The sequence below is a fragment of the Pseudomonas sp. BF-R-19 genome (assembly GCF_019956445.1).
GTDB classification, from domain to species: domain Bacteria; phylum Pseudomonadota; class Gammaproteobacteria; order Pseudomonadales; family Pseudomonadaceae; genus Aquipseudomonas; species Aquipseudomonas fluorescens_BH.
Genome location: NZ_JAHBDN010000064.1, coordinates 1 through 49,730, shown reverse-complemented (window position 1 = coordinate 49,730; position 49,730 = coordinate 1). Strand labels below are relative to the sequence as shown.

The 49,730-nt window shown below is 59.6% G+C and carries 48 protein-coding genes, 1 tRNA gene and 1 rRNA gene; 12 read left to right on the top strand and 38 right to left on the bottom strand.

The annotated features are described in order from the left end of the window. Window positions 1-97: 97 nt before the first annotated feature. The 8 genes from pdxJ to lptF form a co-directional block, all read right to left on the bottom strand. Complete coding sequence (gene pdxJ / locus KGB28_RS18845) at window positions 98-844, bottom strand: pyridoxine 5'-phosphate synthase (RefSeq protein WP_008053219.1); 747 nt, start codon at window positions 842-844, stop codon at window positions 98-100. A gap of 50 nt (window positions 845-894) precedes the next feature. Next, on the bottom strand, window positions 895-1,578 hold the full coding sequence (gene recO, locus KGB28_RS18840) for a DNA repair protein RecO (protein WP_223447015.1): 684 nt from the start codon (window positions 1,576-1,578) through the stop codon (window positions 895-897). Between the two features lie 172 nt (window positions 1,579-1,750). Then, window positions 1,751-2,653, bottom strand: coding sequence for a GTPase Era (gene era / locus KGB28_RS18835; protein WP_223447000.1), 903 nt, complete (start codon window positions 2,651-2,653; stop codon window positions 1,751-1,753). After that, window positions 2,646-3,335 carry a ribonuclease III gene (rnc, locus tag KGB28_RS18830; protein ID WP_008053221.1) on the bottom strand — a complete coding sequence of 230 codons (690 nt, stop codon included), beginning with the start codon at window positions 3,333-3,335 and terminating at the stop codon, window positions 2,646-2,648. The genes era and rnc overlap by 8 nt, the downstream gene beginning before the upstream one ends. Before the next feature lie 184 nt (window positions 3,336-3,519). Continuing rightward, the gene (gene lepB / locus KGB28_RS18825) at window positions 3,520-4,374 is read right to left on the bottom strand and encodes a signal peptidase I (protein ID WP_150754496.1); all 855 of its coding nucleotides are present in this window, start codon (window positions 4,372-4,374) and stop codon (window positions 3,520-3,522) included. Window positions 4,375-4,379: 5 nt separating this feature from the next. After that, a complete protein-coding gene (lepA, locus tag KGB28_RS18820; RefSeq protein WP_150754497.1) occupies window positions 4,380-6,179 on the bottom strand; it encodes a translation elongation factor 4 in 1,800 nt (599 codons plus the stop codon). Between the two features lie 171 nt (window positions 6,180-6,350). Then, window positions 6,351-7,412 carry an LPS export ABC transporter permease LptG gene (gene lptG, locus KGB28_RS18815; RefSeq protein ID WP_150726773.1) on the bottom strand — a complete coding sequence of 354 codons (1,062 nt, stop codon included), beginning with the start codon at window positions 7,410-7,412 and terminating at the stop codon, window positions 6,351-6,353. Next, on the bottom strand, window positions 7,405-8,523 hold the full coding sequence (gene lptF / locus KGB28_RS18810) for an LPS export ABC transporter permease LptF (protein ID WP_223446998.1): 1,119 nt from the start codon (window positions 8,521-8,523) through the stop codon (window positions 7,405-7,407). Before lptF ends, lptG begins: the two co-directional genes overlap by 8 nt. Before the next feature lie 414 nt (window positions 8,524-8,937). On the opposite strand from lptF, the gene KGB28_RS18805 reads away from it, so the two are divergent. From KGB28_RS18805 to KGB28_RS18795, 3 genes are read left to right on the top strand one after another with little or no spacing between them, the layout of a single operon-like run. Continuing rightward, on the top strand, window positions 8,938-10,428 hold the full coding sequence (locus KGB28_RS18805) for a leucyl aminopeptidase (protein ID WP_223447017.1): 1,491 nt from the start codon (window positions 8,938-8,940) through the stop codon (window positions 10,426-10,428). Between the two features lie 60 nt (window positions 10,429-10,488). Further along, window positions 10,489-10,917 carry a DNA polymerase III subunit chi gene (locus tag KGB28_RS18800; RefSeq protein ID WP_095945770.1) on the top strand — a complete coding sequence of 143 codons (429 nt, stop codon included), beginning with the start codon at window positions 10,489-10,491 and terminating at the stop codon, window positions 10,915-10,917. An 8-nt stretch (window positions 10,918-10,925) separates the two neighbouring features. After that, window positions 10,926-11,333 carry a DNA polymerase III subunit chi gene (locus tag KGB28_RS18795; RefSeq protein WP_223446995.1) on the top strand — a complete coding sequence of 136 codons (408 nt, stop codon included), beginning with the start codon at window positions 10,926-10,928 and terminating at the stop codon, window positions 11,331-11,333. A 54-nt stretch (window positions 11,334-11,387) separates the two neighbouring features. Here KGB28_RS18795 and KGB28_RS18790 read toward each other — a convergent pair whose 3' ends face one another. Then, window positions 11,388-12,155: a sulfite exporter TauE/SafE family protein gene (locus tag KGB28_RS18790; RefSeq protein WP_223446993.1), complete on the bottom strand. Its 768-nt coding sequence runs from the start codon at window positions 12,153-12,155 to the stop codon at window positions 11,388-11,390. Between the two features lie 199 nt (window positions 12,156-12,354). Between KGB28_RS18790 and xseA the strand changes: the two genes are divergently transcribed. After that, window positions 12,355-13,734 (top strand): exodeoxyribonuclease VII large subunit, encoded by a 1,380-nt coding sequence (gene xseA, locus KGB28_RS18785; RefSeq protein WP_008053235.1) that lies wholly within the window; start codon window positions 12,355-12,357, stop codon window positions 13,732-13,734. 3 nt (window positions 13,735-13,737) lie between these two features. Next, complete coding sequence (locus tag KGB28_RS18780; RefSeq protein ID WP_223446991.1) at window positions 13,738-14,559, top strand: M23 family metallopeptidase; 822 nt, start codon at window positions 13,738-13,740, stop codon at window positions 14,557-14,559. A gap of 101 nt (window positions 14,560-14,660) precedes the next feature. Here the strand turns inward: KGB28_RS18780 and KGB28_RS18775 are convergent, their stop codons facing one another. Then, on the bottom strand, window positions 14,661-14,873 hold the full coding sequence (locus KGB28_RS18775) for a hypothetical protein (RefSeq protein WP_223446989.1): 213 nt from the start codon (window positions 14,871-14,873) through the stop codon (window positions 14,661-14,663). 166 nt (window positions 14,874-15,039) lie between these two features. Here KGB28_RS18775 and leuA point away from each other — a divergent pair, with 166 nt between their 5' ends. After that, a complete protein-coding gene (gene leuA / locus KGB28_RS18770; RefSeq protein ID WP_223446987.1) occupies window positions 15,040-16,719 on the top strand; it encodes a 2-isopropylmalate synthase in 1,680 nt (559 codons plus the stop codon). Between the two features lie 185 nt (window positions 16,720-16,904). Here leuA and KGB28_RS18765 read toward each other — a convergent pair whose 3' ends face one another. The 21 genes from KGB28_RS18765 to trmJ form a co-directional block, all read right to left on the bottom strand. Further along, window positions 16,905-17,696, bottom strand: coding sequence for an amidohydrolase (locus tag KGB28_RS18765; protein ID WP_223446985.1), 792 nt, complete (start codon window positions 17,694-17,696; stop codon window positions 16,905-16,907). Continuing rightward, window positions 17,684-18,832 (bottom strand): pyridoxal phosphate-dependent aminotransferase, encoded by a 1,149-nt coding sequence (locus KGB28_RS18760; RefSeq protein WP_223446983.1) that lies wholly within the window; start codon window positions 18,830-18,832, stop codon window positions 17,684-17,686. The genes KGB28_RS18765 and KGB28_RS18760 overlap by 13 nt, the downstream gene beginning before the upstream one ends. Before the next feature lie 122 nt (window positions 18,833-18,954). Further along, window positions 18,955-20,424: a ribosome biogenesis GTPase Der gene (gene der, locus KGB28_RS18755; protein ID WP_046040936.1), complete on the bottom strand. Its 1,470-nt coding sequence runs from the start codon at window positions 20,422-20,424 to the stop codon at window positions 18,955-18,957. A 218-nt stretch (window positions 20,425-20,642) separates the two neighbouring features. Continuing rightward, complete coding sequence (gene bamB / locus KGB28_RS18750) at window positions 20,643-21,794, bottom strand: outer membrane protein assembly factor BamB (protein ID WP_223446981.1); 1,152 nt, start codon at window positions 21,792-21,794, stop codon at window positions 20,643-20,645. Next, window positions 21,787-22,428 (bottom strand): tetratricopeptide repeat protein, encoded by a 642-nt coding sequence (locus KGB28_RS18745; protein WP_223446979.1) that lies wholly within the window; start codon window positions 22,426-22,428, stop codon window positions 21,787-21,789. The genes bamB and KGB28_RS18745 overlap by 8 nt, the downstream gene beginning before the upstream one ends. Before the next feature lie 41 nt (window positions 22,429-22,469). Continuing rightward, window positions 22,470-23,759 carry a histidine--tRNA ligase gene (hisS, locus tag KGB28_RS18740; protein ID WP_046040930.1) on the bottom strand — a complete coding sequence of 430 codons (1,290 nt, stop codon included), beginning with the start codon at window positions 23,757-23,759 and terminating at the stop codon, window positions 22,470-22,472. Between the two features lie 37 nt (window positions 23,760-23,796). After that, window positions 23,797-24,906, bottom strand: coding sequence for a flavodoxin-dependent (E)-4-hydroxy-3-methylbut-2-enyl-diphosphate synthase (gene ispG / locus KGB28_RS18735; RefSeq protein WP_003185136.1), 1,110 nt, complete (start codon window positions 24,904-24,906; stop codon window positions 23,797-23,799). A 3-nt stretch (window positions 24,907-24,909) separates the two neighbouring features. Then, window positions 24,910-25,908: a helix-turn-helix domain-containing protein gene (locus tag KGB28_RS18730; protein ID WP_223446977.1), complete on the bottom strand. Its 999-nt coding sequence runs from the start codon at window positions 25,906-25,908 to the stop codon at window positions 24,910-24,912. Then, window positions 25,908-26,666: a type IV pilus biogenesis/stability protein PilW gene (gene pilW, locus KGB28_RS18725; protein WP_223446975.1), complete on the bottom strand. Its 759-nt coding sequence runs from the start codon at window positions 26,664-26,666 to the stop codon at window positions 25,908-25,910. The genes KGB28_RS18730 and pilW overlap by 1 nt, the downstream gene beginning before the upstream one ends. Before the next feature lie 16 nt (window positions 26,667-26,682). Further along, on the bottom strand, window positions 26,683-27,825 hold the full coding sequence (rlmN, locus tag KGB28_RS18720; RefSeq protein WP_223446973.1) for a 23S rRNA (adenine(2503)-C(2))-methyltransferase RlmN: 1,143 nt from the start codon (window positions 27,823-27,825) through the stop codon (window positions 26,683-26,685). Window positions 27,826-27,853: 28 nt separating this feature from the next. Continuing rightward, window positions 27,854-28,279, bottom strand: a complete 426-nt coding sequence (ndk, locus tag KGB28_RS18715; RefSeq protein WP_007903599.1) for a nucleoside-diphosphate kinase — start codon at window positions 28,277-28,279, stop codon at window positions 27,854-27,856. An 88-nt stretch (window positions 28,280-28,367) separates the two neighbouring features. Beyond that, on the bottom strand, window positions 28,368-28,568 hold the full coding sequence (iscX, locus tag KGB28_RS18710) for a Fe-S cluster assembly protein IscX (protein WP_150726786.1): 201 nt from the start codon (window positions 28,566-28,568) through the stop codon (window positions 28,368-28,370). 14 nt (window positions 28,569-28,582) lie between these two features. Continuing rightward, the gene (gene fdx / locus KGB28_RS18705; protein ID WP_007982752.1) at window positions 28,583-28,924 is read right to left on the bottom strand and encodes an ISC system 2Fe-2S type ferredoxin; all 342 of its coding nucleotides are present in this window, start codon (window positions 28,922-28,924) and stop codon (window positions 28,583-28,585) included. A gap of 2 nt (window positions 28,925-28,926) precedes the next feature. After that, entirely contained in the window at window positions 28,927-30,789 is a 1,863-nt protein-coding gene (gene hscA / locus KGB28_RS18700) for a Fe-S protein assembly chaperone HscA (RefSeq protein WP_223446970.1), read from the bottom strand. 51 nt (window positions 30,790-30,840) lie between these two features. Beyond that, a complete protein-coding gene (hscB, locus tag KGB28_RS18695) occupies window positions 30,841-31,362 on the bottom strand; it encodes a co-chaperone HscB (RefSeq protein ID WP_223446968.1) in 522 nt (173 codons plus the stop codon). Window positions 31,363-31,370: 8 nt separating this feature from the next. Then, window positions 31,371-31,694 (bottom strand): iron-sulfur cluster assembly protein IscA, encoded by a 324-nt coding sequence (iscA, locus tag KGB28_RS18690; RefSeq protein ID WP_003227904.1) that lies wholly within the window; start codon window positions 31,692-31,694, stop codon window positions 31,371-31,373. Window positions 31,695-31,728: 34 nt separating this feature from the next. Next, window positions 31,729-32,115 carry a Fe-S cluster assembly scaffold IscU gene (gene iscU / locus KGB28_RS18685; protein ID WP_007974006.1) on the bottom strand — a complete coding sequence of 129 codons (387 nt, stop codon included), beginning with the start codon at window positions 32,113-32,115 and terminating at the stop codon, window positions 31,729-31,731. Between the two features lie 101 nt (window positions 32,116-32,216). Further along, entirely contained in the window at window positions 32,217-33,431 is a 1,215-nt protein-coding gene (locus tag KGB28_RS18680) for an IscS subfamily cysteine desulfurase (protein WP_150754510.1), read from the bottom strand. Between the two features lie 50 nt (window positions 33,432-33,481). Further along, a complete protein-coding gene (gene iscR, locus KGB28_RS18675) occupies window positions 33,482-33,973 on the bottom strand; it encodes a Fe-S cluster assembly transcriptional regulator IscR (protein WP_003227911.1) in 492 nt (163 codons plus the stop codon). 253 nt (window positions 33,974-34,226) lie between these two features. Continuing rightward, on the bottom strand, window positions 34,227-35,003 hold the full coding sequence (cysE, locus tag KGB28_RS18670) for a serine O-acetyltransferase (protein ID WP_095945783.1): 777 nt from the start codon (window positions 35,001-35,003) through the stop codon (window positions 34,227-34,229). Window positions 35,004-35,005: 2 nt separating this feature from the next. Next, complete coding sequence (gene trmJ / locus KGB28_RS18665) at window positions 35,006-35,776, bottom strand: tRNA (cytosine(32)/uridine(32)-2'-O)-methyltransferase TrmJ (protein ID WP_223446966.1); 771 nt, start codon at window positions 35,774-35,776, stop codon at window positions 35,006-35,008. Window positions 35,777-35,922: 146 nt separating this feature from the next. Between trmJ and suhB the strand changes: the two genes are divergently transcribed. Next, window positions 35,923-36,741 carry an inositol-phosphate phosphatase gene (gene suhB, locus KGB28_RS18660; protein WP_008053258.1) on the top strand — a complete coding sequence of 273 codons (819 nt, stop codon included), beginning with the start codon at window positions 35,923-35,925 and terminating at the stop codon, window positions 36,739-36,741. A gap of 261 nt (window positions 36,742-37,002) precedes the next feature. Here the strand turns inward: suhB and KGB28_RS18655 are convergent, their stop codons facing one another. From KGB28_RS18655 to queA, 6 genes are all read right to left on the bottom strand, one after another. After that, window positions 37,003-37,551, bottom strand: a complete 549-nt coding sequence (locus KGB28_RS18655) for a glycine zipper 2TM domain-containing protein (protein WP_150728289.1) — start codon at window positions 37,549-37,551, stop codon at window positions 37,003-37,005. 120 nt (window positions 37,552-37,671) lie between these two features. Then, the gene (gene secF / locus KGB28_RS18650) at window positions 37,672-38,586 is read right to left on the bottom strand and encodes a protein translocase subunit SecF (protein ID WP_150728288.1); all 915 of its coding nucleotides are present in this window, start codon (window positions 38,584-38,586) and stop codon (window positions 37,672-37,674) included. A 9-nt stretch (window positions 38,587-38,595) separates the two neighbouring features. Next, the gene (gene secD / locus KGB28_RS18645; RefSeq protein ID WP_150728287.1) at window positions 38,596-40,464 is read right to left on the bottom strand and encodes a protein translocase subunit SecD; all 1,869 of its coding nucleotides are present in this window, start codon (window positions 40,462-40,464) and stop codon (window positions 38,596-38,598) included. Between the two features lie 64 nt (window positions 40,465-40,528). Next, on the bottom strand, window positions 40,529-40,864 hold the full coding sequence (gene yajC, locus KGB28_RS18640; RefSeq protein WP_007982729.1) for a preprotein translocase subunit YajC: 336 nt from the start codon (window positions 40,862-40,864) through the stop codon (window positions 40,529-40,531). Between the two features lie 43 nt (window positions 40,865-40,907). After that, window positions 40,908-42,023 (bottom strand): tRNA guanosine(34) transglycosylase Tgt, encoded by a 1,116-nt coding sequence (tgt, locus tag KGB28_RS18635; protein WP_160387208.1) that lies wholly within the window; start codon window positions 42,021-42,023, stop codon window positions 40,908-40,910. Between the two features lie 14 nt (window positions 42,024-42,037). Next, window positions 42,038-43,102, bottom strand: coding sequence for a tRNA preQ1(34) S-adenosylmethionine ribosyltransferase-isomerase QueA (queA, locus tag KGB28_RS18630; protein ID WP_095151936.1), 1,065 nt, complete (start codon window positions 43,100-43,102; stop codon window positions 42,038-42,040). Window positions 43,103-43,210: 108 nt separating this feature from the next. On the opposite strand from queA, the gene KGB28_RS18625 reads away from it, so the two are divergent. From KGB28_RS18625 to KGB28_RS18605, 5 genes are all read left to right on the top strand, one after another. Continuing rightward, window positions 43,211-43,295, top strand: a tRNA-Leu gene (locus KGB28_RS18625). Window positions 43,296-43,458: 163 nt separating this feature from the next. Then, on the top strand, window positions 43,459-44,778 hold the full coding sequence (locus KGB28_RS18620) for a tyrosine-type recombinase/integrase (RefSeq protein WP_057398557.1): 1,320 nt from the start codon (window positions 43,459-43,461) through the stop codon (window positions 44,776-44,778). 906 nt (window positions 44,779-45,684) lie between these two features. Then, complete coding sequence (locus KGB28_RS18615) at window positions 45,685-46,665, top strand: integrase domain-containing protein (RefSeq protein ID WP_223446964.1); 981 nt, start codon at window positions 45,685-45,687, stop codon at window positions 46,663-46,665. Continuing rightward, on the top strand, window positions 46,662-46,937 hold the full coding sequence (locus tag KGB28_RS18610) for a hypothetical protein (protein WP_169909505.1): 276 nt from the start codon (window positions 46,662-46,664) through the stop codon (window positions 46,935-46,937). The genes KGB28_RS18615 and KGB28_RS18610 overlap by 4 nt, the downstream gene beginning before the upstream one ends. A gap of 196 nt (window positions 46,938-47,133) precedes the next feature. Continuing rightward, a complete protein-coding gene (locus tag KGB28_RS18605) occupies window positions 47,134-49,506 on the top strand; it encodes a TOTE conflict system archaeo-eukaryotic primase domain-containing protein (protein ID WP_223446962.1) in 2,373 nt (790 codons plus the stop codon). A gap of 99 nt (window positions 49,507-49,605) precedes the next feature. Here KGB28_RS18605 and rrf read toward each other — a convergent pair. Next, window positions 49,606-49,721 (bottom strand): 5S ribosomal RNA (gene rrf, locus KGB28_RS18600). Window positions 49,722-49,730: the final 9 nt, after the last annotated feature.

Here is a 49,730-nt window from a genome sequence, read left to right as displayed (position 1 = left end):
GGCTTGCTCGCGAAAGCGGAGTGTCAGCCAACAGAGATGTTGAATGATAAGCCGCTTTCGCGAGCAAGCCCGCTCCCACAGGGTTTTGTGTTGGTTTTTAAGCTTTGGCAGCAGCCGCCAGAATCAGCGCCTTCATCTCCGAAACAGCCGACTTGAAGCCAACGAACAGCGCATGGGCCACCAGCGCATGGCCGATGTTCAGCTCGTTGATGCCCTTGATCGCCGCCACCGCTTCAACGTTGTGATAGTGCAGGCCATGGCCGGCATTGACGATCAGCCCCTGGGCCAATCCAAACGCCACGCCATCGGCCACACGCTTGAGTTCTTCGGCAACTTCGGTCGGCGTCTCGGCATCGGCATAACGCCCGGTGTGCAATTCGATGGCCGGTGCACCAACACGACGCGAAGCTTCGATCTGGCGCTCATCGGCATCGATGAACAGCGACACTTCGGAGCCGATCTTCGACAGACGCTCGACCGCGGCCTTGATCCGCGCTTCCTGACCCGCCACGTCCAAGCCACCCTCGGTGGTCAGTTCCTGACGGGTTTCCGGCACCAGGCAAATGTGCGCCGGGCGGATGCGCTCGGCGAACTGCATCATTTCTTCGGTGACGCCCATTTCGAAGTTCATGCGGGTTTGCAGCACGTCCTTGAGCAGCAGAACGTCGCGTTCCTGAATGTGCCGACGGTCTTCGCGCAGGTGCACGGTGATGCCGTCGGCGCCCGCCTCTTCCGCGTCCAGTGCTGCCTTGACCGGGTCCGGGTAACGGGTGCCCCGGGCCTGACGCAGGGTGGCAACGTGGTCGATGTTCACGCCAAGAAGAATGCGGGTGCTGGTGGTCACGGAAAGCGCTCCAGAAGAAGAGAAAGTTCGGTGCACAGCATACGGTGTGATCAGGGCTTGCGAAACAGCTCGCGACTGACAAGTGGACGGCCGCCCAGGTGAACGGCCAACGCCTGGCGCATCAAGCGCTTGGCGGCAGACAGGGCGCCGGGGGCTGACCAGTCGGCTTCGGCCATGGCCAGCAGTTCGGTGCCGTTGAACAGACCCGGTTGCAGCAGGTAGACCCGCTCCAGCCCGGCATCCACTTGCAAACGGTAGAGGCCGTCCGGCGCGATTGGCTGGTCATGAATATCAGTCGTCAAGGAAAACCCGTAGCCGAGGTCATCGAGCAAGCGCCACTCGAAGGAGCGCAGCAACGGCTCCAGCGGCCGACCTTCGGCCAGCGCCAGCAAAGTCGCGGCATAGTGATCGAACACCGAGGGAAGCGGATCTTCAGCGGGCAACAGGCGAATCAACAGTTCATTGAGGTAAAGACCGCTGAACAGCGCCTCGCCGCTGAGCCAGGTGGAAACCCCGGCACTTTCCATGCGCCCGACGTTCTTCAGCTCGCCCTTGCCCCGGAATTCGACTTCCAATGGCACGAATGGCCGCGCCAGCGTCCCGGCCTTGCCCCGCGCACTGCGCAACACCGCCCGCAGCCGACCTTGCGGCGTGAGGAAGTCCACCAGCGCGCTGTTTTCACGGTAGGCGCGGGAGTGCAGGACGTAGGCGGGTTGGGCGGGCGCTTGGGACATGGAAATCGCAGTTCTCAATGAAGGAGCGCAGTTTTACATACAACCTGAAACCAATGTGGGAGCGGGCTTGCTCGCGAAGGCGGCGTAACAGTCAACATCACTGCTGAATGTTACATCCTCTTCGCGAGCAAGCCCGCTCCCACAGGGTTCTACGGTGCAACGCCAATCGGGTTTACAGATCGCCATAACCCAACGAACGCAACGCACGCTCGTCATCGGACCAGCCGCCCTTAACCTTGACCCACAGGTTGAGCATGATCTTGGAGTCGAACAGCAGCTCCATGTCCTTGCGCGCTTCGGTGCCGATACGCTTGATGCGCTCGCCCTTGTCGCCAATGATGATTTTCTTCTGGCCATCGCGCTCGACGAGGATCAAGGCATGGATGTGCAGGGTCTTGCCCTGCTGCTTGAACTCTTCGATTTCAACGGTGATCTGGTACGGCAGCTCGGCGCCCATCTGGCGCATGATTTTCTCGCGCACCAGTTCGGCGGCGAGGAAACGACTACTGCGGTCGGTGATCTGGTCTTCCGGGAAGAAGTGATCGTTTTCCGGCAGGTGATCGGCGATCACGCGCTCCAGTGCATCGAGGTTGTGCCCGTGCTGTGCGGAAATAGGGATGATCTGTGCATTCGGCAACTGCTCCTGCAACCAGCTCAGGTGCGGCATCAGCTCGGCTTTGTCTTCGATGCGATCGGTCTTGTTCAACGCCACGATCAGTGGGCCGGTCACGTACTGGACGCGCTCGAGAACCATCTGGTCTTCTTCGGTCCACTTGGTGCGGTCGACCACGAAGATCACCACGTCGACGTCTTTCAACGCCGCCGAAGCGGTCTTGTTCATGTAGCGGTTCAGGGCCTTCTCGCCACCCTTGTGCATACCGGGGGTGTCGACGTAGATCGCCTGCACATCGCCCTCGGTCTTGATACCGAGCATGTTGTGACGGGTGGTTTGCGGTTTGCGCGAGGTGATCGCCAGCTTCTGACCCAGGATGTGGTTCAGCAGCGTGGACTTGCCCACGTTCGGACGGCCGACGATGGCAACATAGCCACAGCGAGTTGCGTTTGTATCAATCATTGCCATTCTCCACACCCAGGGCAATCAGTGCTGCGGCGGCCGCTACCTGTTCGGCAATACGACGACTCACACCCTGACCTCGGCTTTTTTCATTCAGTAAGATGATTTCGCATTCGACGAAGAACGTCCGGCAATGCGGCTCACCCTGGATATCCACCACTTCGTAACGCGGCAGCTCACAACCACGGGACTGCAGGAACTCTTGCAGGCGGGTCTTTGGATCTTTGTTGGTGTCGACCAGCGTCAGGCCTTCGAACTCGCCAGCGAGCCAGGCGAGCACACGCTCGCGGGCCATTTCCATGCCGGCATCGAGGTAGATCGCGCCGATCAGCGCTTCGAGGGCATCGGCCAGAATCGACTCGCGACGGAAACCGCCGCTTTTCAGCTCGCCCGAGCCCAGGCGCAGGTATTCGCCCAGATCGAAACCACGGGCCAGTACGGCCAGGGTCTCACCTTTCACCAGACGCGCGCGCAAACGCGACAACTGGCCTTCGCGGGCCAGCGGGAAGCGCTCGAACAGCGCCTCGCCGGCGACGAAGTTGAGAATGGCATCACCGAGGAATTCCAGGCGTTCGTTGTTACGCCCGGCAAAGCTGCGGTGAGTCAGGGCCAGGACCATCAGTTCCTGATCCTTGAAGGTGTAGCCGAGCTGACGCTCTAGACGGCTTAAGGAGACGCTCACGGTTTACCCACGCTGAGTTCGTGGCTGGATTCCACCGCCATCGCCGCGAGGCGGCGCAGGCTTGGGACAATTAACGCTGTGTTCAAAAATTACGTCCTGAATATCATTGTTTTCATGCATCTGGCGCCCATTGTGCCGGTTCCAGAAATGCATTCGGCGCTGTGTTCAACAGCGCCGTGTCTGATTACTTGATCAGGCCAACCCGCGAGAAATTCGGCAGGTGACTGAGTTTGGGTTCCGGCCAGCTCATCCAGACCGCGAAGGCCTTGCCGACGATATTCTTGTCGGGAACCATGCCCAGCAGATCCTTGGGAATGCTCGGATCATCCCAGTAGCGACTGTCGTTCGAGTTGTCGCGGTTGTCGCCCATCATGAAGTAGTGCCCGGTCGGCACGGTCCACGAATGGTCCGGCATTGCACGGTAGCGGCTCATTTCCTTGCGGATCATGTGCTCGGCCGCGCCGAGTTTTTCCTTGTAGAGCTCAGCGCTGCCCAGCGTGCCCGGCTCGGAGCCGACCAGTTGCTCGGCAATCGATTGGCCGTTGACGAACAGACGCTTGTCCGCGGTGTAGCGAACCGTGTCGCCCGGCAAGCCAACCACACGCTTGATGTAGTTGACGTTCGGATCGCTCGGGTAGCGGAACACCATGACATCGCCGCGCTGCGGATCACCGACTTCGATGACTTTCTTGTCGATCACCGGCAAGCGGATCCCGTAGGAAAACTTGCTCACCAGAATGAAGTCGCCGACATCCAGGGTTGGTTTCATCGAACCGGAAGGAATCTGGAACGGTTCCACCAGGAACGAACGCAGCACCAGCACGATGAACAACACCGGGAAGAACGACTTGCCGTATTCAACCAGCAGCGGTTCTTTGTTCAGCTTCTCGACCACGACCATGTCAGGCTGGCTGACGCTGCCCTGATAGGAGGCGATGGCGGCACGCCGACGCGGGGCCAGGACCAACAGATCGAGCAACGCCAACAGGCCGCAGACGAACACGGCGATGACCAGCAACAGCGGGAAATTTAGTGACATAGGACCTAACTATCCAACCTGAGCACTGCAAGGAAGGCTTCCTGTGGAATCTCCACGTTGCCGACTTGCTTCATGCGTTTCTTACCGGCCTTTTGCTTTTCCAGCAGCTTCTTCTTACGGCTGACGTCACCACCGTAGCATTTGGCCAATACGTTCTTTCTGAGCGCCTTGACGGTTGTCCGCGCCACAATCTGCCCGCCAATGGCGGCCTGGATTGCCACATCGAACATCTGCCGTGGAATCAGTTCTTTCATCTTCTCGGTCAACTGGCGACCTTTGTAGTGCGAGTTGTCACGGTGCACGATCAGCGCCAGGGCATCGACCTTGTCACCGTTGATCAGCACGTCCAGTTTCACCAGGCTGGCCGATTGATAACGATCGAAATGGTAGTCCAGCGAAGCATAGCCGCGGCTGGTGGATTTCAGGCGGTCGAAGAAGTCCAGGACCACTTCGTTCATCGGCAGGTCGTAGGTCACTTGTACCTGGGAGCCGAGGAACAGCATGTCGACCTGTACACCACGTTTTTCGATGCACAGGGTAATGACGTTGCCCAGGTGCTCTTGCGGCACAAGAATATTGGCGCGCACGATCGGCTCGCGCATGTCTTCGATGGAAGACAGATCCGGTAGCTTCGACGGGTTATCGACGTAGATCGTCTCGCCGGTCTTGAGCAACAGCTCGAAGATTACCGTCGGCGCCGTGGTGATCAGGTCCAGGTTGTACTCGCGCTCCAGGCGCTCCTGGATGATTTCCATGTGCAGCATGCCGAGGAAGCCGCAACGGAAGCCGAAGCCCAGGGCGTCGGAGCTTTCCGGCGTGTATTGCAGCGACGAATCGTTCAGGGTGAGCTTTTGCAGCGCCTCGCGGAAGTCTTCGAAGTCGTCGGAGCTGACCGGGAACAGACCGGCGTAGACCTGCGGCTGGATGCGCTTGAATCCCGGCAGCACGTCAACGTCCGGCGTCGTGCTCAAGGTCAGGGTATCGCCCACTGGCGCACCGTGAATGTCCTTGATGCTGGCGATGATGAAGCCCACTTCACCGGCCTTGAGGTCCGCGGTAGGGGTGTGCTTCGGGTTGAATACACCGACGCTGTCTACCAGGTGGATCTTGCCGGTGGACTTGACCAGGATCTTGTCGCCCTTCTTCACACGACCGTGGCGCACGCGTACCAGGGAAACAACGCCCAGGTAGTTGTCGAACCAGGAGTCGATGATCAACGCTTGCAGCGGATCTTCGTAGTTGCCGGTCGGTGCAGGAATGGTGGCGACCAGGCGCTCGAGCACTTCGTCGACGCCCAGGCCGGTCTTGGCCGAGCACTCGACCGCATCGGTGGCATCGATGCCGATGATTTTTTCGATTTCTTCTTTAACACGGTCCGGATCGGCCTGTGGCAGGTCGATCTTGTTCAGCACCGGCATCACTTCCAGGCCCTGCTCGATCGCCGTGTAGCAGTTGGCAACCGACTGAGCTTCAACGCCTTGACCGGCATCGACCACCAGCAGCGCGCCTTCACAGGCGGCCAGCGAACGGCTCACCTCATAGGTAAAGTCAACGTGGCCGGGGGTGTCAATGAAGTTGAGCTGGTAGTTGATACCATCGCGAGCTTTGTAATACAGGGTGACGCTGTGCGCCTTGATGGTGATCCCGCGTTCACGCTCAAGGTCCATGGAGTCCAGGACCTGGGCTTCCATTTCGCGCTCGGCGAGGCCGCCACACATCTGGATGAAGCGATCGGCCAGCGTCGACTTGCCATGGTCAATGTGGGCGATGATGGAGAAATTGCGGATATGACTCAAATCACTCACGGATCAACACTCAAAAAGGCTGCAGGCATAGCCCGCCGAAAAATAGCCGGGAATTGTACCTGATCCGCGGCGCAAGCGTCACGTTCGCAGGTCAGACGGTGCCTACAAAAACGCCCCGGTCTTGCGACAAGGGCGTTTTTTATCGTCAATGCGGTCGGAAAATGCCCGCCATCAGCCTGCTCGACGCAACAACCAGAGCCCCGCCACGGTACAAACACCTGCCGGCACCAGCACCGAAAGCAACGGCGGGAAGCCGAACACCTGGCTCGAAGGCCCCAGCAGATCCTGAACGATGCGGAAGGTGAAGCCCACCAGCACGCCGGTGAACACCCGTTGCCCCAGGGTCACCGAACGCAGCGGACCAAAGATGAAGGAAATCGCCATCAACACCAGAGCGGCAGTCACCAGCGGCTGCAAAACCTTGACCCAAAATGCCAGCCAATAGCGGCTGTTGTTCAACCCCTGGTCCGCCAGATAGTGGATATAACCCCACAACCCGCTTATCGACAGCGACTCTGGCACCATGACCACAGTGCTCAGCAATTGCGGACTCAAGGCCACGTTCCAACGCTCGACCGGAGTCGACACCACTTCAGTGCTGCGCTCGTGGAACAGCGTGGTCGTGACATCCGTCAACTGCCAGTGATCGGTGTCGAACTCGGCACGTTTGGCGAAGCTCGCCGACAGCATGTGCCGTTCGCTGTCGATACGATAGCGGGTCACGCCATACAGGATGCCGTTGGGTTGCACCGAGTTGACGTGAATGAATTCATCGCCCTGGCGGTGCCACAAGCCGTGCTTGGCGCTTTGTGCATCGCCGCTGCCCTGGGCCAGCGAGCGATTGGCCTGCGCGGCGGTTTCAGCAGGCGGGGCGACGTACTCGCCGACCAGCACACCGGCGAGCATCAATACCAGCATCGGCTTCATGACCGCCCAGACGATCCGGCCGGTCGACACACCGGCGGCGCGCATGATCGTCAGCTCACTGTTGCTGGCCAGACTGCCCAGACCGATCAGGCAACCGATCAGCGCGGCCATCGGCAGCATTTCGTACATCCGGCGCGGAGCGGTCAACAATACATAACTCAGCACATCGACCAGAGTGTAGGTATCGCTGACTTCACCCATCTCGTCGATGAAGGCAAACAGAGTCGCCAGACCAAGAATGATCCCGAGCACTGCCAGAATCGCCATGAACACGCTGCTACCAATGTAGCGATCCAGCTTAACCACGGGCCACCTCCAGCGCGCTGCGGCGACTCGCCCTCTTCAAGCGCAAGGGTTCCCAATAGAGCAGGCCCAGGCCAATGGACAGGAAAATCCCGTGCACCCACCACAAACCAAACACCGCAGGGATCTTGCCCTTGTCGAGGGCACCACGGGCGGCAATCAGAATGGTCAGGTAAGCCATATAAAGAAGAATCGCCGGCAGTAATTTGAGGAATCGGCCCTGACGCGGGTTGACCCGCGACAACGGCACCGCCATCAAGGTCACGATGAACACCAGCAATGGCAGCGACAGGCGCCACTGCAACTCGGCGCGCATGCGAATGTCTTCACTGCCGATCAACTTACTGGTCGGCATCGCGTCACGGTCGGTGACTTCGTCGCTGACGTCCGGCTTTGGCAGCAATACGCCGTACTCGTCGTACTTGATCGCCCTGTAGTCGGCCTGCCCCGGACTACCATCATAGCGATAGCCGTTATCAAGGATCAGGTAGCGGTTGCCGTCCGGACGAATTTCCTGACGCCCAGTTTCCGCCACCAGCACAGAAATCCCGCGATCCTTGTTATTGGAACTGATGTTTTTCTGCGAGATGAACACACCACCCAGATTGACGCGGTCATCCGACATGCGCTCGGTGTAGGTAACTCGGGTGCCGTCACGCAGGGCCTGGAAGCGTCCTGGCTCCAGGGTATCGAATTCGGTCAGGGCGTCCTGCTTGTTCAGCAGCAACTGAAACTGATTGGCCCCCTGTGGCGCCAGGCTCAGGCTCAACCACGCCACGAGGAGCGCAACCAGGGTGGCCGGGAACAGCGTCATGCAAAACAGCCGCTGCTGGCTCATGCCGGTGGCCGAGAGCACGGTCATTTCGCTTTCGAGGTACAGGCGCCCGTAGGACAACAGGATCCCGAGAAACAGCCCCAGCGGCAGGATCAGCTGGAGAAACCCTGGCAGGCGAAAGCCCATGATCAGGAACAGCGAGCCCGGATCCAGCAGGCCCGAGGCCGCCTGGGCGAGGTACTTGATGAAGCGGCCGCTCATGATGATGACCAGCAACACGGCGCTGACGGCGCTCAAGGTCAACAGGACTTCGCGGGATAGATAACGGAAGACGATCAAACCAGACACTCCAGGGTTGTCAGGCTAAGGCGGCCAAACAAGCAAACGTATCGGGCGGCCCGCAAGGCAGAGCCGCCGAAAAAAGATGGCGCATTATCCTGTGATTGGGTGCGCCTGTCACTGCGCAATACATTGGGGGGGTGTAGGAGCGAGCTCGCTCGCGATGGGTGTGAACGATAACGCTGGATGCCTGACACCCTGCGGCGTCCTCGGGTTTCTCGCGAGCAAGCTCGCTCCTACAGTGGCCCACAAAACCATGAACATCGTACAACCGAGGGTTGTCAGCCGCCGGTAGCGAGGTTCAAACTGCGGCCTTTGTCGCCGGTCGATCCTGGCGCCTTTCTATTTATAAGCAATCGACGCACATAAGGTGTCGGGCGCATGCGTGATAACCATCAATTCAGGGACCCGGACATGGAACTGGTTGTAAAAAGCGTCAACCCCGAAACGTTGAAGACCGCCACTCTCGTGGTCTCCGTCGGCGAAGGCCGCAAGCTCGGCGCGGTTGCCAGACAACTCGACGAACTGAGCGGCGGCGCGATCAGCGCCGTGCTCAAGCGCGGCGACCTGGCCGGCAAGGTTGGCCAGAGCCTGTTGCTGCACAGCCTGCCGAACCTCAAGGCCGAGCGTGTGCTGATGGTGGGCGTGGGCAAGGACGACGAGCTGGGTGACCGCCCGTTCCGCAAAATCATCGCCGGCATCCTCAGTACCCTCAAAGGCCTGGGCGGCAGCGATGCAGTGCTCGCGCTGGATGAAGTGGTCGTCAAAGGCCGCGATAGCTATGGCAAGACCCGCCTGCTGGCCGAAACCCTGGTGGACGGCGAGTACAGCTTCGACCAGTTCAAGAGCCAGAAAGCCGAACCCCGCGCCCTGAAGAAAATCACCCTGCTGACCATCAAGGCTGCCCAGGCTGAAGTGCAACGCGCCGTGACCCACGCCACCGCCATCGCCAACGGCATGGCCTTCACCCGCAACCTGGGTAACCTGCCGCCGAACATCTGCCACCCGACCTTCCTCGGCGAGCAGGCCAAGGACCTGGGCAAGGAATTCAAGGACCTGAAAGTCGAAGTCCTCGACGAGAAGAAGATCAAGGCCCTGGGCATGGGCTCGTTCTACGCCGTCGGCCAGGGCAGCGCCCAGCCTCCGCGCCTGATCGTCATGCAGTACAACGGCGGCAAGAAATCCGAGAAGCCGTACGCACTGGTCGGCAAGGGCATCACCTTCGACACCGGCGGCATCAGCCTCAAGCCGGGCGCCGGCATGGATGAAATGAAGTACGACATGGGCGGCGCCGCCAGCGTGTTCGGTACCCTGCGTGCCGTGCTCGAACTGAAGCTGCCGATCAACCTGGTGTGCATCCTGGCCTGCGCCGAGAACATGCCGAGCGGCAACGCTTCGCGCCCGGGCGACATCGTCACCACCATGAGCGGGCAGACCGTGGAAATCCTCAACACCGACGCCGAAGGCCGCCTGGTGCTGTGCGACGCCCTGACCTACTCCGAGCGCTTCAAGCCGCAAGCGGTCATCGACATCGCGACCCTGACCGGCGCCTGCGTGGTTGCCCTGGGTTCCCACACGTCCGGCCTGCTGGGCAACAACGACGAACTGATCGGCCAACTGCTGAGCGCCGGCAAAGCCGCCGACGACCGCGCCTGGCAACTGCCGCTGTTCGATGAGTATCAGGAACAACTGGACAGCCCGTTCGCCGACATCGCCAACATTGGCGGCCCGAAAGCCGGCACCATCACCGCGGCCTGCTTCCTGTCGCGCTTCACCAAGAACCTGAACTGGGCGCACCTGGACATCGCCGGCACGGCCTGGACCAGCGGCGGCAAGGACAAGGGCGCCACTGGCCGTCCGGTTCCCCTGCTGACCCAATACCTGCTGGACCGCGCCAAAGCCTGAAACCGTTGATGGGCGGCGGCGTCACTTTGCGGTGACGCCGCTTGCCGCTCTGGAACTGCAATGACCAAAGTCGACTTCTATATCCTGCCCAGCGCCGATCCTTCGGCACGCCTGGACTTTGCCTGCAAGCTCACCGAGAAAGCCTGGCGCATGGGCCACCGCATCTACCTGCATTGCAGCGACGCGGCCCAGCGTGACGATCTCGATGCGCGGCTGTGGGCGTTCAAGGGCGAAAGCTTCGTGCCCCACGGCCCCGCCGACAGCGAACCTGAGGGTTTGATTGTTTTGGGCTTGGGCGATGACTGCGGTCAGCATCAGGATTTGCTGGTCAATCTCGACCTGAAAGTCCCGGCCTTCGCCAACAGGTTCGCCCGGGTGGCGGAAGTGGTGGTGGAGGATCCAACGATCAGAGCGGCCGCGCGGGAGAGTTTCCGTTTCTACCGCGAACAGGGCTATCCTCTGCAAGATCACCGTTTACAGCGACTCTGAGCCTTCCAATGGACACTCCAAAACCGCTGCAACAGTCCGCGCACCTGCTGGACGACCTTGAGTCGATCCGCCAATTGCTCGGCGATGACAACCTGCAACCGCCCCTGCTGACCGACACGGTCGAGGACGGTGACCAGGAACAGATCCCGATGTTGTTCGACGCCGTGAGCGAGCCTTCGCCGCCCGTCGTAGCGACACCCCCTACCCCCATCGTTGAACCCGTCACCACGGCGACGCCGGCGCCTGCCGCCAGCAAGAACCCGGATGACTTGCTGCACCTGGATAACGAATTGCGCGCCGCCGCGCAGTTGATCATGCAAGACGTGATCGACGATTTCGCCCCGCACATCGAGACCGAAATCAAACGTCGCCTCAGTGCGCGGCTGGAGCGGTTGTTAAGCCAGTACAACGACTGAACAACTTGCGGTGGGGGCTCGCTCCCACACAAAGCCCCACCACAGGTTGAATCTTCAGATGCTCAAGTAACGCCCGATCAACGCAATCCCGCTGGCCAGCACCAGCCACGTCACCAGCCGCACGAACGCCTCGCGGGACAACCTCATGGTCAGCCGCCGACCAAACCACAGCCCCAGCACCATCGCCGGCAACAGACAAACCGCCAGCACCAGCAAGGGCAGATCGGCATACACACCGGCGATTGCAAACAGGCTCAAACGCACCACCGTACTGCAACTGATCAGCGCACTCTGGGTGGCCCGAGCCGCCTCCTTGGGCAACCGGCTGTTCAGATATATCGCATAGAGAAAGCCGCCGCTGCCAAACAATGCGCCAAACATTCCGCCCACTGTCCCCATCGGCAGCGCCCACGCGGCGGACAACTGCGCCGGACGGACCTTTATCCACAGGCTGTAAATGGCATAGGCGCTGATAAACAGCCCCATCAGCAGCAGCAACAGGTCGGATTTCAGGTTCAGCAGGAAAATCACACCGAGGGTGCAGCCCACCGCCATGCATGGCAGCAAGCGCAGCAGCTCCGGTTTCGCCACATCACGCCGCGAGGGTAACAAGTTGCCGAACGCCGCGACAAAATCCAGCAGCACAAGCAGCGGGACAATTTTCGACAACGGCATGAACAGAATCAGAATCGGTCCGGCGACCAGTGCCGTACCGAAACCGGCGATGCTGAACACGATGTAGGCCAGGGCGATGCCTGCACCGATGATCAGCCAGTCCAGCGGGCCGAAAGGCCATTGGTTCAATAACTCAATCACATCCATTTCCCTGTCTTCCATGAGCTTGCGCCACGACTTTACCTCTGTGGGAGCGAGCTTGCTCGCGAAAGCGGACTAACATCCCAGATCAATGGGGCTGACACACTGTCTTCGCGAGCAAGCCCGCTCCCACATCAAGTGGCTCCACAAGGGATTTATGCTGGATCATGGAGATTGCCGGGCAAAAGCCTTTAAACTGCGCCCCATGATTAAAGATCCCTTTGCAAGACTCGGCCTGGACCGCGAAGTCCTGACCGTCAGCCAGCTCAACGGCCGCGCGCGGGTGTTGCTCGAAGACGTGTTCAGCAACATCTGGGTCGAAGGCGAAATCTCCAACCTCGCCCGCCCGGCTTCCGGCCACGTGTATTTCACCCTCAAGGACAGCGGCGCCCAGGTGCGTTGCGCGCTGTTCCGGCAGAACGCGGCACGGGTGCGCCAGGCCTTGAAGGACGGCCTGGCGGTCAAGGTGCGCGGTAAGGTCTCGCTGTTCGAGGGGCGCGGTGATTATCAGCTGATCCTCGACACCGTGGAGCCGGCCGGCGACGGCGCCTTGCGCCTGGCCTTCGATGCGCTCAAGGAAAAGCTCAGCGCCGAAGGTCTGTTCAGTGCCGAACGCAAGGTGCCGCTGCCGGCGCATCCGCAACGCATCGGCATCATCAGTTCGCCCACCGGGGCGGTGATCCGCGACATCATCAGCGTATTCCGCCGTCGTGCACCGCAGGTGCAATTAACCCTGATCCCTACCGCCGTACAAGGCCGCGAAGCCACGGCGCAGATTGTCCGCGCCCTGAAACTGGCGGATGCCCGCGGTTTCGACGCACTGATCCTGGCCCGGGGCGGCGGTTCGCTGGAGGACCTCTGGTGCTTCAACGAAGAAGCCGTGGCCCGTGCCGTAGACGCTTGCGTGACGCCGATTGTCAGCGCGGTCGGCCATGAAACCGACGTGTCGATCAGCGACTTCGTGGCCGACGTTCGCGCGCCCACCCCTTCCGCTGCCGCCGAATTGCTGGCACCGGACTCCAGCGACCTGGTGCGTCGGGTCGAAAGCCTGCACCGACGGCTGGTGATGCGCATGCGTGACCGCTTGATGCGCGACCGCCTGCGCCTGGAAGGCATTTCCCGGCGCCTGCGTCATCCCGGTGAGCGCCTGCGCCAGCAAGCGCAACGCCTGGATGACCTGGACATGCGCATGCGTCGCGCGTTCGAGCGCAGCCTCAACACCCGTCGCGAACGCTTGATCCGCCTGGAAACCCGTTTGGCCGCACAACATCCGGGCCGGCAACTGGCAATGCTGCGCCAGCGCCTCGACAGCCTGGCCGAACGCCTGCCGCGCGCGATCCGCGAAGGGCTGAAGAACCGTCGCCTGCAGTTGCACAGCCAGATGCAGACACTGCATGTAGTCAGCCCGCTGGCGACCCTCGGCCGTGGTTACAGCATCTTGCTGGACGAGCGCGGCAACGCGATCCGCAACGCCGCGCAAACCCATACCGGCCAGCGCCTGAAGGCCAAACTGGGCGAAGGCGAACTGCAAGTGCGGGTCGAAGACAATCACCTGACGCCCGTCACCCTTTCTTTACTGGATTGATCCATGCCGCGTTTCTTTGCTCCGTTGCTGTTGCTGCTCCTGACCGTCAACGCCCACGCCGACAGCTACATCACCCGCCAGTTGAACAAACCGGTGCCGGGCGGCGTGGCGGTGGTGGACCTGGGCACGTCCGCCCAGGCGCCAAAAGCCACTTATCAAGGCAAACCGGTGCTGGTGGTCAAGGAACAGAACAACTGGCTGGCCATTGTCGGCCTACCGCTGACGGTCAAGCCGGGGGCTCAATCGCTCAGCAGCGGCGGTCGTAATCTGAACTTTACGGTTGGCAACAAGCAATACCCGGAACAGCGCATCACCCTGAAGAACACCCAACAGGTCAATCCGGACCCGGAAAATCTCAAGCGCATCGAGCGTGAACTGGCCGAGCAGATTACTGCCTACCGCACGTTCAGCCCCAACACCCCGAGTAACCTGCTGCTGGACAAACCGGTGAACGGGCCACTGTCGAGCAAGTTCGGCGTGCGACGCTTTTTCAACGGTGAAGAGCGCAACCCCCACTCAGGCCTGGACTTCGCCGTGCCCGGCGGTACGCCAATCAAGACCCCGGCTGCCGGCAAGGTGATCCTGATCGGCAACTACTTCTTCAATGGCAACACGGTGTTCGTCGACCATGGCCAGGGCTTTATCAGCATGTTCTGCCACATGTCGAAAATCGACGTGAAGGTGGGGCAGTCACTGGCCCGCGGTGACGTGGTCGGTAAAGTCGGTGCGACCGGCCGCGCGACCGGGCCGCACATGCACTGGAATATCAGCCTGAACGATGCGCGGGTCGATCCGGCTATCTTCATTGGTGCGTTTCAGCCCTGAATCTTCGCCGAGGCTGATGGCCTCTTCGCGAGCAAGCCCGCTCCCACAGGTACAGCGCAATCCCTGTGGGAGCGGGCTTGCTCGCGAAGACGGCATTCCAGTCAGCAGAAGAATCCAGAGTGGTCCCCAACCTCCACCCCCCCATGAAATCTCGCTTTCTTCAATTGCGCACCGCTCAAACCTAGCGCAAACAACAAAACAATCACTGCCAATCGCAGCAATAAAATCTCGATAAATACCCGCTCACGAGTATTCCTCTCAATTTTTTTCGACTGCTTGCCATCTTTCCCCCCCAAGGTTAGGGTTGAAGGCATGAAAACCTCTCACACCCTCATTCAGCTCCGCCAACACAGCAGCCTGTGCCTCGTCAGTGCACGACTGCCGGGCTGAATCGTGGTGCCTCGTCCCAAGCGTTAGTCCAAGAACTTTTGATCCACCGGCAGGCCGCCTTTTTTCGGCCAACACAATAAGGATTTCCTGATGAGCATGCTCAAAGACCCGTCTTCGAAATACCGCGCGTTCCCGACCATCGACATTCCGGACCGCACCTGGCCATCGAAAACCATCACCGCCGCGCCGATCTGGTGCAGCTCCGACCTGCGCGACGGCAACCAGTCGCTGATCGAACCGATGGACGCCGTCAAGAAGCTGCGCTTCTGGAAAACCCTGGTGCAGGTCGGCGTGAAGGAAATCGAAGCATCGTTCCCGGCCGCCTCGCAAACCGACTTCGACTTCGTTCGCTCCCTGATCGAAGGCAACCACATCCCGGACGACACCACCATCCAGGTGCTGACCCAGGGCCGTGAAGACCTGATCGAGCGCACCTTCGAATCCCTGCGCGGCGCGAAGAAAGCCATCGTTCACCTGTACAACGCGACCTCCCCTTCCTTCCGCCGCATTGTCTTCAACCAGGACAAGGACGGGGTCAAGGCCATCGCCGTGAACGCCGCCAAGCTGTTCGTCAAATACGCGGCCATGCAGCCGGACACCGAGTGGACCTTCGAATACTCGCCGGAAACCTTCAGCGCCACCGAAATGGAGTTCGCCAAGGAAGTCTGCGACGCGGTGATCGAAGTCTGGAACCCGACGCCCGAGCACAAGATGATCCTCAACCTGCCGGCCACGGTGGAATGCGCGACCCCGAACATCTATGCCGACCAGATCGAATGGTTCGGCCGTCACATCAACCGTCGTGACAGCGTGATCATCAGCCTGCACACCCACAACGACCGTGGCACCGGCGTTGCCGCCACCGAACTGGGCCTGATGGCCGGCGCTGACCGTGTCGAAGGCTGCCTGTTCGGCAACGGCGAGCGTACCGGTAACGTCGACCTGGTGACCGTGGCCTTGAACCTCTACACCCAGGGCGTGAACCCTGAGCTGGACTTCTCCGACATCGACGGCGTGCGCAAAGTCGTCGAAGAGTGCAACCAGATCCAGGTGCACCCACGTCACCCGTACGTTGGCGACCTGGTGCACACCGCGTTCTCCGGCTCGCACCAGGATGCGATCCGCAAGGGCTTTGCCCAACAGAAATCCGATGCACTGTGGGAAGTACCGTACCTGCCGATCGACCCGGCCGACATCGGCCGCAGCTACGAGGCGGTCATCCGCGTCAACAGCCAGTCGGGCAAAGGCGGCATCGCCTACCTCCTGGAACAGGAATACGGCATCAGCCTGCCGCGTCGCATGCAGATCGAGTTCAGCCAGGTCGTGCAGCGTGAAACCGACCGCCTCGGCCTGGAAATGACCGCCCAGCAGATCCACGCATTGCTGCACAGCGAGTACTTGCAGGCCAACACCCCGTACGCGCTGGTCAGCCATCGCCTGCAGGAAGAAAACGGTCACAGCGCCGTTGAAGTGGAAGTGGCCAGCCAAGGCCAGGGCGAGACCAACCTGCACTGGCGCGGCAAGGGCAACGGCGCCCTGGAAGCGCTGGTGGCCGGCCTGCCGGTACCGGTGGAAATCATGGACTACAACGAGCACGCCATCGGCGCGGGCACCAATGCCAAGGCTGCGGCCTACATTGAACTGCGTGTGAACGGCGAACGTGCGGTGCATGGCGTCGGCATCGACGAAAACATCACCACCGCCAGCTTCAAGGCCCTGTTCAGCGCACTGAACCGCTCGCTGAGCCAGCCGGAAGCGAAAGCGGCGTAAGCGTCGCTAAAATGCAAAAGGCCTCAAGGTGAGAACCTTGGGGCCTTTTTGTTTGCCAGCCTGTTTTTGTGTTGCTTGTCCCGGCCCCATCGCGAGCAAGCTCGCTCCCACATTTGATCGGTGTGAACGCGGTCACTGTGGGAGCGAGCTTGCTCGCGATGGGGCCCTGTCAGACAGTAAAGATTTCAGGTGAACTCGAAGGTATCGGCATCCAGATTCGCCGGAAACCGCTGCCGATATGCCGCCAGCTCTGCCGCATCAAGCACCACCTTGAACACCCCGTCAGCCTCTCCGGCACTGAGCAGCGTCTCACCCTGGAAATCCAGCACCTGGCTGTCACCGGTATACGCAAAACCTTTGCCATCAGTCCCGATGCGATTGACCGCCGCCACATAGCACAGGTTCTCGATCGCCCGCGCCGGTAGCAAGCGGTTCCAGTGCTGGCGCCGCGCACCGGGCCAGTTGGCGGTGTACAGCAGCAGGTCGGTGTCCTGGGCGTCACGGCTCCACACCGGGAAGCGCAGGTCGTAGCAGATCAGCGGTCGCACTCGCCAGCCCTTGAGCTCGAACTGTACCTGGCGCTCGCCGGGGGTGTAGTGGTTGTGCTCACCGGCCATGCGGAACAGGTGACGCTTGTCGTAATGCAGCACCTCGCCATCCGGGCGTGCCCACAGCAGGCGATTGCGATGACTGCCGTCGGCGGCCTGGACGATCACGCTACCGGTGATCACCGCATCAAGCTTTGCCGCCTGAACCCGCAGCCACTTGCTGGTGGGACCGTTCTCCGCTTCAGCGAGGGTCTCGGACTCCATGGAGAAGCCGGTGGTGAACATCTCCGGCAGAATGATCAGGTCGGCGCCGCGAGCCTGTTCCAGCAACCGCTCGAAATGTTCGAGGTTGGCCTGGCGGTCGTGCCAGGCCAGGGACGTCTGGATCAGCGCAACGGTCAGCTTCGGCAACGCACTCAGATCACGCATAGTTTTTCCGCTGCTTCACGCAGGGTCTCCTCACGCTTGGCAAAGCACAGCCGCACCAGGCGCTGGCCGACCGGTGGCGTCTGGTAGAACACCGAGATCGGGATACTGGCCACGCCATGCTCGCGAGTCATCCACAGGGCCATCTCGACGTCATTGAGGTCCGGACGGATCTGCGAGTAATCGACCAACTGGAAATAGGTGCCGGTCACCCGGGTGAAGCTGAAACGCGACGGCACCAGCAGATCGCAGAACAAATCACGCTTGGCCTGATAGAAATCCGGCAGCTCCTCGACGTGCTCGGGATGCTCGGCCATGTAATCGGCCAAGGCATATTGCAGCGGAGTCACGCCGCAGAAACTGACGTATTGGTGCACCTTGCGCAATTCCGCCGTCAGGGCCGGTGGCGCGACCACGTAGCCGGTTTTCCAGCCGGTGACGTGGTAGGTTTTGCCGAACGAACTGACCACGAAGGCACGCTGATACAGCTCTTCATGGGCCAGCACGCTGACGTGAGGCACGCCGTCGTACACCAGGTGTTCGTAGACTTCGTCGCTGATCACGTAGATGTCGCGATCGCGGATCAAGGCTGCCAACTGGTCGAGTTCGGCACGGCTGATCAATGCGCCACTGGGGTTGTGCGGGGTGTTGAGGATGATCATCCGCGTACGCGGGCTCAAGGCATCGGCGAGTTTCTGGAAGTCGATGCTGAAATCGTTCAGGCCCAGTTGCACATGCACGCAACGACCGCCGGCCAGCTCCACCGAAGGTTCGTAACTGTCGTACGCCGGGTCAAACACGATGACTTCGTCACCGCTGTGGATAACCGCCTGAATGGCACAGAAAATCGCCTGGGTCGCGCCGGGGGTGACCGTCACTTCGCTATCGGCATCCACCTGCACGCCGTAACTACGGGTGATCTTTGCCGCAATCTGCTGACGCAACACCGGCAACCCGGACATTGGCGAATATTGATTATGGCCACTGGCGATATGCCGACCGACCGCATCGCACAGGGCCTGCGGGGCCGCGAAATCGGGAAAGCCCTGGGACAAATTGAGCGCGCCGGTCTGAGCCGCGAGCTGAGACATCTGAGTGAAGATAGTGATGCCGACATTCGGCAGCTTGCTGGTGATCATCGGTGGTTCCCTGCTCTACACCCGGCTCTACGGCGGCGCGGGGGAGTCCGAGGATAGCCCAAACGGCAGGCATGAAAAAGGGCGCCATTGGCGCCCTTTCCATCCCATGGGAAAAACCTCAATCAGCGCTTGTCGCGACGCTTCTTGTCGGCCTTCTTGTGGTGCGACATCAAACGACGCTTCTTGTTGACCTGTCGGTCGGTCAGCGTGTTCTTGTTGCCTTCGTACGGGTTCTCGCCACCCTTGAACTCGATGCGGATCGGCGTACCGACCAGCTTCAGCACACGGCGATACGTGTTTTCCAGGTAACGCACGTAGGACTTCGGCACCTTCTCGATCTGGTTGCCGTGGATCACGATGATCGGCGGGTTCGCGCCACCAAGGTGGGCATAACGCAGCTTGATCCGGCGGCTGTTGACCATCGGCGGCTGGTGCTCGCTAACCGCGTCTTCCAGGATCTGGGTCAGGCGGCTGGTCGGCCAGCGGGTAACCGCGGACTTGAACGAGTTCTGTACCGACGCGTAGAGATTGCCCACGCCGGTGCCGTGCAGTGCCGAGATAAAGTGAATATCGGCAAACTCGACGAAGAACAGGCGACGCTGCAACTCGATCTTGACGAAGTCGCGCTCGCTCGGCGTCATGCCGTCCCACTTGTTGATCGCGATGACCAATGCACGACCGGCCTCAAGGGCAAAGCCCAGCAGGTTGAGGTCGTGGTCCACCACGCCTTCGCGGGCATCCATCACGAAGATCACCACGTTGGCGTCTTTGATCGCTTGCAGGGTTTTGACCACGGAGAACTTTTCGACTTCTTCGTGGATCTTGCCGCGCTTGCGCACACCGGCGGTGTCGATCAGCGTGTACTTCTCGTCGTTACGCTCGAACGGGATGTAGATACTGTCGCGGGTGGTGCCGGGTTGGTCGTAGACGATTACCCGGTCTTCCCCGAGCATGCGGTTGACCAGGGTCGACTTGCCGACGTTCGGACGGCCGATGATCGCGATCTTGATCCCGTCTTTTTCGCTTGGGCCAGGAATGCGCTTGGCTTCCTCGCCTTCGGCGACGTCTTCTTCCTCGCCTTCTTCCAGCTCGTCGTCGTCTTTCGGGAAGTCACTCAGGGCGATTTCCAGCATCTGGGTGATGCCACGACCATGAGCACCGGCGATCGGGATCGCGTGGCCCATGCCCAACGGAGCGAATTCGGCGCGGGCCATTTCCGGGTCGATGTTGTCGACCTTGTTGGCAACCACGTAGGAACGCTTGTTACGCTTGCGCAAATGCTCGGCGATCATCTGGTCGGCGGCGGTGAAGCCGGCCTTGGCATCTACCAGGAACAGAACGACATCTGCTTCTTCGATGGCCAGCAGCGACTGCTCGGCCATCTTTTCGTCCATACCGTGCTCGTCACCGGAGATACCGCCGGTGTCGATCAGAATGTAGGAACGCCCTTGCCACTTGGCCTCACCGTACTGGCGATCACGGGTCAGACCGGACAAGTCGCCGACGATGGCGTCACGAGTCCTGGTCAGGCGGTTGAACAAGGTGGACTTGCCGACGTTTGGTCGGCCCACCAGGGCGATTACGGGAACCATGCGGCTCTCCACTTCGTTATTTCAGAAAATACAAAAGCCGCTGCGAGGCAGCGGCTGGTGCTCGGGGCAATCACTGTAGGAGCGAGCTTGCTCGCGAAAAACGCAAAAACACCGCGTTTATTCAGACAGCAAACGTAATCGTTGACGTCCATCGCGAGCGAACTCGCTCCTACAAGTGAAGCAGCCTGGGGGGGTTAACCCCAAGCATAGTCAAACCTTTACTTAATGGTCAGGGCTTCCAGTTTGCCGCTGTTGCCATACACATAAATCGTGTCACCCACCACCAGCGGACGGGCACGCAGGCCGTCGCTGTCAATGCGCTCGCGGCCGACGAAACGACCATCCACCTGACTCAGCAGGTGCAGGTAACCTTCCAGGTCACCGACTGCAACGTAGCTGGAGAACACTTCCGGAGCCGACAGTTGACGGCGGGCCAGCGAGTCGTTGCTCCACAAGGCTGTGGTGGAACGCTCGTCGATGCCTTCAACGGTGCCCGAAGACAGGCTCACATAAGCGGTACCGAAACCCTGGGCGACACCGGAATAGCTGGAAGCATCACGCTGCCAGAGCTGACGGCCGCTTTGCAAGTCCAGGGCGGCAACGCGCCCCTGATAGCTGGCGACATACAGCGTCTCGCCCGACAGCAGCAAGCCACCGTCGATGTCGACCACGCGTTCCAGCTCCGAACGACCTTGCGGGATCGCTACGCGCTGTTCCCACACCGGCACGCCGTTGGAGATGTCCACGGCAACCACTTTACCGGTCGACAGGCCAGCCACCGCGAGGCGGTTGGTCACGATCGGCGCACTGGTACCACGCAGGGTCAGTACCGCAGGCGTGCTGTCATAGATCCAGCGACGGTTACCGGTGGAGGCATCCAGGCCGATCAGACGATCGTCCTGGGTCTGAACCACCACGACGTCACCGTTGTTGGCTGGCGGTGCCAGTACTTCGCTGGACACGCGAGCGCGCCACTTTTCTTCACCGTTGATCGCGTCCAGGGCAACGATTTCACCCTTGATCGTACCAATGGTGACCAGACCGTAAGCTACGCCAACGGCGCCGGAGACAGGCAGCTCGAGATCTTTCTTCCATTTGACGTCGCCGGTGTTGCGGTCCATCGCCATCAACACGCCAGTGACGTCGGCGGCATAGATGGTATCGCCATCGATGGCCGGAACCAGCATGTTGTAGGATTCGCCCTGACCGTCACCGATCGAACGACTCCACTGCTTGTGCAGAACCACCTCTTCCTTGAAGTCGACCAGTTCGGCCGGAGGCAGTTCTTTTTTGCTGTTGCTGCTGCAACCCGCGGCCAAAATGGCCAGGGCCAGCAATGCTGCATGCTTCCAACGAATCACGTCACGCATCCCCTTTGGCCAGGTCGTCCAGCTTGATTTGCAGGCCACCGACCGCCGCTTCATCCGACAGTGCCGCCTTGGCTTTTTGATACGCCGCGCTCGCCTCGTCGGTACGACCCAACTGCACCAGCAGGTCGCCCTTGAGCTCTTCGCGAGTGGCCAGGAATGCCTTGTCGGCATCGCCTTCGAGAAGCTTCAGTGCTTCGTCGGCCTTGTTCTGCGCACCAAGTACCTGGGCCAGACGCTGACGGGCGATTTCGCCCAGCGCCGGGTTGGCCGGTTTGGCGACAATGGCTTTGAGCTCGGTGGCCGCGTCGTCCAGCTTGCCGCTGTCGACCGCTACCTTGGCCACGAACAGGCTGCCGTACTGCGCGTAGGCGCTGCCGCCGAACTCGCTGTTGAGCTTGCCGGCCAGGTCCGAAACACGGGCCGCATCAGGCTTGCCGTCAGGCGTCAGCGTGGTTTCGAGCAATTGCTGATAGAGAATCGAGGCGCCTTGCGACTGATTGCTCTGATATTTCTGGAACGCCTGCCAGCCGAACACGATGACCAGCGCCAACAGGCCGCCAGTTACCAGGGGCTTGCCGTTGCGTGACCACCACTCCTTGAAATCCGCCAGATGTTCGTCTTCGGTACTCGACACCCCAATACTCCTTAATCGCTAATTCGGCTGTTTAGACAGCTTCAACCCTGCACGACGCAGGTGGCCAGGTGTGCTGCAAGCGCATCCCAGGCAATGCTTTGTTGTTCGCCCTGGCCACGCAGGGGTTTGAAACCTACCACTTGCTGGGCCATTTCGTCGTCACCGAGGATCAGCGCGTACAGCGCGCCGCTCTTGTCGGCCTTCTTGAACTGGCTTTTGAAACTGCCGGCGCCGGCATTCACTTGCAGGCGCAGGTTGGGCAACTGGTCACGAACGCGCTCCGCCAGGGTCAAGCCAGCCAGTTCGGCGGCTTCACCGAAGGCGCAGAGGTAGACGTCGACCTGACGGGAGATCTCTTGCGGGATCTGCTCCAGGGTTTCCAGCAGCAGCACCAGGCGTTCGATGCCCATGGCAAAGCCAACACCGGCGGTCGGCTTGCCGCCCATCTGCTCCACCAGGCCGTCGTAACGGCCACCGGCACATACGGTGCCCTGGGCGCCGAGTTTGTCGGTGACCCATTCGAAAACGGTCTTGCTGTAGTAATCCAGCCCGCGAACCAGCTTCGGGTTGATCACGTAAGGAATGCCGGCGGCGTCCAGGCGAGCCTTGAGACCCTCGAAGTGCACACGGGATTCTTCGTCGAGGTAGTCGGCCATTTTCGGCGCATCGACCAGAATCGCCTGTGTCTCGGCGTTCTTGGTGTCCAGGACCCGCAACGGGTTGGTCTTCAGGCGGCGCTGGCTGTCTTCGTCCAGCTTGTCCAGGTGTTGCGACAAGAACTCGACCAGTGCTTCGCGATAACGACCACGGGACTCGCTGGTGCCCAGGCTGTTGAGCTCGAGTTTCACCGCATCGCGGATGCCCAGCTCGCCCCACAGGCGCCAGGTCAGCACGATCAACTCGGCGTCGATGTCCGGACCGTCGAGGTTGAACACTTCGACACCGATCTGGTGGAACTGGCGATAACGGCCTTTCTGCGGACGCTCGTGGCGGAACATCGGACCGATGTACCAGAGTTTCTGAACCTGGCCGCCGCCGGTGATGCCGTGCTCCAGCACCGCGCGCACACAGGCCGCCGTGCCTTCAGGGCGCAGGGTCAGGGAGTCGCCGTTGCGGTCGTCGAAGGTGTACATCTCTTTTTCGACGATGTCGGTCACTTCACCGATGGAACGCTTGAACAGTTCGGTGAACTCGACGATCGGCATGCGGATCTGCTTGTAACCGTAGTTATCCAGCAGGCGCGAAACGGTGCCCTCGAAATGACGCCACAGAGGGGTCTGTTCGGGCAGGATGTCGTTCATGCCACGAATGGCTTGCAGAGACTTGCTCACTATAAATCCTTAAATTCGATCGGCTCTTCAGTCAGGTTCAGCCGCGCGCGATAACGGCAGCGTCAGCTTCGACCTTTTCGGCCGCTTTCTGGCGGATCAAGCGTTCAAGCTCATCCACCAGATTGTCATTCGTCAGCTTCTGCGACGGCTTGCCGTCGATGTAAATCAGGTTCGGCGTGCCACCGGTCAAGCCGATATGGGCTTCCTTGGCTTCGCCCGGGCCGTTGACCACGCAACCGATAACCGCGACATCCAGCGGCACCAGCAAATCCTCGAGGCGCCCTTCCAGCTCGTTCATGGTCTTGACCACATCGAAGTTCTGCCGCGAGCAACTCGGGCAGGCGATGAAGTTGATGCCACGGGAACGCAGGTGCAGGGATTTGAGAATGTCGTAGCCGACTTTCACTTCCTCGACCGGGTCGGCCGCCAACGAGATGCGGATAGTATCGCCAATCCCTTCGGCGAGCAGCATACCGAGGCCCACGGCAGATTTCACCGTGCCGGAACGCAATCCACCGGCTTCAGTGATCCCCAGGTGCAGCGGCTGGACGATTTCCTTGGCCAGCAAGCGGTAGGCTTCGACGGCCATGAACACATCGGAGGCTTTCACGCTGACCTTGAAGTCCTGGAAGTTCAGGCGTTCAAGGTGCTCGACGTGGCGCAAGGCAGACTCGACCAGCGCAGCCGGGGTCGGCTCGCCGTATTTCTTTTGCAGGTCTTTTTCCAGGGAACCGGCGTTGACGCCGATACGGATCGGGATACCGCGGTCACGGGCGGCATCCACCACCGCACGCACGCGGTCTTCGCGACCGATATTGCCCGGGTTGATCCGCAGGCAATCGACACCCAGTTCGGCTACGCGCAAAGCGATCCGGTAGTCGAAGTGGATATCGGCAACCAAGGGTACTTTGACCAGCTGCTTGATCTTGCCGAAGGCTTCAGCAGCGTCCATGTCCGGTACGGAGACCCGCACGATATCGACGCCGGCCGCTTCCAGGCGATTGATTTGCGCGACAGTGGCCGCGACATCGTTGGTGTCGCTGTTGGTCATGCTCTGCACAGCGATAGGCGCATCGCCGCCAACAGGCACGTTACCGACCCAGATCTTGCGGGATTCGCGACGTTTGATTGGAGATTCGCCGTGCATGACTTATTGACCCAATTTCAGGCGAGCAGTCTCGCCACTGGTGAACGGAGCGACATCAACCGGCTGGCCGTTGTAGCTGACCTGAGCGCCGCGGGCAAAGCCCAGACGCACGGTAAACGGTGGTTTGCCATTGACTGCCAGGCTGTCGCCTTTGCGTTTGAGACCGCTGAACAGCACTTTGCCGCTACCGTCGGTCACTTGTGTCCAGCAATCGGCGGTGAACTGCACCTTGACCTGGCCTTGACCGGCCATTGGCGCGGCTACCGCTGGAGCAGGAGCCGGAGCGACAGGGGCCACCGGTGCAGTCACCACAGGAGCTGCCGGAACCGGAGTTGCCGGCGTGGTGTGCGCGGGTACGGCTGGTGTGGTCGGTGCTGCCGGGGCGACGGGTGCAGTCGCTTGAGCCTGCTCTGGTGCTTCAGCCGGAGCGTCGGCCTGTGGCAGCGCGAGGGCGGTTCCGCCTTCGGTCTGACCTTCCACGACGGCCTGGTCTTCCGGCTCGTCCAGCGGGTGAATCTGTGTCGTACCGTCGGCGCCTTCGACTTCAACGTGCTCTGGTGCCAGACCGATCAGGTCCTTGGTGCGCATCGAGGTCTGATCCTGCCACCAGACAAAACCGCCGCCAATCACCGCGACCAGCAACAGCAGGCTGACGATTCGCAAAATGGTGTGGGAGACCCGGACCGGTTCTTCGATACGACCCAGGCTGTGAACACTGCTGCCCTGGGAATCGGTACCGGTGGATTGATCGAATTGCTGGACCAGAACGGCCTGGTCCATGCCGAGCAATTTGGCATAGGCACGAATGTAACCACGGGCAAAAGTATGCCCGGGCAGCTTGTCAAAGGCGCCTGCTTCCAGATTGCTCAGGGAAGTGGTGGTGAGGTTGAGCTTGAGGGCCACTTCGGCCAGCGACCAGCCATTGCTTTCGCGGGCCTGGCGCAAAATCTCACCGGGGTTTACGCGATTCGCTGCTACAACTTCGGGATGCGCCGCTTTCATCATTGCTCCGACAGGTATTGCTGATATTCCGGCGTACCGGGATAGAGTCTTTTTAGTTGCAGGCCGGCACTTGCCGCCTTGTCGCGGTCTTCGAACACTTTTGCCAGCCGAATGCCGAGCAACAGACTACGTGCATTTTGTTCGGAGAGCTGGCTAAAACGGTCGTAATAGTCACGCGCGGGCACATAATGCCTGTCTTCGTAAGACAACTCAGCCATTTCCAGCAATGCACGAGGTTGTTGGCGGTTCAGGCGCAGGGCTTTTTCCAGTTGCTGCAGGGCCAGATCGCGCTGACCGAGCATTGCAGCGGTCATGCCCAGGTTCTCGAACACCCGCGAACGCTCAGGATACAGGGTATCGGCAGCGGCTTGTTCAAAGCGCTCGTAGGCTTCCTTGTAACGTTTCTGCTCGAACAGAAAACTGCCGTAGTTATTGAGGATTCGTGCATCGGCGGGACGAGAAGCCAGCGCCTTGCGAAAATGCTCGTCGGCAAGTTCCGGTTCCATCTCGGCCTGGAACACCAGCCCCAACGCCGCATTGGCATCCGGGTCTGAGCCATCCAGATCCAACGCTTTCTTCAGCGGAACCTTGGCGCGCTCGGTCATGCCTTGTTGCAAATACCCGATACCGAGTTGCACATATGCCTGACGCGCTTCATCGCGGCCCTTGCTGGTCTTCATCGGGTTGTAATCGCCCGAAAGCACGCAGCCAGCACACAGGCTGGCCAACAGCAAAAGCAGCGCAAAGCGCAGGGACATAGAGTTCCTCTCTTGGTTATTTCGCGGCGTCTTGCGCTACATCGCTGTCGGCGTTGAGTTCACGCACGGCGATATAACGCTCGCTGCGACGGGTGCGATCCAGCACCTGCCCTACCAATTGACCACATGCGGCGTCGATGTCTTCACCACGGGTGGTGCGGACGGTGACATTGAAACCTGCATGGTGAAGCTGATCCTGAAAACGACGAATCGCATTATTGCTCGGACGCTCGTAACCGGAATGCGGGAACGGGTTGAACGGAATCAGGTTGATCTTGCACGGGATGTTCTTCAGCAGCTCGATCATTTCCACCGCGTGCTCGACCTTGTCATTGATGTCTTTGAGCAAGGTGTACTCAATGGTCAGCACGCGCTTTTCGCCGAGATTCGACATGTAGCGCTGGCACGACTCGAGCAGCATCTTAAGCGGATACTTCTTGTTGATCGGCACCAATTGGTTACGCAATGCGTCATTTGGTGCGTGCAGGGACAACGCCAGGGAGACGTCGATGTGCTTGGACAGCTCATCGATCATCGGCACCACGCCGGAGGTCGACAGGGTCACACGGCGCTTGGAAATGCCGTAGCCCAGGTCGTCCATCATCAAATGCATGGCCGCGACGACGTTGTCGAAGTTCAGCAGCGGCTCACCCATACCCATCATCACCACGTTGGTGATGGCACGGTCGACGGTTGCCGGGACGCTGCCAAAGGATTTGTTGGCAATCCACACCTGGCCGATGACTTCGGCGGCGGTGAGGTTGCTATTGAAGCCTTGCTTGCCGGTGGAGCAGAAACTGCAATCCAGGGCACAGCCTGCCTGGGACGAAACGCACAAGGTGCCGCGCTTGCCCTGGGGAATGTACACGGTCTCGACGCAGCTGCCGGACGCCACGCGCACCACCCACTTGCGGGTGCCGTCGCTGGAGATGTCCTCGCTGACCACTTCCGGACCACGGACCTCAGCAACAACCTTGAGCTTTTCGCGCAAGGCCTTGCTGACGTTCGTCATGGCATCGAAATCATCGACACCAAAGTGGTGAATCCATTTCATTACCTGACCGGCACGGAAACGCTTCTCCCCGATTGAGTCGAAGAATTTTTCCATTTCCAGCTGAGTCAGACCCAGCAGGTTAATTTTTACAGTCGATGTAGTCATGGATTCACCTTCACTCTTAAGCCAATGCTTAGCGAGTGGTTACTTCAGTAGCTGCGAAGAAGTACGAGATTTCGCGAGCGGCAGCGGCTTCGGAGTCCGAACCGTGTACAGCGTTGGCGTCGATGGAGTCAGCGAAGTCAGCACGGATGGTGCCGGCAGCAGCTTCTTTAGGGTTGGTAGCGCCCATCAGCTCACGGTTCAGAGCGATAGCGTTTTCGCCTTCCAGAACCTGAACGACAACCGGACCGGAGATCATGAAAGCAACCAGGTCGTTGAAGAAACCACGAGCGCTGTGCTCAGCGTAGAAGCCTTCAGCTTCGGCTTTGGACAGTTGCTTCAGCTTCGAAGCTACAACGCGCAGGCCAGCTTTTTCGAAACGAGTGGTGATCTCGCCGATAACGTTTTTTGCAACAGCGTCAGGCTTGATGATGGAGAAAGTACGTTGAACAGCCATGGTGTAACTCCAGAAACGGTAATTTACGAAAAATTAAACCCGCGAATTATACGCGGGTTCTCGGGTATTGCCTAACCTGCGGCGTGGCTCAGTGGCGTTCTTCGATCCAGTTGGCCTGAATGGCCTCCAGGATCTTTTCGCCACAATGCTCAGGCATGTCGTCGAAATCGGGCAGTTCCATCACCCATTTACGCAGATCGACGAAGTTGACCGACATAGGGTCCACGTCGGGCTTGCTTTCAGCCAGCTGGATCGCGATCTCCAGCACATCAGTCCACTTGAGTTTCATGACAATTCCTTGAATCAGTGCGCTGCTTCGGCTGCGTGGTTGAGCGAGTACTTCGGAATTTCGACGGTCAGGTCTTCGGTACCGACCTTGGCCTGACAACCCAGGCGCGACTGAGCTTCCAGCCCCCATGCCTTGTCAAGATAGTCCTCTTCCAGCTCGTCAGCCTCTTCCAGCGAGTCGAAACCCTCGCGGATGATGCAGTGGCAGGTGGTGCAGGCGCAGACGCCGCCACAGGCACTTTCCATCTCGATATGGTGCTCATGGGCCAGCTCGAGGATGGACGTACCGGTCTCAGCCTCTACAACCATGCCTTCGGGGCAGAACTTCTCGTGTGGCAGAAAAATGACCTGCGGCATCGTTATTCCTCAATCTCATTCAGGTTGCGCCCCGCCAGCGCGGCTTTCACCGTCGAGTCCAGGCGGCGGGCAGCAAAGGCGTCGGTCACTTGCGACAGACGCTTGGTCTGCTGCTCGATGGCGTAACCATCGGTACCTTTCATCAGTTCGGTCAGTTCCTGCACCTGCATGTCGATGGCCATGCGCTCATCTGCGTCGAGCAAGCGCTCGCCATCCGCCTCCAGGGCAGCCTGCACCGCTTCGATCAGGCGCTGGGCGTCGACCTGCTGCTCGCGCAGTACACGAGCAACCTTGTCGTCATTGGCGTGCTGAAACGAGTCCTTGAGCATCCTGGCGATTTCGCCGTCGGTCAGGCCGTAGGACGGCTTGACCTGGATGCTGGCCTCAACGCCCGAACCCAGTTCACGGGCGGAAACGCTGAGCAGACCGTCGGCATCGACCTGGAAGGTCACGCGGATCTTCGCCGCGCCAGCCACCATCGCCGGAATGCCGCGCAATTCGAAGCGCGCCAGGGAGCGGCAGTCGCTGATCAGCTCGCGCTCGCCCTGCAATACGTGGATGGCCATGGCCGACTGGCCGTCTTTATAAGTAGTGAAGTCCTGGGCGCGGGCGACGGGGATGGTGGTGTTGCGCGGAATCACCTTCTCCATCAGGCCGCCCATGGTTTCCAGCCCCAGGGACAGCGGAATCACGTCCAGCAGCAACAGTTCGCCACCGTCTCGCTTGTTACCAGCCAGGGTATCGGCCTGGATCGCAGCACCGATGGCTACCACTTGATCCGGGTCGATTTCAGTCAACGGCTGGCGAGCGAAGGCTTCGGCGACGGCGTCACGAACGCGAGGCACACGAGTCGAACCACCAACCATGACCACGGCATGCACGTCTTCCAGTTCGATAGCGGAATCACGCACTGCGCGGCGGCAGGCTTTCAGGCTGCGAGCGACCATCGGCTCGATCAGCACATTGAAGGCTTCGCGGGTCAGCTCGGCTTTCCAGTCACCATGGACGACTTCAACAGCCGCAGCATTGGTCAGGGCTTCCTTGGCCGCACAGGCGATTTGCAGCAAGTTGCGTTGCGCACCCGGATCGAGGTTGGCGGACAGGCCAGCGCTCTCGATGATCCAGCCAGCGATCGCGTGGTCGAAGTCATCACCACCCAGGGCGCTGTCGCCGCCGGTGGCCAAAACTTCGAAGACACCGCCGGTCAGGCGCAGAATCGAAATATCGAAGGTGCCGCCGCCCAGGTCGTAGATCGCGACCAGGCCTTCGGCGTGCTGGTCCAGACCGTAAGCCACAGCGGCGGCGGTCGGCTCGTTGAGCAAGCGCAGCACGTTCAGACCAGCCAGCTTGGCCGCGTCCTTGGTGGCTTGACGCTGAGCGTCGTCGAAATAGGCCGGAACGGTGATCACCGCGCCCACCAATTCACCACCCAGGGTCGCTTCGGCGCGCTGGCGCAGAACCTTGAGGATGTCGGCAGAGACTTCGACCGGGCTTTTAGGGCCCTGGATCGTGTCGATGAACGGCATGTGCGACTCGCCATCGACAAAGCGGTACGGCAGTTGCTCGCCCAATTGCTTGACGTCGGACAGACCACGACCCATCAAGCGCTTGACCGACAGCACGGTGTTCAACGGGTCGGTGGCGGCGGCCAGCTTGGCGGATTCGCCAACCTCGACGCGATCGGCGTGGTAGCGCACGGCAGACGGCAGGATGACCCGCCCTTCTGCGTCGGCAAGTGGCTCGGAAAGACCACTGCGCAATGCAGCGACCAGCGAATTGGTAGTGCCCAAGTCGATCCCCACAGCCAGACGACGCTGGTGCGGTTGAGGACTTTGGCCGGGTTCGGCGATCTGCAGTAGGGCCATCGTTATCAGGACTTATCTGTATATCAGGCGTGCGACCGGAGCGGCACTGGGTTAATCGTCGAGGCGCTCTTCTAACTGGCGCACTTCGTAGGTGAGCTTGTCGAGGAACTGCATGCGCCGCATCAGGCGTTCGGCCCGTTCACGTTGCGCGGCATCGTTCCAGCAAGCTGCGAAGCTTTGGTTCAGTTCATCCTGGGCAGCCTTCAGGCGACGCTTGAAGACGGCAACGCCATTGAGATCGGCGCTGTCCTGCAGGTCTTCGAGCTCTTCGCGCAACTCCATCTGCTGCAGCAGAAACTCCGGATCATGCACCGTGACCTCCAGCGGCAGCTCGCCACCATTCAAGGCGAGCAGGTAACGCGCGCGCTTGGGTGGGTTCTTGAGCGTCTGGTAGGCCTCGTTGAGGCTCGCGGATTGCTCTAGCGCCAGCCGCTGCTCTCGCTCGGAAGCGTCGGCAAAGCGGTCCGGATGAACACTGCGCGCCAACTCACGGTAGCGCGTAGCCAGCTGATCGAGGTCCAGATCGAAACTCGGTTGCAGCTCAAATAAAGCGAAATGACAAGGAGTACCCACGACAAGCCTCAGATGTTGAAGCTTTCGCCGCAGCCACATTCACCGCGTACGTTGGGGTTGTTGAACTTGAAGCCTTCGTTCAACCCTTCCTTGACGAAATCGAGCTCGGTGCCGTCCAGGTAGGCCAGACTCTTCGGGTCGATGATCACTTTTTCGCCGTGACTTTCGAACACCTGGTCCTCTGCAACCACCTCGTCGACAAACTCCAGCACGTAGGCAAGGCCGGAACAGCCTGTGGTGCGAACACCCAGACGAATCCCTTCACCTTTGCCGCGCCCGTCGAGGGAGCGCCGCACGTGTCGAGCAGCCGCTTCTGTCATGCTGATAGCCATCGGTGACTCCTTACTCGTCGCCAAAACTCGAAAATCAGATCAAGCCTTTCTTCTGCTTGTAATCGCGAACAGCCGCCTTGATGGCGTCTTCAGCGAGTACCGAGCAGTGGATTTTCACTGGCGGCAGGGCCAGTTCTTCAGCCAGCTGGGTGTTCTTGATGGTTTCCGCTTCGTCCAGGGTCTTGCCCTTCATCCACTCGGTGGCGAGGGAGCTGGAAGCGATAGCCGAACCGCAGCCGTAGGTCTTGAACTTGGCATCTTCGATGATGCCGGCGTCGTTGACCTTGATCTGCAGGCGCATCACGTCGCCGCACGCCGGAGCGCCGACCATGCCGGTGCCGACATCAGGGTCTTCCGCGTCCATCTTGCCGACGTTGCGCGGGTTTTCGTAGTGGTCGATGACCTTTTCGCTGTAAGCCATGATTCTCAATCCTCACTCATCAGGGCCGCTCTTGAGACCCTGTAGTTACGCTGCGTTTACCGCCGCGCTGCTACAGGACCTGTATCCGGCGGCTTCTTTGTTTAGTGTGCCGCCCACTCGATTTTCGAGATATCGACGCCGTCTTTGTACATGTCCCACAGCGGCGACAGAGCGCGCAGCTTGGTAACGGCCTCGCAGACTTTCTGCGCGGCGTAGTCGATTTCTTCTTCGGTGGTGAAACGGCCGAAGGTGAAGCGGATCGAGCTGTGTGCCAGTTCGTCGTTGCGGCCCAGGGCGCGCAGTACGTACGAAGGCTCAAGGGACGCCGAGGTGCAGGCCGAACCGGACGAAACCGCCAGATCCTTGAGCGCCATGATCAGCGACTCGCCTTCAACGTAGTTGAAGCTCAGGTTCAGGTTGTGCGGAACGCGGGCGGTCATGCTGCCGTTGACGTACAGCTCTTCCAGGTGTTCGACCTGCTTGTAGAAACGGTTGCTCAATGCCTTGATGCGCGCGTTTTCGGCAGCCATGTCTTCCTTGGCTACGCGGAAAGCTTCACCCATGCCGACGATCTGGTGGGTCGCCAGGGTACCGGAACGCATGCCGCGTTCGTGGCCGCCACCGTGCATGGTCGCCTCGATACGTACGCGCGGCTTGCGGCTTACGTACAGGGCGCCGATGCCTTTAGGACCGTAGGTCTTGTGGGCGGAGAACGACATCATGTCGACTTTCAGCTTCGAAAGGTCGATCTCGACCTTGCCGGTGGACTGAGCGGCGTCGACGTGGAACAGGATGCCCTTGGAACGGAGCAGTTCGCCGATCGCTGCGATGTCGTTGATGGTGCCGATTTCGTTGTTCACGTGCATGACCGAAACCAGGATGGTGTCGTCGCGCAGTTCGGCTTCGATCATCTCAGGGGTCACCAGGCCATCGGTACGAGGCTCGATGTAGGTCACTTCGAAACCTTCACGCTCCAGTTGGCGCATGGTGTCCAGGACAGCCTTGTGCTCGATCTTGGTGGTGATCAGGTGCTTGCCTTTGGTGGCATAGAAATGCGCCGCACCCTTGATTGCCAGGTTGTCGGATTCGGTGGCACCGGAGGTCCAGACGATTTCACGCGGGTCGGCGTTGACCAGGTCAGCGACCTGACGACGGGCGTTTTCGACGGACTCTTCGGCTTTCCAGCCGAACACGTGGGAACGGGACGCCGGGTTACCGAAGTTTCCGTCGACCAGCAGGCATTCACTCATTTTTTGCGCAACACGCGGATCAACCGGGGTGGTCGCAGAGTAATCAAGGTAAATCGGCAATTTCATGGACTATCTCCTAAATCAGGCTGGCTGGCGTGCCGCTAGCTCTTCGGCTGTCATTCGACGGCGGACGCTTCAATCTTGTCCAGGCGTGGCGCCTTGCTGTTGCAACGGCGTTGGTCTTGGCGCTGGGCTACTTCTTGCACCTCACGGCGAGTCACAAGATCAGCCAAGCTGATACCGCTCAGAAATTCGTGAATCTGCAAGCTCAGATCGCACCACAAGTGGTGAGTCAGGCAAGTGTCGCCGGAATGGCAATCACCCTGCCCTTGGCATTTGGTTGCATCGACCGATTCGTTCACCGCATCGATCACCTGGGCGACCTGGATGCCCTGCATGTCGCGGGACAATTGGTAGCCACCGCCCGGACCGCGCACGCTGGACACCAGATTGCTGCGGCGCAATTTGGCGAAAAGCTGTTCGAGGTACGACAGGGAGATGCCTTGGCGCTCGGAGATATCGGCCAGGGACACGGGCCCGTGCTGCGCGTGCAATGCCAGATCGAGCATGGCGGTCACGGCGTATCGGCCTTTTGTAGTCAGTCGCATGGACAATTACCACGGAGTTCGGAATGAGGCGAGTATGCAATTCCCGAGTATTTAAGTCAACTATTAGACCTAGTACTTTAGTCAGGATTACCCGCAAAAGAGCGGCAGCATCATAGCAAAGCCTGGCTGTGGACAGCCAGCAATACCGAGTTAGCGTTCTTCGCGAGCAAGCCCGCTCCCACAGGGGAATGCATTTCAAATGTGGGAGTGGCGGCGCGACGATTCGACTTGCTCGCGAAGGGAGCGACTCGGTCTAGCTGGCCTGACTCTGATCCTTGTCCTTCACACAGGCAAAGTCTTCTTCACGCAGCTCAGGCAGATCTTTCGCACAGTAATTGCTGCCCAGATCCTTCAACGCCCCGCACATCCCCTCCAGACGCCCATCGACTGCCTGCAGGTGATCGAGCAACTGACCAATGGCGCGCGCCACCGGGTCGGGCATGTCTTCAGTCACGCCGTAGGCATCGAAGCCGATTTTCTCGGCCATGGCCTTGCGCTTGGCGTCCTGTTCTTCGTCGGGCTTGACGATGATCCGCCCCGGAATACCCACAACAGTGGCACCCGGCGGCACTTCCTTGGTCACGACAGCATTGGAACCCACTTTGGCCCCGGCACCGACAGTGAACGGACCAAGCACCTTCGCGCCCGCCCCGACCACGACGCCATCACCCAAGGTCGGGTGACGCTTGCCCTTGTTCCAGCTGGTGCCGCCCAGGGTCACGCCCTGATAAATTGTCACGTCATCGCCGATCTCGGCGGTTTCACCGATGACGATGCCCATGCCATGGTCAATAAAGAAACGTCGACCGACCTTGGCACCCGGATGGATCTCGATCCCGGTCAACCAGCGACCGAAGTTCGACACCAACCGCGCCAGCCATTTCAGGTCCGCGCGCCACAGCATCGCCGACAAACGGTGAATCCAGATGGCATGCATGCCGGGGTAGCAGGTCAGGACTTCAAAAGCGTTACGCGCCGCCGGGTCTCGGTGGAATACGCTCTGGATATCTTCACGCAAACGCTCGAACATCATTAATCCTTCCGCTTAAGGAGCTCACCACGGGCCGCTTTTTGGGTTTCCGTGAGGATGCCACGCAAAATATTCATTTCCGCCCGGCTGACCGAGCTGCGTCCGTACAACCGGCGCAGGCGCGCCATCAAGTGCCGTGGCTTTTCCGGATCGAGGAATTCGATGGCCACCAGGGTCTGCTCCAGGTGCTCATAGAATCGCTCCAGCTCGTCCATGGTCGCAAGCTCAGCGCTTTTGACCGAAGCCACTTCTTCCTTCTCGACCTTGCTCGGCTGACCGTGGGCCGCCAGCCAGGACATGCGCACTTCATAACCCAACACCTGCACCGCCGCCCCAAGGTTCAGCGAACTGAACTCAGGGTCTGATGGGATGTGCACGTGATAATGACATCGCTGCAGCTCTTCGTTGGTCAGGCCGGAATCTTCACGACCGAACACCAGGGCGATTTCCGCACCCTGCCCGGCTTCCTCGACCACCTTCGTTCCGCATTCGCGGGGATCGAGCAGCGGCCAGGGAATGCGTCGGTCGCGGGCGCTGGTACCGAGCACCAGGTTGCAGCCGACCAGGGCATCTTCCAAGGTGGCGACGACTTGCGCGTTTTCAAGGATGTCACCGGCACCGGAGGCACGGGCATCGGCCTCGTGATGCGGGAACACACGAGGCTCGACCAGCACCAGCCGCGACAGCCCCATGTTCTTCATGGCACGCGCAGCCCCGCCGATATTGCCCGGATGGCTGGTATTGACCAGGACGACACGAATGTTTTGCAGCAAGGGAGGCGCTCTCGAACACAATAATCGGGAGCAGAATCTTACAGCTCATCCTACCGTTAAGCCATGAAAGCGAACGTCGTCCTTCTCCTGTAGAAACTTTCTGATAGAATGCCCGGCTTTCTTTAACAACCTTAGGTGACACATCCATGCAGCCCATGCTGAATATCGCGCTGCGCGCCGCCCGCAGCGCCAGTGAATTGATCTTCCGCTCCATCGAGCGCCTGGATACCATCAAGGTCGACGAAAAAGACGCCAAGGATTACGTATCCGAGGTGGATCGCGCCGCCGAACAGAAAATCATCGACGCCCTGCGCAAGGCCTACCCGAACCACTCGATCCTGGGTGAAGAGACCGGCATGCACGCCGGCACCGGCATCGAAGGCGAAGAGTACCTGTGGATCATCGATCCACTGGACGGCACCACCAACTTCCTGCGCGGCATTCCTCATTTCGCTGTCAGCATCGCCTGCAAATACCGCGGTCGCCTGGAACACGCTGTTGTCCTGGACCCGGTTCGCCAGGAAGAATTCACCGCCAGCCGTGGTCGCGGCGCTCAACTGAACGGTCGTCGCCTGCGCGTCAGCGGCCGCACCAGCCTGGACGGCGCCCTGCTGGGTACCGGCTTCCCGTTCCGTGACGACCAGATGGACAACCTCGACAACTACCTGGGCATGTTCCGCGCCCTGGTTGGCCAGACCGCCGGCATCCGCCGCGCCGGCTCCGCCAGCCTGGACCTGGCCTACGTGGCCGCCGGCCGTTTCGACGCCTTCTGGGAGTCGGGCCTGTCCGAGTGGGACATGGCTGCGGGCGCCCTGCTGATCCAGGAAGCCGGCGGTTTGGTGAGCGACTTCACCGGCGGTCACGACTTCCTTGAAAAAGGCCACGTCGTTGCCGGCAACACCAAGTGCTTCAAGGCAGTATTGACGGCGATCCAGCCGCACCTGCCGGCCTCGCTGAAGCGCTAAGCTTCCAGCGACAGAGAAAGCACCCTTCGGGGTGCTTTTTTTATGCCTGGAATTCATCCTCGATAACACCACGACCCCACTGTAGGAGCGAGCTCGCTCGCGATGGTCGTCAACGATAACGCGGGCATTCTGGATGAACGCGGTGCCTTTGGGTTCTTCGCGAGCAGGCTCGCTCCTACAGGGGATTGCGGTGGTGCATAAATCGCGAGCACAAAAAAAGCACCCCGCAGGGTGCTTCTTTTTTAATCCGGCCTCAGCAAATCACTGAGCTGCCTGATTCTCCGACAAGATCAACTTGCCTTCCTTATCCACCGGAATCTGGTTGCCTGGATCACGATCCATGCGCACTTTGCCTTCCTTGCCGTCCAGCGAATACCGCACGTCGTAACCTACAACCTTGTCACTGATGTCGTTAACCGTGTTACAGCGGGTCTGGGTCGTGGTGTAGGTGTCACGCTCTTGCATGCCTTCCTGCACCTTGTTGCCGGCGTAACCACCACCAACAGCACCTGCGACCGTGGCGATCTTCTTACCGGTGCCGCCACCGATCTGGTTACCCAGCAAACCACCTGCCAATGCACCGACCACCGTACCGGCGATCTGATGTTGATCTTTCACCGGCGCCTGCCGGGTGACCGCTACATCCTTGCATACTTCACGTGGAGTCTTGATTTGTGTCTTGACCGGCTCAACGGCGAGTACTTGTGCGTACTCCGGGCCGCTTTTAACCAGGCTGTAGGTGGCCACAGCACCCCCGGCAGTTACACCGACAGCACCCAGTACAGCACCAACCAGCATCGACTTGTTCACATGAACCTCCTGGACCATCACATGCGGAACGTGTCCGCGCTTCTCCCTGCCTTGGAGCACAAAAAAAGGCGCGAGTTCAACTCGCGCCTTTTTGGACTACATCACTGAAGGACTTTTCCTTCAAGGACGGTCGTCGACTTCCTTCTCGGTATTGGCCGGAGGAATGAGGTCTTCCGTGCTCAGGTTCAGCCAGATCAGCACCACGTTCGCGATGTAGATCGACGAGTAAGTACCCGCCAGAACACCGATGAACAGGGCGATGGAGAAGCCGAACAGGTTGTCGCCACCGAAGAACAACAGGGCCGCGATCGCCAGCAAGGTGGAGATCGAAGTCGCCATGGTCCGCAGCAGGGTTTGCGTGGTCGAGATATTGATGTTCTCGATCAGGCTGGCCTTGCGCAGTACACGGAAGTTCTCGCGAACCCGGTCGAATACCACGATGGTGTCGTTGAGCGAGTAACCGATGATCGCCAGTACCGCCGCCAGCACCGTCAGGTCGAAGGTGATCTGGAAGAACGACAGGATACCGATGGTCACGATCACGTCGTGGATCAGGGAAACGATCGCACCGACCGCAAACTTCCACTGAAAGCGGAAAGCCAGGTAGATCAGGATCCCGCCCAGCGCCATCAGCATGCCGAGGCCGCCCTGGTCGCGCAGCTCTTCACCCACCTGCGGGCCGACGAACTCGACACGCTTGACCGTCGCCGGGTTATCGCCGCCGACCTTCTGCAAGGCTTCGGCTACCTGGTGACCCAGTTGCGGGTCTTCGCCAGGCATGCGCACCAGCAGGTCGGTGGTTGCACCGAAGTTCTGCACGACCGCATCGTTATAACCGGCGCTCACCAGCTGCTCACGCACCTTGGAGACGTCGGCCGGACGCTCGTAGGTCAGCTCGATGAGCGTACCGCCGGTGAAGTCCAGGCCCCAGTTCATGCCCTTATGGAAGACACTGAATATTGCCAGTGCGGTAAGGAACAATGTGACGCCGAACGCGAAGTTGCGAACGCCCATGAAGTTGATTGTACGTAACATGGCAGCCCCTTAAATCCACAACTTCTTGAAGTCACGACCGCCGAAGATCAGGTTGACCATCGCGCGGGTCACCATGATGGCCGTGAACATCGAGGTAAAGATCCCGAGGGACATGGTCACTGCGAAACCCTTGACCGGGCCGGTGCCCATGGCAAAGAGAATCCCGCCGACCAGCAAGGTGGTCAGGTTGGCGTCGAGAATCGCGGTGAATGCCCGGCCGAAGCCTTCGTTGATTGCACGCTGCACGGTCATGCCGGCGGCGATCTCTTCACGGATCCGCGAGAAGATCAACACGTTGGCGTCGACCGCCATACCCATGGTCAACACGATACCGGCGATACCCGGCAGGGTCAGCGTTGCACCCAGCAGTGACATCAAGGCCAGCAGCATCACCATGTTCACCGTCAGCGCGACGGTGGCGATGAGGCCGAAGAAGCGGTAGATGGCCATGATGAACAGCGAGACGAACAGCATGCCCCACAGCGATGCATCGATACCCTTGGTGATGTTGTCGGCACCCAGGCTCGGGCCAATGGTGCGTTCTTCAGCGAAGTACATCGGCGCCGCCAGACCACCGGCACGCAGCAGCAGCGCCAGTTCGGACGATTCGCCCTGGCCGTTCAGGCCGGTAATGCGGAACTGCGCACCCAGCGGCGACTGAATGGTCGCCAGGCTGATGATCTTTTTCTCTTCCTTGAACGTCTGCACCGGCACGTCTTTCTCGACGCCGTTGACCACTTGCTTGACGTAAGTGGTAACCGGACGCTGCTCGATGAAGATCACCGCCATGCTGCGACCGACGTTCGAACGGGTCGCACGGTTCATCAGCTCGCCGCCGTGACCGTCCAGACGAATGTTCACTTCCGGAGTGCCCTGCTCACCGAAACCGGCTTTGGCGTCAGTCACCTGGTCACCGGTGATGATCAGGCCGCGCTCGATCAGTGCCGGAGGACGGTTGCCCTCACGGAACTCGAAGGATTCGGAAGTGGCTTTCGAAGCACCAGGCTCAGCGGCCAGACGGAACTCGAGGTTGGCCGTCTTGCCGAGGATACGCTTGGCTTCGGCGGTGTCCTGCACGCCCGGCAGCTCAACCACGATACGGTTGGCGCCCTGACGCTGGACGATTGGCTCGGCAACACCCAGCTCGTTGACGCGGTTACGTACCGTGGTCAAGTTCTGCTTGATGGAGTATTCGCGGATTTCCGCCAGCTTGGCCGGGGTCATCGCCAGACGCAGCACCGGTTGACCATTGAGGTCGGCCGGAACAATGTCGAAATCGTTGAAGTTCTTGCGGATGATCGAACGGGCCTGTTCGCGGGTCGCTTCATCAGAGAAGCCCAGCTGAATGGCACCATCGAGTTGCGGCAGGCTGCGATAGCGCAGCTTCTCTTTACGCAACAGACTCTTGACGTCGCCTTCGTAGACTTTCAGGCGTGCGTCGAGGGCTTTGTCCATGTCCACTTCCAGCAGGAAGTGCACACCACCGGACAAGTCCAGACCCAGCTTCATCGGGTGCGCAGCGAGGTTGCGCAGCCATTGCGGAGTGGTTTGCGCCAGGTTCAGTGCAACGACGTAGTCATCACCCAATGCCTTGCGCACGACGTCTTTGGCCGGCAGCTGGTCTTCAGCCTTGGTCAGGCGAATCAGACCGCCCTTGCCGCCCTCTGCCAGGGTGGCAGCCTTGACGTTGATCCCGGATTCCTTGAGCGCAGCGCTCACACGATCCAGATCAGCCTGATTGACTTGCAGCGCAGTGCTTGCACCGCTGACCTGAATGGCCGGGTCATCAGGATAAAGATTGGGAGCGGAATAAATCAGACCGATCGCCAGCACCGCCAGGATCAGAATGTATTTCCACAGAGGATATTTGTTCAGCATCACGCCGCCCGTTTATGACGCGGGGCGCCTTGCGCGCCCCGTCGATTGAAAATGAAGATGAAACTTAGATCGCTTTAAGCGTGCCTTTTGGCAGCGTGGCGGCGATGGCGCCTTTCTGGAACTTCATTTCGACGGTGTCGGAAACTTCCAGAACGACGAAATCGTCGGCCACTTTAGTGATCTTGCCGGCGATGCCGCCGGTGGTCACGACTTCGTCGCCTTTCTGCAGGCTGCTCAGCAGGTTTTTCTGCTCTTTGGCGCGCTTGGCCTGTGGACGCCAGATCATCAGGTAGAAGATGACCAGGAAACCGACCAGGAAAATCCACTCGAAACCGCCGCCCATTGGGCCGGCAGCAGGTGCAGCGGCGTCAGCCATGGCATTAGAGATAAAAAAGCTCATTTAGCACTCCAGTTGCAAATGTTGAATCTTGGGGTCAGTAAACTCAGTCCAAAGGCGGCACGGGAAGCCCGCGTTTGGCGTAGAAGGCATCGACAAAGGCGGCCAATGTACCCTGTTGAATAGCCTCGCGCAAACCAGCCATAAGCACTTGATAATGACGCAAGTTATGGATGGTATTGAGCATGCTTCCCAGCATTTCGCCGCACTTGTCCAGGTGATGCAGATAAGCGCGGGAGAAGTTCTGGCAGGTATAGCAATCGCAGGTCGGATCGAGCGGCGAATCATCATGGCGATGGAACGCGTTACGGATCTTCAGCACGCCGGTATCGATGAACAGATGCCCGTTGCGGGCATTACGGGTTGGCATCACGCAATCGAACATGTCCACACCGCGGCGCACACCCTCAACCAGATCTTCCGGTTTGCCAACGCCCATAAGGTAACGAGGTTTGTCAGCTGGCATCATGCCCGGCAGGTAATCCAGCACCTTGATCATTTCGTGCTTGGGCTCGCCCACCGACAGGCCGCCGATGGCCAGGCCGTCGAAGCCGATCTGATCGAGGCCTTCCAGGGAGCGCATGCGCAGGTCCTGGTGCATGCCGCCCTGCACGATACCGAACAGCGCCGCCGTGTTCTCGCCATGGGCTTCTTTCGAACGCTTGGCCCAACGCAGGGACAATTCCATGGAAATACGGGCGACGTCTTCGTCGGCCGGGTACGGCGTGCATTCGTCAAAAATCATCACGATGTCGGAGCCCAGGTCACGCTGGACCTGCATCGACTCTTCCGGCCCCATGAACACCTTGGCGCCGTCGACCGGAGAAGCGAAGGTCACGCCCTCCTCCTTGATCTTGCGCATGGCGCCCAGGCTGAACACCTGGAAACCGCCGGAGTCGGTCAGGATCGGGCCTTTCCACTGCATGAAATCGTGCAGGTCACCGTGCTTCTTGATCACTTCCGTGCCCGGGCGCAGCCACAGATGGAAGGTGTTGCCCAGAATGATTTCAGCGCCAGTCGCCTCGATATCCCGTGGCAGCATGCCCTTGACCGTGCCGTAGGTGCCCACCGGCATGAAGGCCGGGGTCTCGACGGTACCGCGCGGGAAGGTCAAACGACCGCGACGAGCCTTGCCATCAGTGGCCAGCAGCTCGAAAGACATACGACAGGTGCGACTCATACTGTTTCCTCTGGGCCCGATTCTTTAGGGGCAGTCGGCGCAGGATTACGCGTGATGAACATCGCATCACCGTAGCTGAAAAAGCGGTAACCGTTGTCCACGGCAGCCTTGTAGGCGGCCATGGTTTCGGGATAACCGGCGAACGCCGAAACCAGCATCAACAGCGTGGATTCGGGCAAATGGAAGTTGGTGACCAGGGCATCGACCACATGAAACGGCCGGCCCGGGAAGATGAAAATGTCGGTGTCGCCACTGAACGGCTTGAGCACGCCATCGCGGGCGGCGCTTTCCAGGGAACGCACACTGGTGGTCCCCACCGCCACCACACGACCACCGCGAGCGCGACAGGCAGCCACGGCATCGACCACGTCCTGGCCGACTTCCAGCCATTCGCTGTGCATGTGGTGGTCTTCAAGCTTCTCCACGCGCACCGGCTGGAACGTGCCAGCGCCAACGTGCAGGGTCACGAACGCAGTCTCGACGCCCTTGGCGGCAATCGCCTCCATCAGCACCTGATCGAAATGCAACCCCGCCGTCGGCGCCGCCACCGCGCCCAAACGCTCGGCGTAGACGGTCTGGTAACGCTCGCGGTCGGCGCCTTCATCCGGGCGGTCTATATAAGGAGGCAGCGGCATGTGCCCGACGCGGTCGAGCAGCGGCAACACCTCCTCGGCGAACCCCAGCTCGAACAACGCATCGTGCCGCGCCAGCATCTCGGCCTCGCCACCGCCATCGATGAGGATCTTCGACCCAGGCTTGGGCGACTTGCTGGACCGCACATGGGCCAGCACGCGATGACTGTCGAGCACCCGCTCCACCAGGATTTCCAGCTTGCCGCCGGAAGCCTTCTGGCCAAACAGCCGCGCCGGAATCACCCGGGTATTGTTGAACACCATCAAGTCGCCGGGGCGCAAATGCTCCAGCAAATCAGTGAATTGACGGTGTGCCAGGGCGCCGCTGACCCCATCCAGGGTCAACAGGCGACTATTGCGCCGCTCGGCCAGCGGATGGCGGGCGATCAGCGAATCAGGGAGCTCGAAGGTAAAGTCAGCAACGCGCATGATGGGGTGTCGTCTAGCAGGGCCGGGAAGTCTAGCGGAAATATCAAAAATTCTCCATGTACCTGATTGACCAGCGGTTATCTCATCTCTATACTTCGCCGCCATTGAGCCCTGATGGCGGAATTGGTAGACGCGGCGGATTCAAAATCCGTTTTCGAAAGGAGTGGGAGTTCGAGTCTCCCTCGGGGCACCATTTGCAGTACATAGACGACTACCAGCGTCTACGCAACACCACTAGAGCCCGCTAACTGCGGGCTTTTTGGTCTCTGGGGTTCCATCCCCGTCCCTTGCAAGCCAGCCTCTTTTTGGTACATTTTCTGTACAGATTCCAGTTCGAGAACCGGAGGTGTACAGCCATGCCCCTCACCGCCTTGCAAGTCAAAGCGTCCAAGCCTACCGACAAGCAATACACATTGGGTGATAGTTCGGGTCTTGCCCTTTTGGTTCAGCCGAACGGGCGCAAGTACTGGCATTTCCGCTATACGTACCTTGGTCGGCCGGCGCGGGTGTCGCTTGGTGTCTATCCGAGCATCTCCTTGCAGGAGGCTCGTGAACGGGCTGCTGAATGCCGGAAGCTGCTCAAGGACGACATCAACCCTGGCGCCAAGCGGCGGGATGACAAGCAGCAGCAACGGGAGGCTGGGCTCAACACCTTCAGGCGAGCAACGGAGTACTGGTATCAGTTCAAGGCCGACTCCGGCCGCAGCCATGCGACGCTAAAGAAGATTCGCGACTACCTCGACAAGGATCTGCTACCGGCACTCGGCGAGATGCAGCTGGAGCACATCACTCGCGCCGACTGCGCGAAGTTGCAGGCCAGCATCGAAAAGCGTGGGGCGTTCAATGTGGCAGACAAGGCTCGGACCTGGCTCAAGCAGATTTTCAGTCAGGCGATTGCACGGGGGTTGTGCGAACACAATCCGGCTTCAGAACTTCATGCCATCGCGTTGGTGCCGCCTCCCCCTGAGCACTATCCGCATTTGCGTGAAAGCGAGCTGCCGGAGTTTCTTCAGGCGCTGAGTAAGACCACCAGCCGGTTGCCGTCGAGGATTGCTTCGTGGATGGCAATACTGACGGCGAGCCGACCCGGCATGGTTCGGTATGCGACGTGGGATGAAATCGATTTTGAAGAAGGGACGTGGACCATACCAGCTGAACGCATGAAGATGCGCCGGGACTATGTCAGCCCCCTGCCCCATCAACTGATCGCGATGCTGATCAAGCTGCACCAATGCACTGGGCGCAGCCGCTACCTGTTTCCGGGTAGTGGTGAGAAACGGCCCGTCATCAGCGAGAACACGATCAATCTGGTGTTTGCCAAGATTGGCTACAAAGGGCGGATGGTGAGCCATGGCGTTCGCCACACCGCGAGCACGCTGCTGCGCGAACATGGGTGGCTGAAGGATCATGTTGAAAGCCAACTGGCGCATGTCGAGGGTGGCATTGCTGGGGAGTACAACCAAGCGCTGTACCTGACACAACGGCGGATCATGATGCAGTGGTATGCCGATTATCTCGATGCGCTCAGGGTTGGGATTACGGCGAGCCTGCGGGATCAGTTTGATACGCGGGTTAATCAGTTTCTGTCGCGCAAGTCTTCGGAGCTTCTCGGGGTCAACGCGGTCGATGGCGGCATCAGCGCCTTGGAAGATGAGCGTGGCGCATTCCAGCGCTAACACGCCAGTGAAATCTCCACAGCGTTGCCTTCCACGCGGGCCCTTCCAAGCAGGGCGGCAAAGCCGCCCTGCTTGGAAGGGCCTCACTTGAAAAACCTAAAAATCAGTGTAACCGTCTTCTAGAAACCACGGATTTCCATAGACGGCTTATGCCATTCGCAGCCGCAGAATTCTCGAAAAGTCGAGCCTTGACCCTGTCTATCGGCGAGCGTAGAAAAGATCGTGCAAGTGCTGTCGTTGACAGCAACCCAGGTAGCCAGAACCTTTAAGGCTACGCCACACCGTGGTGGTTCTCCCAAAGTGTGATTAGCGTCCGGCGGCTCGCACGGTCACAGCGATGTGATGGATGCCTACTTTTACCAGTGTGCCCACTGCGGCAACTCATCCCCTTTCATAGCTGCCCTGCAGCAACCAATCCGCTTGGCCACTCCCGTGCGCCAACCTGCGCCCGTCTCTTTCTCCCGGAAAGAGACGGGCGCTCCAACCGCTGCTGCAGCCCAACTCGTACAGGGCTTTGCGGCATTCCCCTTCGTGACAATTGGCGTGACAAACACCGAAGTCACCAGCAACAGCGATGCAGATGAAGGTGCCGCAGCCCAGGGAATGGACTGCACCTGACTGACAGTCAGGCATGCCCCGGTCATCGAATCACTGCCTTCACCCGACTCAGGATCTCGCGGCGCCGGTCTCGTCAGCCAGCGCAGCCTCCACCCGCCCACTTCCTCGGAAGTGTTCAGGAGGCCAGATCATGAGATGCCCAAGCTCCCGGTCGTAAGGAGTCGCCAGTCCCGCGTTAGTGGACAACCCTCACAGGTCGCAGGGGCCTTGATCCCTGATAACACTCAGCATTCATGGCGAGATGACGTGGGGAAGGTTTTAAGGTTTGGCTTCGAGAGGAGTTTGATCATGGCATTGGTCGGTAGACGGGACGGGCGGAACTTTGGCTATGGACGGCAACTGAGTTATGCCGGGCCACAGGCGCTACGTGATCTGTTTGGCGGCGGGCATTACGGGACGGTCAAAGCGTACAGTGATCGCTGGCAGGCGTTTGTGCGCTGGTGTCGGTCGGAGGATGGGCCAGGGTTTAACGATGCTCGGCAGATTGCTCGGCGGACTTTGCTCGAATACGCCAGATATCTGCGGCAGCAAGTTGAACAAGGTGAGCTCGCCATCGCCACCGCGCAAAACCGATTGTCCAGCGTGAACCGAACCATGGCCGCGCTTCGCGGTGATCTGAATGTGAAAGTACCGAGCCCGAGCAAGGCACTAGGAATGCAGCGCACCAGCGTTCGTTGCTCAGTGCCGCAAGGCCAAGATCGCGAACACGTGAAACGGATCGTCGACGTGCTTTGCGAACACCAGCAGCCGCGCGCCGCGGCCATCGTGCAGTTGGCGCGAGCCACTGGCATGCGCTTGCGCGAGGCCATTTTGGCCGACCTTCCCCGCCTAAAACGTGAAGCCGAACACTACGACAAAATCAACATCCAGGACGGCACCAAAGGTGGCCGCGGCGGCGCAACCGCGCCTCGTTGGATCACCGTGGATGACCATATTCGCGAAGCGCTCAGGTACGCCGAACAGGTCTCACCCGACGGTAGCCGCAACCTGCTGGCACCGAACGAGAGCTACCTCGATTTCCAACGGGAAATCGTCCGCCCCGCCCGAGATATCCTCCATACGCACGACCTCAAAGGCTTCCACGAACTGCGTGCGGCTTATGCGTGCGAACGCTATGAGCAGATCACCCATCACCTAGCACCCATTAACGGAGGCAGGTGCAGGCGCCTCGATCCACGCCTTGATCGAGAGGCACGCTTACAAATCAGCTATGAGCTGGGACATGGTCGAATCGACGTGGTATCGGCGTATATCGGTGGTCGGGTATGAATAAACCATTCGATATGGAGATCTTCTTGGCTGGGGTGCTGACTGGAGCACATGCCACACGCGAACGTCACATCCGCCAGGCCAAGACTATTCAAGCAGCCATTTCTGAACGCTGGAACCGAGATAATCCATGGACATGGCAAAGAAAACATCTCGTTTGGTTTTTGAACGACCACATGAACTCAAACTCGAAATCGACGCGCTACTACTACCTGCTGACTACAAACCTGATCACTCTGCGCCTAGGAAAATCCTGGAACTTTCCACGCTAGCCGAATGCCAGCAACTGCGCGCTCTGTATCCCTCACTGGCAGATTGAGCCCGCCAACGATTTGATTGGGACTAGGGCGGACCCCTTGAGCTCCTGAACCGAACCTCTGTTGTTTGATAACCTCTATGTTTTACTGATGGACTGAGGGTTGTAGCTCGAGGCTACAGGCTTCACCTGAGACGTAGAGGCTGAAGGCGGTGATAGACACTAGTCTGGTGGCGAAGCTAAGGGCTGAGAATGCAAGATTGGTTGCCTTGCTGGATGCTCATGGCATCGAATGGCGCCCGCCTGCTGAGCCAGTCAAAATAGCGATTGTCCAAGCAGAGCAATCACAGCAACTCGATACTGAAGGAAAGCTTGCCCTATTCCGAAGCTTGTTTCGTGGCAGGACGGACGTTTATCCCATCCGCTGGGAAAGCAAGGCAGGCAAATCAGGATACGCACCCGCTTGCGCAAACGAATGGAGGCCTGGCGTTTGTGAGAAGCCCCGAATTAAATGTGGCGACTGCGGTAACCGCCAGCTGCTTCCGCTGACCGATGAGGTGGTCTATCGCCATCTGGCGGGCGAAGTGGTCGCTGGTATCTACCCCCTACTCTCTGATGACACTTGTTATTTTTTGGCGGTCGACTTCGATGAGGCCGAATGGCGTGATGATTCCAAAGCTTTTGTGCAGTCATGCCATGAGCTGAACGTCCCGGTGGCGCTGGAAATATCGCGCTCAGGTCAAGGGGCTCATGGCTGGATTTTCTTTGAGCGTAATGTTCCTGCCTGCGATGCGCGCCGCCTCGGTGCCGCAATCATCAGTCATGCCTGTGAGCGCACCCGGCAGTTGGCGCTCAGCTCCTATGATCGACTGTTTCCAAACCAGGACTATATGCCCAAAGGCGGCTTTGGAAATCTCATCGCGCTCCCTTTACAAAAGCGCGCCAGGGCCCAAAACAATAGCGTTTTTGTAGACGACTCGCTTGAGCCTCATCCTGATCAATGGGCCTTCCTGGCATCGATTCAGCGCATGAGTCCAGAAGATATCCAGCCCGTTATTATCCAGGCGATGGGTAATCGGGACCCTCTAGGGGTCGCCTATGTCGATGACGAAGGTGATGCAGAACCCTGGAAAGATCGTGAATCGAGATCACGTAAATTGACATGCCCGTTGCCTGCTGCTGTCAACATCACGCTGGCTAACTTAATTTACTTTGAAAAGTCGGAATTGCCACAGCCATTGGCAAACCAGCTTGTCCGGCTCGCTGCCTTTCAAAATCCCGAGTTCTACAAAGCTCAGGCCATGCGCATGTCAGTATGGAACAAGCCAAGGATTATCGGCTGTGCCCAGAACTTCCCCAAACATATTGCGTTACCACGTGGCTGTTTGGATGCTGCGCTGGAGCTTTTAGAGGAAAACGGGGTTACCCCTATTCTTAAAGACGAACGCTTCGCGGGCGACCCCATCGACGTGAGCTTTCTCGGGACCCTGCGTTCTGACCAAGAGGCTGCTGTCAGCGCAATGCTAAGTCATGACACCGGTATCCTCTGCGCACCGACAGCTTTCGGTAAAACGGTGAGTGCTGCTGCGTTGATTGCCGCACGTGGCATTAACACGTTGGTGCTTGTGCATCGGACGGAGCTGTTAAGGCAGTGGCAAGAGCGCTTGCAGGCGTTCTTGGGAGTCGGGAATGGTGTCGTTGGTACTCTTGGGGGCGGAAAAGCGAAGCTTACAGGCATCATCGACATTGCCGTAATGCAGTCGTTATCGCGAAAAGGCGAGATCAGCGATCAGGTAAAAAACTACGGCCAGATCATCGTTGATGAGTGTCATCACCTATCAGCAGTGTCATTCGAGGCACTACTGAGGAGCGCGACCGCGCGGTACGTACTGGGACTCACAGCAACCCCAGTGCGCCGAGATGGGCAGCAGCCCATTATTTTCATGCAGTGCGGACCGATCCGACATTCTGCGCCTCGACCAGCGAGTGCGCCCCATGACCTATCTGTCGTGCCTCGATTGCTGCCCAAACCAATAGCGGTCCCCGACGGCTTTGGGATTCAGGACATTTTTCGGCGTCTAGCCGACGACTCTGAGCGGACAGCCAAAATCGTCTCGGAGATTGAGCTGGCGTACAACGAGGGTAGAAAAATTCTAGTGCTAACGGAGCGGACGGAACATGTGGATGCCCTTGAATTAGAATTGAAGCAGCGCGTGCATAACCTGTTCACGCTTCATGGGCGAGTGCCTAAGAAACAGCGCATTTCCCGTATGCATGAGCTTGAGTCCCTTCCCCCTGATGCTCCACGAGTGCTGTTGGCAACAGGAAAACTAGTAGGTGAAGGCTTCGATCATCCGCCGTTGGACACGCTGGTGCTGGCAATGCCCATCTCATGGAAGGGAATCCTTCAGCAATATGCGGGACGGTTGCATCGATCGCATGCCGATAAGGTCGACGTGCGAGTGATCGACTTCGTTGACGGGGGTAATGTCGCACTGCTGAGGATGTGGGATAAGCGCCAGGCGGGTTACAAAGCGATGGGCTACCGTATGGCTGATTCCATGGTCACCATGGACCTACTCTAACGTGGTTGACGGTCAACCTCCGTACCAGTCTCAGGATGCTTTTTTCGAGGACAAACAAAACCCCTATCTGTATGCGCAGATAGGGGTTTCGGAATTTAATCTTGACGATGACCTACTCTCACATGGGGAAACCCCACACTACCATCGGCGATGCATCGTTTCACTGCTGAGTTCGGGATGGGATCAGGTGGTTCCAACGCTCTATGGTCGTCAAGAAATTCGGG

Excerpts from the sequence above, each read along its gene's own strand:
- KGB28_RS18680 (WP_150754510.1), bottom strand. The coding sequence starts at position 33,431 with ATGAAATTGCCGATTTACCTTGATTACTCTGCGACCACCCCGGTTGAT.
- KGB28_RS18775 (WP_223446989.1), bottom strand. The coding sequence starts at position 14,873 with ATGCCTTCAACCCTAACCTTGGGGGGGAAAGATGGCAAGCAGTCGAAA.
- KGB28_RS18805 (WP_223447017.1), top strand. The coding sequence starts at position 8,938 with ATGGAACTGGTTGTAAAAAGCGTCAACCCCGAAACGTTGAAGACCGCC.
- pilW (WP_223446975.1), bottom strand. The coding sequence starts at position 26,666 with ATGTCCCTGCGCTTTGCGCTGCTTTTGCTGTTGGCCAGCCTGTGTGCT.
- rlmN (WP_223446973.1), bottom strand. The coding sequence starts at position 27,825 with ATGACTACATCGACTGTAAAAATTAACCTGCTGGGTCTGACTCAGCTG.
- tgt (WP_160387208.1), bottom strand. The coding sequence starts at position 42,023 with ATGTCTTTCGAGCTGCTGGCCACTGATGGCAAGGCTCGTCGCGGTCGT.
- KGB28_RS18620 (WP_057398557.1), top strand. The coding sequence starts at position 43,459 with ATGCCCCTCACCGCCTTGCAAGTCAAAGCGTCCAAGCCTACCGACAAG.
- iscA (WP_003227904.1), bottom strand. The coding sequence starts at position 31,694 with ATGGCTATCAGCATGACAGAAGCGGCTGCTCGACACGTGCGGCGCTCC.
- secF (WP_150728288.1), bottom strand. The coding sequence starts at position 38,586 with ATGTTACGTACAATCAACTTCATGGGCGTTCGCAACTTCGCGTTCGGC.
- ispG (WP_003185136.1), bottom strand. The coding sequence starts at position 24,906 with ATGCACGGCGAATCTCCAATCAAACGTCGCGAATCCCGCAAGATCTGG.
- ndk (WP_007903599.1), bottom strand. The coding sequence starts at position 28,279 with ATGGCTGTTCAACGTACTTTCTCCATCATCAAGCCTGACGCTGTTGCA.
- secD (WP_150728287.1), bottom strand. The coding sequence starts at position 40,464 with ATGCTGAACAAATATCCTCTGTGGAAATACATTCTGATCCTGGCGGTG.
- KGB28_RS18790 (WP_223446993.1), bottom strand. The coding sequence starts at position 12,155 with ATGGATGTGATTGAGTTATTGAACCAATGGCCTTTCGGCCCGCTGGAC.
- leuA (WP_223446987.1), top strand. The coding sequence starts at position 15,040 with ATGAGCATGCTCAAAGACCCGTCTTCGAAATACCGCGCGTTCCCGACC.
- KGB28_RS18760 (WP_223446983.1), bottom strand. The coding sequence starts at position 18,832 with ATGATCACCAGCAAGCTGCCGAATGTCGGCATCACTATCTTCACTCAG.
- KGB28_RS18615 (WP_223446964.1), top strand. The coding sequence starts at position 45,685 with ATGGCATTGGTCGGTAGACGGGACGGGCGGAACTTTGGCTATGGACGG.
- lepB (WP_150754496.1), bottom strand. The coding sequence starts at position 4,374 with ATGTCACTAAATTTCCCGCTGTTGCTGGTCATCGCCGTGTTCGTCTGC.
- bamB (WP_223446981.1), bottom strand. The coding sequence starts at position 21,794 with ATGCGTGACGTGATTCGTTGGAAGCATGCAGCATTGCTGGCCCTGGCC.
- KGB28_RS18780 (WP_223446991.1), top strand. The coding sequence starts at position 13,738 with ATGCCGCGTTTCTTTGCTCCGTTGCTGTTGCTGCTCCTGACCGTCAAC.
- der (WP_046040936.1), bottom strand. The coding sequence starts at position 20,424 with ATGGTTCCCGTAATCGCCCTGGTGGGCCGACCAAACGTCGGCAAGTCC.
- era (WP_223447000.1), bottom strand. The coding sequence starts at position 2,653 with ATGATTGATACAAACGCAACTCGCTGTGGCTATGTTGCCATCGTCGGC.
- iscU (WP_007974006.1), bottom strand. The coding sequence starts at position 32,115 with ATGGCTTACAGCGAAAAGGTCATCGACCACTACGAAAACCCGCGCAAC.
- xseA (WP_008053235.1), top strand. The coding sequence starts at position 12,355 with ATGATTAAAGATCCCTTTGCAAGACTCGGCCTGGACCGCGAAGTCCTG.
- iscX (WP_150726786.1), bottom strand. The coding sequence starts at position 28,568 with ATGAAACTCAAGTGGACTGATGTGCTGGAGATCGCGATCCAGCTGGCT.
- hscA (WP_223446970.1), bottom strand. The coding sequence starts at position 30,789 with ATGGCCCTACTGCAGATCGCCGAACCCGGCCAAAGTCCTCAACCGCAC.
- recO (WP_223447015.1), bottom strand. The coding sequence starts at position 1,578 with ATGTCCCAAGCGCCCGCCCAACCCGCCTACGTCCTGCACTCCCGCGCC.
- KGB28_RS18730 (WP_223446977.1), bottom strand. The coding sequence starts at position 25,908 with ATGAAAGCGGCGCATCCCGAAGTTGTAGCAGCGAATCGCGTAAACCCC.
- yajC (WP_007982729.1), bottom strand. The coding sequence starts at position 40,864 with ATGAGCTTTTTTATCTCTAATGCCATGGCTGACGCCGCTGCACCTGCT.
- suhB (WP_008053258.1), top strand. The coding sequence starts at position 35,923 with ATGCAGCCCATGCTGAATATCGCGCTGCGCGCCGCCCGCAGCGCCAGT.
- KGB28_RS18765 (WP_223446985.1), bottom strand. The coding sequence starts at position 17,696 with ATGCGTGATCTGAGTGCGTTGCCGAAGCTGACCGTTGCGCTGATCCAG.
- KGB28_RS18795 (WP_223446995.1), top strand. The coding sequence starts at position 10,926 with ATGGACACTCCAAAACCGCTGCAACAGTCCGCGCACCTGCTGGACGAC.
- fdx (WP_007982752.1), bottom strand. The coding sequence starts at position 28,924 with ATGCCGCAGGTCATTTTTCTGCCACACGAGAAGTTCTGCCCCGAAGGC.
- KGB28_RS18800 (WP_095945770.1), top strand. The coding sequence starts at position 10,489 with ATGACCAAAGTCGACTTCTATATCCTGCCCAGCGCCGATCCTTCGGCA.
- queA (WP_095151936.1), bottom strand. The coding sequence starts at position 43,102 with ATGCGCGTTGCTGACTTTACCTTCGAGCTCCCTGATTCGCTGATCGCC.
- cysE (WP_095945783.1), bottom strand. The coding sequence starts at position 35,003 with ATGTTCGAGCGTTTGCGTGAAGATATCCAGAGCGTATTCCACCGAGAC.
- KGB28_RS18610 (WP_169909505.1), top strand. The coding sequence starts at position 46,662 with ATGAATAAACCATTCGATATGGAGATCTTCTTGGCTGGGGTGCTGACT.
- iscR (WP_003227911.1), bottom strand. The coding sequence starts at position 33,973 with ATGCGACTGACTACAAAAGGCCGATACGCCGTGACCGCCATGCTCGAT.